General features: G+C 70.4%; 57 protein-coding genes (2 of these 57 cut by a window edge). 24 read left to right on the top strand and 33 right to left on the bottom strand.

What is annotated here, in order from left to right; all coding sequences use genetic code 11:
• Window positions 1-282 carry the end of a potassium channel family protein gene (locus ACTFTM_RS08975; protein WP_355053285.1) on the top strand. 408 nt of this gene lie to the left of the window's left edge, so the window shows 282 of its 690 coding nt (coding positions 409-690); its start codon lies off the left edge, out of view; the stop codon is at window positions 280-282.
• Between the two features lie 30 nt (window positions 283-312).
• Here the strand turns inward: ACTFTM_RS08975 and ACTFTM_RS08970 are convergent, their stop codons facing one another.
• The 4 genes from ACTFTM_RS08970 to dut all read right to left on the bottom strand — a co-directional run bounded on the left by ACTFTM_RS08970 (window position 313) and on the right by dut (window position 2,691).
• A complete protein-coding gene (locus tag ACTFTM_RS08970) occupies window positions 313-996 on the bottom strand; it encodes a DUF3159 domain-containing protein (RefSeq protein WP_449565351.1) in 684 nt (227 codons plus the stop codon).
• 25 nt (window positions 997-1,021) lie between these two features.
• Complete coding sequence (locus tag ACTFTM_RS08965; protein ID WP_357122730.1) at window positions 1,022-1,402, bottom strand: OB-fold nucleic acid binding domain-containing protein; 381 nt, start codon at window positions 1,400-1,402, stop codon at window positions 1,022-1,024.
• Between the two features lie 115 nt (window positions 1,403-1,517).
• Window positions 1,518-2,168, bottom strand: coding sequence for a DUF3710 domain-containing protein (locus ACTFTM_RS08960; RefSeq protein ID WP_449565350.1), 651 nt, complete (start codon window positions 2,166-2,168; stop codon window positions 1,518-1,520).
• 25 nt (window positions 2,169-2,193) lie between these two features.
• Window positions 2,194-2,691, bottom strand: coding sequence for a dUTP diphosphatase (gene dut / locus ACTFTM_RS08955; RefSeq protein ID WP_449565349.1), 498 nt, complete (start codon window positions 2,689-2,691; stop codon window positions 2,194-2,196).
• A gap of 85 nt (window positions 2,692-2,776) precedes the next feature.
• On the opposite strand from dut, the gene ACTFTM_RS08950 reads away from it, so the two are divergent.
• Complete coding sequence (locus tag ACTFTM_RS08950) at window positions 2,777-3,310, top strand: DUF3093 domain-containing protein (RefSeq protein WP_449565348.1); 534 nt, start codon at window positions 2,777-2,779, stop codon at window positions 3,308-3,310.
• A gap of 17 nt (window positions 3,311-3,327) precedes the next feature.
• On the opposite strand, the gene ACTFTM_RS08945 is transcribed toward ACTFTM_RS08950, so the two are convergent.
• Both ACTFTM_RS08945 and ACTFTM_RS08940 read right to left on the bottom strand, forming a co-directional pair.
• Complete coding sequence (locus ACTFTM_RS08945; RefSeq protein ID WP_449565347.1) at window positions 3,328-4,125, bottom strand: hypothetical protein; 798 nt, start codon at window positions 4,123-4,125, stop codon at window positions 3,328-3,330.
• A gap of 120 nt (window positions 4,126-4,245) precedes the next feature.
• Window positions 4,246-4,542, bottom strand: coding sequence for a DUF4193 domain-containing protein (locus tag ACTFTM_RS08940; protein ID WP_007075406.1), 297 nt, complete (start codon window positions 4,540-4,542; stop codon window positions 4,246-4,248).
• 435 nt (window positions 4,543-4,977) lie between these two features.
• Between ACTFTM_RS08940 and ACTFTM_RS08935 the strand changes: the two genes are divergently transcribed.
• Window positions 4,978-5,496 (top strand): LytR C-terminal domain-containing protein, encoded by a 519-nt coding sequence (locus ACTFTM_RS08935; protein WP_449566582.1) that lies wholly within the window; start codon window positions 4,978-4,980, stop codon window positions 5,494-5,496.
• Window positions 5,497-5,524: 28 nt separating this feature from the next.
• On the opposite strand, the gene ACTFTM_RS08930 is transcribed toward ACTFTM_RS08935, so the two are convergent.
• A complete protein-coding gene (locus tag ACTFTM_RS08930) occupies window positions 5,525-6,346 on the bottom strand; it encodes an inositol monophosphatase family protein (protein WP_449565346.1) in 822 nt (273 codons plus the stop codon).
• A gap of 288 nt (window positions 6,347-6,634) precedes the next feature.
• On the opposite strand from ACTFTM_RS08930, the gene ACTFTM_RS08925 reads away from it, so the two are divergent.
• The gene (locus ACTFTM_RS08925; RefSeq protein ID WP_449565345.1) at window positions 6,635-8,245 is read left to right on the top strand and encodes an RNA polymerase sigma factor; all 1,611 of its coding nucleotides are present in this window, start codon (window positions 6,635-6,637) and stop codon (window positions 8,243-8,245) included.
• A gap of 245 nt (window positions 8,246-8,490) precedes the next feature.
• The gene (locus ACTFTM_RS08920; RefSeq protein ID WP_355234582.1) at window positions 8,491-8,724 is read left to right on the top strand and encodes a DUF7455 domain-containing protein; all 234 of its coding nucleotides are present in this window, start codon (window positions 8,491-8,493) and stop codon (window positions 8,722-8,724) included.
• Between the two features lie 195 nt (window positions 8,725-8,919).
• Here the strand turns inward: ACTFTM_RS08920 and ACTFTM_RS08915 are convergent, their stop codons facing one another.
• The 3 genes from ACTFTM_RS08915 to ACTFTM_RS08905 form a co-directional block, all read right to left on the bottom strand.
• The gene (locus ACTFTM_RS08915; RefSeq protein WP_449565344.1) at window positions 8,920-10,653 is read right to left on the bottom strand and encodes a DEAD/DEAH box helicase; all 1,734 of its coding nucleotides are present in this window, start codon (window positions 10,651-10,653) and stop codon (window positions 8,920-8,922) included.
• A gap of 179 nt (window positions 10,654-10,832) precedes the next feature.
• On the bottom strand, window positions 10,833-11,474 hold the full coding sequence (locus tag ACTFTM_RS08910) for a trimeric intracellular cation channel family protein (RefSeq protein WP_449565343.1): 642 nt from the start codon (window positions 11,472-11,474) through the stop codon (window positions 10,833-10,835).
• A gap of 40 nt (window positions 11,475-11,514) precedes the next feature.
• Window positions 11,515-11,733 carry a DUF3039 domain-containing protein gene (locus tag ACTFTM_RS08905; protein WP_278151181.1) on the bottom strand — a complete coding sequence of 73 codons (219 nt, stop codon included), beginning with the start codon at window positions 11,731-11,733 and terminating at the stop codon, window positions 11,515-11,517.
• An 88-nt stretch (window positions 11,734-11,821) separates the two neighbouring features.
• On the opposite strand from ACTFTM_RS08905, the gene ACTFTM_RS08900 reads away from it, so the two are divergent.
• Window positions 11,822-12,757 (top strand): pseudouridine-5'-phosphate glycosidase, encoded by a 936-nt coding sequence (locus ACTFTM_RS08900; RefSeq protein WP_449565342.1) that lies wholly within the window; start codon window positions 11,822-11,824, stop codon window positions 12,755-12,757.
• Window positions 12,754-13,656, top strand: a complete 903-nt coding sequence (locus ACTFTM_RS08895) for a carbohydrate kinase family protein (protein WP_449565341.1) — start codon at window positions 12,754-12,756, stop codon at window positions 13,654-13,656. Before ACTFTM_RS08900 ends, ACTFTM_RS08895 begins: the two co-directional genes overlap by 4 nt.
• A 29-nt stretch (window positions 13,657-13,685) precedes the next feature.
• On the opposite strand, the gene ACTFTM_RS08890 is transcribed toward ACTFTM_RS08895, so the two are convergent.
• Window positions 13,686-14,045, bottom strand: a complete 360-nt coding sequence (locus ACTFTM_RS08890) for a DUF3099 domain-containing protein (RefSeq protein WP_449565340.1) — start codon at window positions 14,043-14,045, stop codon at window positions 13,686-13,688.
• A gap of 104 nt (window positions 14,046-14,149) precedes the next feature.
• On the opposite strand from ACTFTM_RS08890, the gene ACTFTM_RS08885 reads away from it, so the two are divergent.
• On the top strand, window positions 14,150-14,437 hold the full coding sequence (locus tag ACTFTM_RS08885) for a hypothetical protein (RefSeq protein ID WP_124771959.1): 288 nt from the start codon (window positions 14,150-14,152) through the stop codon (window positions 14,435-14,437).
• On the top strand, window positions 14,434-14,763 hold the full coding sequence (locus ACTFTM_RS08880) for a hypothetical protein (protein WP_449565339.1): 330 nt from the start codon (window positions 14,434-14,436) through the stop codon (window positions 14,761-14,763). Before ACTFTM_RS08885 ends, ACTFTM_RS08880 begins: the two co-directional genes overlap by 4 nt.
• Window positions 14,764-14,766: 3 nt before the next feature.
• Here ACTFTM_RS08880 and ACTFTM_RS08875 read toward each other — a convergent pair whose 3' ends face one another.
• A complete protein-coding gene (locus ACTFTM_RS08875) occupies window positions 14,767-15,342 on the bottom strand; it encodes an HhH-GPD-type base excision DNA repair protein (RefSeq protein WP_449565338.1) in 576 nt (191 codons plus the stop codon).
• Window positions 15,343-15,526: 184 nt separating this feature from the next.
• Between ACTFTM_RS08875 and ACTFTM_RS08870 the strand changes: the two genes are divergently transcribed.
• The 6 genes from ACTFTM_RS08870 to ACTFTM_RS08845 all read left to right on the top strand — a co-directional run bounded on the left by ACTFTM_RS08870 (window position 15,527) and on the right by ACTFTM_RS08845 (window position 22,157).
• Window positions 15,527-17,107 carry a DUF262 domain-containing protein gene (locus ACTFTM_RS08870; protein WP_449565337.1) on the top strand — a complete coding sequence of 527 codons (1,581 nt, stop codon included), beginning with the start codon at window positions 15,527-15,529 and terminating at the stop codon, window positions 17,105-17,107.
• Between the two features lie 25 nt (window positions 17,108-17,132).
• Window positions 17,133-18,308, top strand: coding sequence for a type II toxin-antitoxin system HipA family toxin (locus tag ACTFTM_RS08865; protein ID WP_449565336.1), 1,176 nt, complete (start codon window positions 17,133-17,135; stop codon window positions 18,306-18,308).
• Window positions 18,309-18,364: 56 nt separating this feature from the next.
• Window positions 18,365-19,849 (top strand): DUF7782 domain-containing protein, encoded by a 1,485-nt coding sequence (locus tag ACTFTM_RS08860; RefSeq protein ID WP_449565335.1) that lies wholly within the window; start codon window positions 18,365-18,367, stop codon window positions 19,847-19,849.
• A gap of 85 nt (window positions 19,850-19,934) precedes the next feature.
• The gene (dtd, locus tag ACTFTM_RS08855; protein ID WP_449565334.1) at window positions 19,935-20,357 is read left to right on the top strand and encodes a D-aminoacyl-tRNA deacylase; all 423 of its coding nucleotides are present in this window, start codon (window positions 19,935-19,937) and stop codon (window positions 20,355-20,357) included.
• 296 nt (window positions 20,358-20,653) lie between these two features.
• Window positions 20,654-21,658, top strand: coding sequence for an RNA polymerase sigma factor SigB (sigB, locus tag ACTFTM_RS08850; protein ID WP_449565333.1), 1,005 nt, complete (start codon window positions 20,654-20,656; stop codon window positions 21,656-21,658).
• 91 nt (window positions 21,659-21,749) lie between these two features.
• Entirely contained in the window at window positions 21,750-22,157 is a 408-nt protein-coding gene (locus tag ACTFTM_RS08845; protein WP_449565332.1) for a VOC family protein, read from the top strand.
• Between the two features lie 36 nt (window positions 22,158-22,193).
• On the opposite strand, the gene ACTFTM_RS08840 is transcribed toward ACTFTM_RS08845, so the two are convergent.
• Genes ACTFTM_RS08840 through ACTFTM_RS08830 form a run of 3 tightly spaced genes read right to left on the bottom strand, consistent with a single transcriptional unit; the run spans window position 22,194 to window position 26,856 of the window.
• Complete coding sequence (locus ACTFTM_RS08840) at window positions 22,194-24,749, bottom strand: bifunctional acetate--CoA ligase family protein/GNAT family N-acetyltransferase (RefSeq protein WP_449565331.1); 2,556 nt, start codon at window positions 24,747-24,749, stop codon at window positions 22,194-22,196.
• Between the two features lie 16 nt (window positions 24,750-24,765).
• Window positions 24,766-25,947, bottom strand: coding sequence for an acetoin utilization protein AcuC (locus tag ACTFTM_RS08835; RefSeq protein WP_449565330.1), 1,182 nt, complete (start codon window positions 25,945-25,947; stop codon window positions 24,766-24,768).
• A 48-nt stretch (window positions 25,948-25,995) separates the two neighbouring features.
• The gene (locus tag ACTFTM_RS08830) at window positions 25,996-26,856 is read right to left on the bottom strand and encodes a sulfurtransferase (protein ID WP_449565329.1); all 861 of its coding nucleotides are present in this window, start codon (window positions 26,854-26,856) and stop codon (window positions 25,996-25,998) included.
• Window positions 26,857-26,956: 100 nt separating this feature from the next.
• Between ACTFTM_RS08830 and ACTFTM_RS08825 the strand changes: the two genes are divergently transcribed.
• The gene (locus tag ACTFTM_RS08825; RefSeq protein WP_449565328.1) at window positions 26,957-27,646 is read left to right on the top strand and encodes a metal-dependent transcriptional regulator; all 690 of its coding nucleotides are present in this window, start codon (window positions 26,957-26,959) and stop codon (window positions 27,644-27,646) included.
• Window positions 27,647-27,659: 13 nt separating this feature from the next.
• Here the strand turns inward: ACTFTM_RS08825 and ACTFTM_RS08820 are convergent, their stop codons facing one another.
• Complete coding sequence (locus ACTFTM_RS08820; RefSeq protein ID WP_449565327.1) at window positions 27,660-28,208, bottom strand: hypothetical protein; 549 nt, start codon at window positions 28,206-28,208, stop codon at window positions 27,660-27,662.
• 89 nt (window positions 28,209-28,297) lie between these two features.
• Window positions 28,298-28,552 (bottom strand): DUF5522 domain-containing protein, encoded by a 255-nt coding sequence (locus tag ACTFTM_RS08815; protein ID WP_449565326.1) that lies wholly within the window; start codon window positions 28,550-28,552, stop codon window positions 28,298-28,300.
• 121 nt (window positions 28,553-28,673) lie between these two features.
• Here ACTFTM_RS08815 and ACTFTM_RS08810 point away from each other — a divergent pair, with 121 nt between their 5' ends.
• The 3 genes from ACTFTM_RS08810 to ACTFTM_RS08800 are packed head-to-tail and all read left to right on the top strand — an operon-like array spanning window position 28,674 to window position 31,797.
• Window positions 28,674-29,939 carry an MFS transporter gene (locus ACTFTM_RS08810; RefSeq protein WP_449565325.1) on the top strand — a complete coding sequence of 422 codons (1,266 nt, stop codon included), beginning with the start codon at window positions 28,674-28,676 and terminating at the stop codon, window positions 29,937-29,939.
• A gap of 11 nt (window positions 29,940-29,950) precedes the next feature.
• Window positions 29,951-30,790, top strand: a complete 840-nt coding sequence (locus ACTFTM_RS08805) for an alpha/beta fold hydrolase (RefSeq protein WP_449565324.1) — start codon at window positions 29,951-29,953, stop codon at window positions 30,788-30,790.
• A 47-nt stretch (window positions 30,791-30,837) separates the two neighbouring features.
• Window positions 30,838-31,797: a MerR family transcriptional regulator gene (locus ACTFTM_RS08800; RefSeq protein ID WP_449565323.1), complete on the top strand. Its 960-nt coding sequence runs from the start codon at window positions 30,838-30,840 to the stop codon at window positions 31,795-31,797.
• Here the strand turns inward: ACTFTM_RS08800 and ACTFTM_RS08795 are convergent.
• Window positions 31,773-32,708, bottom strand: coding sequence for a DUF2332 domain-containing protein (locus ACTFTM_RS08795; RefSeq protein ID WP_449565322.1), 936 nt, complete (start codon window positions 32,706-32,708; stop codon window positions 31,773-31,775). The two genes, ACTFTM_RS08800 and ACTFTM_RS08795, sit on opposite strands and share 25 nt — an antisense overlap.
• Window positions 32,709-32,863: 155 nt before the next feature.
• Between ACTFTM_RS08795 and ACTFTM_RS08790 the strand changes: the two genes are divergently transcribed.
• Window positions 32,864-33,271, top strand: a complete 408-nt coding sequence (locus tag ACTFTM_RS08790; protein WP_449566581.1) for a nitroreductase family deazaflavin-dependent oxidoreductase — start codon at window positions 32,864-32,866, stop codon at window positions 33,269-33,271.
• A gap of 24 nt (window positions 33,272-33,295) precedes the next feature.
• Here the strand turns inward: ACTFTM_RS08790 and ACTFTM_RS08785 are convergent, their stop codons facing one another.
• The 5 genes from ACTFTM_RS08785 to ACTFTM_RS08765 form a co-directional block, all read right to left on the bottom strand.
• Entirely contained in the window at window positions 33,296-33,955 is a 660-nt protein-coding gene (locus ACTFTM_RS08785) for an HAD family hydrolase (RefSeq protein ID WP_449565321.1), read from the bottom strand.
• A 106-nt stretch (window positions 33,956-34,061) separates the two neighbouring features.
• Window positions 34,062-34,586 carry an orotate phosphoribosyltransferase gene (gene pyrE, locus ACTFTM_RS08780; RefSeq protein WP_449565320.1) on the bottom strand — a complete coding sequence of 175 codons (525 nt, stop codon included), beginning with the start codon at window positions 34,584-34,586 and terminating at the stop codon, window positions 34,062-34,064.
• 41 nt (window positions 34,587-34,627) lie between these two features.
• The gene (locus tag ACTFTM_RS08775) at window positions 34,628-35,599 is read right to left on the bottom strand and encodes a CU044_5270 family protein (RefSeq protein WP_449565319.1); all 972 of its coding nucleotides are present in this window, start codon (window positions 35,597-35,599) and stop codon (window positions 34,628-34,630) included.
• An 18-nt stretch (window positions 35,600-35,617) separates the two neighbouring features.
• Window positions 35,618-36,187 carry an RNA polymerase sigma factor gene (locus ACTFTM_RS08770; protein ID WP_449565318.1) on the bottom strand — a complete coding sequence of 190 codons (570 nt, stop codon included), beginning with the start codon at window positions 36,185-36,187 and terminating at the stop codon, window positions 35,618-35,620.
• A gap of 83 nt (window positions 36,188-36,270) precedes the next feature.
• Window positions 36,271-36,459, bottom strand: coding sequence for a hypothetical protein (locus ACTFTM_RS08765; RefSeq protein WP_449565317.1), 189 nt, complete (start codon window positions 36,457-36,459; stop codon window positions 36,271-36,273).
• Window positions 36,460-37,157: 698 nt separating this feature from the next.
• Between ACTFTM_RS08765 and ACTFTM_RS08760 the strand changes: the two genes are divergently transcribed.
• The gene (locus ACTFTM_RS08760; RefSeq protein WP_357987253.1) at window positions 37,158-37,367 is read left to right on the top strand and encodes a helix-turn-helix transcriptional regulator; all 210 of its coding nucleotides are present in this window, start codon (window positions 37,158-37,160) and stop codon (window positions 37,365-37,367) included.
• Window positions 37,368-37,716: 349 nt separating this feature from the next.
• On the opposite strand, the gene ACTFTM_RS08755 is transcribed toward ACTFTM_RS08760, so the two are convergent.
• The 3 genes from ACTFTM_RS08755 to ACTFTM_RS08745 all read right to left on the bottom strand — a co-directional run bounded on the left by ACTFTM_RS08755 (window position 37,717) and on the right by ACTFTM_RS08745 (window position 43,396).
• Window positions 37,717-39,729: a KAP family P-loop NTPase fold protein gene (locus ACTFTM_RS08755; protein ID WP_449565316.1), complete on the bottom strand. Its 2,013-nt coding sequence runs from the start codon at window positions 39,727-39,729 to the stop codon at window positions 37,717-37,719.
• 704 nt (window positions 39,730-40,433) lie between these two features.
• Complete coding sequence (locus ACTFTM_RS08750; protein ID WP_449565315.1) at window positions 40,434-41,021, bottom strand: hypothetical protein; 588 nt, start codon at window positions 41,019-41,021, stop codon at window positions 40,434-40,436.
• 1,211 nt (window positions 41,022-42,232) lie between these two features.
• On the bottom strand, window positions 42,233-43,396 hold the full coding sequence (locus tag ACTFTM_RS08745) for a nucleotidyltransferase domain-containing protein (protein ID WP_449565314.1): 1,164 nt from the start codon (window positions 43,394-43,396) through the stop codon (window positions 42,233-42,235).
• A 95-nt stretch (window positions 43,397-43,491) separates the two neighbouring features.
• Between ACTFTM_RS08745 and ACTFTM_RS08740 the strand changes: the two genes are divergently transcribed.
• Entirely contained in the window at window positions 43,492-43,989 is a 498-nt protein-coding gene (locus ACTFTM_RS08740; RefSeq protein ID WP_449565313.1) for an SLATT domain-containing protein, read from the top strand.
• Between the two features lie 187 nt (window positions 43,990-44,176).
• On the opposite strand, the gene ACTFTM_RS08735 is transcribed toward ACTFTM_RS08740, so the two are convergent.
• Both ACTFTM_RS08735 and nrdR read right to left on the bottom strand, forming a co-directional pair.
• A complete protein-coding gene (locus ACTFTM_RS08735; protein WP_449565312.1) occupies window positions 44,177-47,083 on the bottom strand; it encodes a vitamin B12-dependent ribonucleotide reductase in 2,907 nt (968 codons plus the stop codon).
• Window positions 47,084-47,118: 35 nt separating this feature from the next.
• Entirely contained in the window at window positions 47,119-47,619 is a 501-nt protein-coding gene (gene nrdR / locus ACTFTM_RS08730) for a transcriptional regulator NrdR (RefSeq protein ID WP_449565311.1), read from the bottom strand.
• Between the two features lie 517 nt (window positions 47,620-48,136).
• Between nrdR and lexA the strand changes: the two genes are divergently transcribed.
• Window positions 48,137-48,922, top strand: coding sequence for a transcriptional repressor LexA (lexA, locus tag ACTFTM_RS08725; protein ID WP_449565310.1), 786 nt, complete (start codon window positions 48,137-48,139; stop codon window positions 48,920-48,922).
• Window positions 48,923-49,041: 119 nt separating this feature from the next.
• On the opposite strand, the gene ACTFTM_RS08720 is transcribed toward lexA, so the two are convergent.
• Window positions 49,042-50,775 carry a hypothetical protein gene (locus tag ACTFTM_RS08720; RefSeq protein ID WP_449565309.1) on the bottom strand — a complete coding sequence of 578 codons (1,734 nt, stop codon included), beginning with the start codon at window positions 50,773-50,775 and terminating at the stop codon, window positions 49,042-49,044.
• Between the two features lie 50 nt (window positions 50,776-50,825).
• Window positions 50,826-52,280, bottom strand: a complete 1,455-nt coding sequence (hflX, locus tag ACTFTM_RS08715; RefSeq protein ID WP_449565308.1) for a GTPase HflX — start codon at window positions 52,278-52,280, stop codon at window positions 50,826-50,828.
• 184 nt (window positions 52,281-52,464) lie between these two features.
• Here hflX and ACTFTM_RS08710 point away from each other — a divergent pair, with 184 nt between their 5' ends.
• Window positions 52,465-53,931, top strand: coding sequence for a malic enzyme-like NAD(P)-binding protein (locus ACTFTM_RS08710; RefSeq protein WP_449565307.1), 1,467 nt, complete (start codon window positions 52,465-52,467; stop codon window positions 53,929-53,931).
• 169 nt (window positions 53,932-54,100) lie between these two features.
• On the opposite strand, the gene dapF is transcribed toward ACTFTM_RS08710, so the two are convergent.
• The 3 genes in view from dapF to ACTFTM_RS08695 are tightly spaced (at most 7 nt apart) and all read right to left on the bottom strand, a layout consistent with a single transcriptional unit that may run on beyond the window.
• Window positions 54,101-54,937 (bottom strand): diaminopimelate epimerase, encoded by an 837-nt coding sequence (gene dapF, locus ACTFTM_RS08705; protein WP_449565306.1) that lies wholly within the window; start codon window positions 54,935-54,937, stop codon window positions 54,101-54,103.
• 7 nt (window positions 54,938-54,944) lie between these two features.
• Complete coding sequence (gene miaA / locus ACTFTM_RS08700) at window positions 54,945-55,850, bottom strand: tRNA (adenosine(37)-N6)-dimethylallyltransferase MiaA (protein WP_449565305.1); 906 nt, start codon at window positions 55,848-55,850, stop codon at window positions 54,945-54,947.
• Window positions 55,847-56,258, bottom strand: partial view of a hypothetical protein gene (locus ACTFTM_RS08695; RefSeq protein WP_449565304.1) — the 3' portion only. It continues 455 nt past the right edge of the window; only the last 412 of its 867 coding nucleotides appear in the window; the start codon falls outside the window, past its right edge — the gene reads right to left on this strand; it ends in the stop codon at window positions 55,847-55,849. Before ACTFTM_RS08695 ends, miaA begins: the two co-directional genes overlap by 4 nt.

The following is a 56,258-nucleotide window of genomic DNA, read 5'->3' as shown; positions in this document are numbered from 1 at the left end:
GTCCGGCTCATGACCTTCCGGCAGGGCGAGGCGAACCTCGTCGAGATCACCCTCCCGCCGACCGCCCCGTACGTCGGTCAGCCCCTGCACGCGGTGCCGCTGCCCCGCGACTCCGCCCTGGTGGCGATCCTGCGCGGCAAGCGCGTCCTGGTGCCCAGCCCGGACGACCCCATCGAGGCCGGCGACGAGCTGATCTTCGTCTGCACCGCCGAGGTGGAGGACGACGTGCGAGCGGTCATCCTCGGCCCGGACAGCGTCGAGCGGACCCGCGGCTCCCGCTGAACCCCCCTGCGGTGCGCCCGGCGCGGGCTCTCAGGCGCCGGGCAGCGGGGTGGGCTGCGACTCCCGGGTGACCCGGCGCACCGTCCAGACGGTGATGAGCAGCAGCAGCGCGTACGGCGGATAGCCCAGGGCCAGCCGTGCCACACCCAACGCCGTGTCCTGGTGGGCAAGGTAGAGCCCGGCCTGCACGCCCACCTTGGCCAGCCACACCACGCCCCAGAGCACGGTCAGCCGGGTGAAGGTCTGCACCAGCTTCGGGTCGGCCCGCCACTCGGAGCGGCCCTTGGCGACCAGCACCGACCAGATCCAACCGACAAGGGGCTGCCGGACGGCCGCCGAGATCAGCAGGACGACCCCGTAGCCGATGCCGTAGAGAATGCCGGGCAGGTAGAAATCCCGCTCGTTGCCGGTGCGCCACGCGATGGCGGCGCCGATGCCGACGCCGAACAGCCCGTTGACGGCGTGCCGGATCGGCCGACGCTGGGCCAGCCGCAATCCGGCGATCAGCAGCGCGACGGCCACCGAGGCGATCACGGCGGGCCGCAGGTCACCGATGATGTTGGCGAGGACGAAGACGACCACCGGGATGCTCGACTCGACCAGCCCACGCCAGCCGCCGAGCTGGTCGGCCATCTGCTCGGCGATCGTCGGCAGCGCCTCGTCGTCGCCCGGAGGAGTCTCCGGCTGTGCCGCCCGGTCCTGTCCCGTCGTCATGACCGGCCTTCCGTCCCCGGCGCCGTCACTTCGGCGAGTCCAGCTCGTAGTACGGGTTGTAGATGACCTTGCGGTCGTCGCGCATCGCCACCCGGCCACGGGCGGTCAGGTGCCGCCCCGGCTCGATCCCGGAGATGTGCCGCCGGCCCAGCCAGACCAGGGTGACGACGTCGCTGCCGTCGTACAGGTCGGCCTCCAGCGTCGGCAGGTTGGTGCGCGGCGTGTAGACCACGGTGCGCAGCCGCCCGGCGACCGAGACCAGTTGGCCCCGGGAACACTGCTGGGCCAGGACGCCACCGCACTCGGCGCTCTCCTGCCGCAGCTCCTGCGCGTCGATCTCGGCCTCGCTGGCGGTGAACCGTTGCAGGATGCGCCGCAGCGACACCTTGCTCTCGTCGGTCGTCATGACCTCCGCGTCACCCTCTCCACGCTCGCCGGAACCGGCCCGGCTCCGGCGACGCCGGAACCGTCCCGCCAGCGTACGCCGACGGGGCCGGTTCCGGCGGGCCGGGACGCGTCGGTCAGGCCTGGCGGGGCTCGTCGGTTTCGTCCCCGGCCTGGTCGGCGATCTCGCGGGGCAGGCGCAGTGGCAGCGGCTCCCGGACCGGCTTCGCCTCCTGGCCACGGTCGACCACCAGGCCCTCCAGGCACTCGGCGAGCGGACCCGAGCTGGCCGGGTCGAGGGCCACCGGGCCCTGGAAGACGCCACGGACCATCCAGCGCGGCCCGTCGACGCCGACGAACCGCAGGTTGGTCGGGCCGTCCGGGGTCCGCACCTGGGCGTGCAACTCCGTGCCGTACTCGCCGACGACCTCCTGCGCGGAGGCGCCGTCGCGCAGCAGCGACTGCCGGATCTCCTCGCGCACCTCGTCCCAGATCCCCTCGGACCGGGGGGCCGCGAAGACGCCGAGCTGCAACGCGTTGTCCCCGTGCACCAGCACGACCTGCTGGACCACACCCTGCGGGTCGGCCTGCACCCGCACCTCCACCTCGGCGACCGCCGGGATGTGCAGGCTGCCCAGGTCGAGCCGCTGCACGTCGTCGTCGACCTCGGAGATGTCGTACGGCCCGCGCACCAGCGCCGACGTCGCGGCACCCTCGTCGAGGACCTCGGTGGCCCGCTCGTCGCGGGTGTGCCGCCCGGCATCGGCCCGCTTTCGGGAGAAGATCACTGCGCCCACCCTCCGCTGTTCACAATCACCGTGTCACTTCTTCCGTCTGCCCGTCGGCCGGTGACGGCACCAGCTGAACATGCCCGCCGGTCGAACCGTGTCCGCCGGTCCCACGCGCTGACCCGGGCAGCTCCGCCACCGGCTCGAACCGCGCCCGCGCCACCCGCTGGACCACGAGCTGGGCGATCCGGTCGCCGCGAGAGATCTTCGCGGGCGTGTCCCGATCGTGGTTGATCAGGTTGACCATGATCTCACCCCGGTAGCCGGCGTCGACCGTACCGGGCGCGTTGAGCACCGTCACGCCGAGCCTGGCCGCCAGGCCGGACCGGGGATGGACGAGGCCCACGTACCCGTCCGGCAGGGCGACGGCCACGCCGGTGGGCACCAGGGCCCGACCGCCGGGCGGCAGCTCCACGTCCGCGGCGGCCACCAGGTCGGCCCCGGCATCGCCGGGATGGGCGTACGTGGGCAGCGGCAGCTCGGCATTGAGCAGCCGAACGGGCACGGGTACGACGTCGGTCACGGGTCCCCTCTTCGGTCCGATTGTCTCCGGTGACCCTGCCATCCTGCCGGTTGGCCGGCCCACCGTGCGCCGTACCCTCGCAGGAGTGAGCATGTCGCCCTCCCCGTCCGCCGATCGGCCAGGGGTTCCGGCCCGCCCGGCGTACGCCGAACGGCTGGACCTGCCCTGGTGGCTGTGGCTGACCAGCCTGGTGGCCGCCGGGCTGCTGGCGGTCGAGATCTGGATGGGCGGTTCCGGCGCCCGCGCCTGGCTGCCCTTCGCGGTGCTGCTGCCGGTCACCGCCGTCGGGCTGTGGTGGCTGGGCCGGATCAGGGTGGCGGTCGTCGATGGTGAGCTGCGGGTGGACGACGCCCGGCTGCCGGCGCGGTTCGTGGCGGACGTGGTCCCGTTGGACGCCTCCGGCCGCCGTGAGGTGCTGGGTGTCGGCGCGGACCCGCTCGCCTTCGTGGTGCAGCGGCCCTGGGTCGGCGGTGCCGTGCAGGTGGTGCTCGACGACCCGGCTGACCCGACCCCGTTCTGGGTGGTGAGCAGCAGGCGTCCGGTCGAGTTGGCCGAGGCGCTGCTGGCCGCGCGGGACGCCGCCAGGCCCGCCGACTCCACGGCCGGCGAGCCGGGCTGACCGCCGCCCAGGGCCCCTCAGGTGCCCGTGGGCGGGCCGGGCAGGGCCGGCGGTGGCGCCGGCCGGGCGATGCCGCGCCGGCGCAGGTCCGCCTGGAGCTGGTCGGCCATCTGGCGGGTGGCCCGGCGGTTCAGGAAGCTGGCCACAGCCGCGCCGGTGAGGAACGGGCCGAGGGTGGTGAGGTTGCGCCCGAAGCGGCGCAGCAGCATGTCCCGCATCTCCTTGCGGGCGGCGGTGCCGAGCACCGCGCCGACGCCCACGCCGGGAACCATCGGGTTGACCCCGCGTTGGGTGGCCCAGGAGTGCACCAGGGCCACCGCCCGCTGACCGCCCGCCCCCGGCAGCTCGACGCCGTGGATCTCGTGCAGCTCACCGATCAGTTTCAGCTCCACCGCCACGACGGCGACGGTCTCGGCGGCGAGCAGTACGGGCGCGGAGAGCAGCGTGGGCGCGACCGTCCACTCGACGGCGGCGACTCCTCCGCCGGCCGCGCCGATTCCGGCCGTGGCGCGGGAAGCGTTGCGGACCAGTCGCTCGGCCAGGGCGGCGTCGTCCAGGCCGGGGAAATGCCGACGCAGGGTGGCCAGGTCCCGCACGGGCACGTGCGGGGCGATCTCGGCCACCGTGTCGACCATCCAGCGCACGGCGGCTCGGGGCTTGAACAGGTCGGAGATGCCCCGGCTGCGGGCCTGGGACACCATCCGGGTGAGCAGTTGGCGTCGCCGGGCCGGCGCGAGGTCGTCCTCGGTCAACGCCGCGACGGTGGCGCCGAGGTCGTCCGCGCCGCCGTCGGTGGTGTCGCCTCGATCGCTCATGGGTGGAACCTCCCGGTGCTGTGGCTACCCGCTACGAGTCAAGCAGGTACCCACCGGCGTCGCACGCCTACACCGGTAGCGGCGGCCCCGATCAGGAGGCCGCCGCCGGTGTCGTGCGTGTCAGACGCACTCTCGGCAGATCAGCTCGCCGTTGCGCTCGACCGCCAGCTGGCTGCGATGGTGGACCAGGAAGCAGCGGGCACACCGGAACTCGTCCTGCTGCATCGGTAGCACCTTGACAGTGAGCTCCTCGTCGGCCAGGTCGGCACCGGGCAGCTCGAAGCTCTCGGCGACCTCGGCCTCGTCGACGTCCACCGCGCCCGACTGTGAGTCGACGCGTCGGGCCTTGAGCTCTTCCAGGCTGTCCTCGCCGAGGTCGACCTCGTCGCGACGCGGGGCGTCGTAGTCGGTGGCCATCGGATGTCACTCTCCCATATCGATGTTGTCGCTTCCGGTTGTAACGCCGGACGACGCTGTTTCGGTTCCGCTGGCCGGCAACCACTTGTGTCGGGCACCCGACCCACGGGACCGTACGGGTCGGGACCGCTGGGGCCACTCCCCTGCGAGCGCGGAACCTTACCCCCCCTTGGGCGAGGCATGTATACCGCCCTTGCGGCTGAGATGTACGCCCCTGCACGCGAAGTTGTTCCCAATGTGATTCAGGCGACACGAAGATAGGGGTAGTAGTACCCGGTTCACGGTCGGCGCGCCGGCATGTCGGACTGTTTCCACGCGACGGCCGGACAACCGTTAACCTCAGCGGCGTATTCGACGGCCGGCGGTCAGTGCGATCGTTGGCGGCCGCCACCACCCACCTCAGGTCCGGGGAGCACCCAGATGAGTTTTGCGCGAGTGCGAGCACTCGTCGTCGTCGGCCTGCTGGGGGTCCTGGCGCTGGCGTTCGTGATCACCGCGATCGTCCGGGACAGCCAGGGCGACGCCGGCGCGGCGGGCGGCTGCCCGGACGGTTGGCCGCTGGCCGACGTCACGCTGCACGAGCCCAAGGACGTCAAGATCAACGTCTTGAACGGCACCGACGAGCCGGGCCGGGCGGGCACCGTCGCGGACGACTTCCGCAACCGGAAGTTCCAGGTCAAGAAGGTCGGCAACGCGCCCAAGGGCATCGACGACGTCGCCGTGCTGAAGTTCGGTCCCAAGGGTGTCAGCTCCGCCCACCTGCTCAAGGCGTACTTCCTGAACAACGCCGAGCCGGTCTACGACGAGAAGCGCACCGACGACACCGTGGACGTGGTCCTGGGCAACGGCTTCCAGCAGCTCGCCACCACCACCGAGGTCAACCAGTCCCTCGGCGACCTGGGCCCGCCGGTCGCGCCGGCCGGCTCCTGCCCGTCCCCCGCCCCCAAGAAGTAACGGCCTGACCGGCGGCCCCCGACGAAGGTCAGGGGCCGCCGGAGGCGTCCAGGGCGGCCAGCCGGTCGTGCAGCCCGGCGAAGAGGGCCGGCGGGGCCGCGATGAGCAGGTCCGGGCCGGCCGGGCGACCGGCCAGGCCGGCGACCCGGGCACCCGCCTCGGCGGCGACCAGCCCGCCGGCGGCCTGGTCCCACGCCGACAGGCCCTTCTCGAAGTACGCGTCCAGCCGTCCCTCCGCGACCATGCAGAGGTCCAGCGCGGCGGCGCCGAGGCGGCGGATGTCGCGTACCGAGGCGATCAGCCCGGCCACCACCGACGCCTGGTGCGCCCGACGGCCGGCGTCGTAGCCGAAACCGGTGCCGACCAGCGCCTGCCCGAGGTCGGTCTCGCCCGAGCAGCGCAGCCGGACGCCGTCGCGCCACGCCCCGCCGCCGGCCGTGGCGGTCCACTCCTCACCGCTGTGCACGTTGCGCACCACGCCGGCGACCACCACCCCGTCCACCTCGGCGGCGAGCGACACCGCGCTGTACGGCAGCCCGTAGAGGTAGTTCACGGTGCCGTCGATCGGATCGATGATCCACCGCACCCCGCCCGGCGCCACCGGGCCGGTGTCCGTCGTGCCGTACTCCTCGCCGAGGACCGCGTCCCCCGGTCGCAGCCGGCGCAGCGCGTCGAGGACCTGGCGCTCGACGGCCCGGTCGGCGGCCGTGACCACGTCGGTGACCGTGCTCTTGGTCGCCGCCACGGAGACGCCCTCTATCCGCATCCGATACGCGGTCGCCGCGGCGTCCCGCGCCACCTCGATCGCGATGGCCAAAAGTTCCCGCGGTGGCGGCGCTGAACGGTCCATTCCTGGGTCCCCTTCCGGCACGACCGGGGCGTTGCGGGCCGTGCGCGAGTATCATCCTTACAAAGTCCACATCTGCGCCGAATCGGCGGTCCCGCCGCCGTTACGCCGTGCGGCGCAGGATGATCGCCGCAGACGGCGTTACAATTCACCCCTGCCCACGCGCCACGGACCGCCGACCACCGGCCGGCCCGGGACACGGGGGTCCCTCAACCACTCGCCCGGCCCGGTTGCCCCACGCCGTGCCGGACGACCCGGCCGTGCCCGCTCTTCGCCTCCGGAAGGTCATTCGTGACAGAACCCCGCCAGCCCGGCGCCGACGTTCGCTCGCTCACCGACACCCTGATCGCCCACGCGCAGAGCGCGGGCGGTCAGCTCACGTCGGCTCAGCTCGCGCGCACCGTCGAGACCGCCGAGGTGACTCCGGCCCAGGCCAAGAAGATCCTGCGGGCGCTCTCCGAGGCGGGAGTGACCGTGGTGGTGGACGGCTCGGCGAGCACCCGCCGCAGGGTCGCCGCGGCTCGCTCGACGACCCCCGCGTCCCGGGCCACCACCGCCAAGACGACCAAGAAGGCCGCCGCGCCCGCCCCGAAGCAGGCGCCCGCCTCCGACGAGGCGCCGTCGACGCCGGCCCCGCGGAAGGTGGCCGCGCGCAAGGCCGCCGGCAGCACCGCCGGAGTCGCCGCCGCCGCGGCCACCCCGGCCAAGGCGACCAAGTCCACCCGCGCGACCAAGGCGACGGTGGCCGCGGCGGCCGGCGCCAAGCCGGTCAAGGCGGCCGCCAAGGGCGAGGGCGCCGAGGGTGAGATCGACCCGGAGGAGCTCGCCGCCACCATCGAGGACGTGGTGGTCGAGGAGCCGGCCGAGCTGGCCCAGGCCGCCGAGACCGACGCCGCCGCGTCGGCCACCGACAACGACTTCGAGTGGGACGACGAGGAGTCCGAGGCGCTCAAGCAGGCCCGGCGCGACGCCGAGCTGACCGCCTCCGCCGACTCCGTCCGGGCGTACCTGAAGCAGATCGGCAAGGTCCCGCTGCTCAACGCCGAGCAGGAGGTGGAGCTGGCCAAGCGGATCGAGGCCGGGCTCTACGCCGCCGAGCAGCTCCGCGCGGCCGACGAGGGCGAGGAGAAGCTCGCCCGGGAGATGGTCCGCGACCTGGGCTGGATCTCCCGCGACGGCGAGCGCGCCAAGAACCACCTGCTCGAGGCGAACCTCCGTCTGGTGGTGTCCCTGGCCAAGCGGTACACGGGGCGCGGAATGGCCTTCCTCGACCTGATCCAGGAGGGCAACCTCGGTCTCATCCGGGCGGTCGAGAAGTTCGACTACACCAAGGGCTACAAGTTCTCCACGTACGCCACCTGGTGGATCCGGCAGGCCATCACCCGCGCCATGGCCGACCAGGCCCGCACCATCCGTATCCCGGTGCACATGGTCGAGGTCATCAACAAGCTCGGCCGCATACAGCGTGAGCTGCTCCAGGACCTGGGCCGCGAGCCCACCCCGGAAGAGCTGGCCAAGGAGATGGACATCACACCCGAGAAGGTGCTGGAGATCCAGCAGTACGCTCGGGAGCCCATCTCGCTGGACCAGACCATCGGCGACGAGGGCGACAGCCAGCTCGGTGACTTCATCGAGGATTCCGAGGCTGTCGTCGCCGTGGACGCCGTCTCGTTCTCGCTCCTTCAGGACCAGCTCCAGCAGGTGCTGCAGACGCTCTCCGAGCGTGAGGCCGGCGTCGTACGGCTCCGCTTCGGCCTGACCGACGGTCAGCCGCGGACGCTGGACGAGATCGGTCAGGTCTACGGGGTGACCCGGGAGCGGATCCGCCAGATCGAGTCCAAGACGATGTCCAAGCTGCGGCACCCGTCCCGGTCGCAGGTTCTCCGGGATTACCTGGACTGAGCCTGTTTCGTCAACCGAACGTGTCGTTTTGACCACCTGGCGTGCAACGCGAGATGGTGATCGTCCGGATGCACGAATGTGATCGTTGACGTGGCACCCTGGGTTCACGGCACACTGTCCCTGCCATGTGTGACCTCGGTCCCCCGCGGGCACACAGGGAAGGCAAGGCCCAGCACGGGTGTTGCACGATAGGTGAGCAACGACCGAAGAGATTGTTCATCGGTGACGACCAGAGGAGGAAGGCGATGACCCCGACCCTCACGCCGCCGCCCGAGACGGTGGCTCCCCCAGCCGCCGATGAACGGTGCGACCGCTGCAATGCTGCCGGCAAGCTCCGGATCACTCTCTCGGGTGGGAGCGAGCTGGTGTTCTGTGGGCACCACGCGAACAAGTACGCGGAGGATCTCGTGAAGATCACCGTTCGGTTCGCGACGGACCCGGAGTTCAGCTGGCGAGGCGCCGATCTGATGGCGAACTAAGTCCGCAAACCGACATAGCCGACCGGAGGCACCCCGAGAGGGTGCCTCCGGTCGGCTTTTTCCTGTCCGGCCGAGCCCAGCGCCCGCCAAGATCCACGCAACGTCGGGGATGCGGCTGCTTCAGACGCGCCGGAACCAGCAACATTCCTGAAGTTGTGCAGATCTTGAGCAGGCGTGTCAGGTGGTCGCGTGGGGCTAGAGGGTCTGCACGGTGGCGATGCGTTCCTCAAGCTGCTCGATGGTGGCCTGGGCGCTCGGCGGCCCACCGCAGAGCCGGCGCAGCTCGGCGTGGATCTTGCCGTGCGGTTGGCCGGTGCGGTGGTGCCGGGCGGCCACCAGAGCGTTGAGTTGGCGTCGGAGCGCCACACGACGCTGGGCCGCACTCATGGGTACCGGCGGCGCCGCCGAGGGCGCAGCGGCCGGCTGAGCGGCCCGCTCGGCGGTACGACGACGCTGGGCGGCGAGTTGGTCCGCCTGCCGCTTGGTGAGCAACAGGGAAACCTGGTCGGCGGTGAGCAGACCGGGCAGGCCGAGGTACTCCTCCTCCTCGGGCGTACCGGCCTGGGCGGCGGTACCGAACGACGCGCCGTCGAAGATCACCTGGTCCAGTTCGGCGGTGGCCGAGAGCGCCGCGAACCGCTTCTCCAACTCCCCGCTGGCCTGGTCGTCGCGTTGGGCGCGTTCCAGCAGGTCGTCGTCGAGCCCGTCGGAGTCCTTGGGTTTGCCCAGGACGTGGTCCCGCTCGTTCTCCATCTCGCTGGCCAGTCCGAGCAGGTGCGGCACGCTGGGCAGGAAGACCGACGCGGTCTCGCCGGGGCGGCGGGCCCGCACGAACCGGCCGATCGCCTGGGCGAAGTAGAGCGGCGTGCTGGCACTGGTGGCGTAGACGCCGACGGCGAGCCGGGGGATGTCGACGCCCTCGGACACCATTCGCACCGCCACCAGCCACCGCTGGTCGGACGCCGCGAACGTCGCGATCCGCGCCGACGCGCCCTGGTCGTCGGAGAGGACCACGGCAGCCTTCTCCCCGGTCACCTGCTCGATCAGCTTGGCGTACGAGCGGGCGGTCTGCTGGTCGGTGGCGATGATCAGGCCGCCTGCGTCGGGCATCCCCGCGTTGCGCAGCACGGTGAGCCGGGCGTCGGCGGCGCGCAGCACCTGCGGCATCCAGTCGCCCGCCGGGTCCAGGGCGGTACGCCACGCCTGCGCCACCAGATCCTGGGTCATCGGCTCCCCGAGGCGGGCCGCCAACTCGTCCCCGGCGTTGGTGCGCCAGCGGGTCTCCCCCGAGTACGCGAGGAAGAGCACCGGACGGACGACCCCGTCGCGCAGCGCGTCGGCGTAGCCGTACACCGAGTCGGCGCGGGAGCGCAGCAGCCCGTCTCCGCCCCGCTCGTACTCGACGAACGGGATCGGGTTGTCGTCGGAGCGGAACGGCGTGCCGGTGAGCATCAGCCGGCGTACGGCGGGCTCGAAGGCGGCCTTGACCCCGTCGCCCCAGGTGCGGGAGTCCCCGGCGTGGTGGATCTCGTCGAGGATGACCAGGGTGCGGCGGGTCATCGTGCGTCGGCGGTGCACCTGCGGGGCCATGCCGACCTGGGCGTAGGTGATCACCGCGCCGTGGAAGTCGGCGGCGGAGTGCACGTCGGCGTTGCGGAACGCGGCGTCGAGCTGGATGCCCACCCGGGCCGCGGCATCGGCCCACTGGGTCTTCAGGTGCTCGGTCGGGGCCACCACGGTGACCGCTTCGACGGTCCCGTCGGCGAGCAGCTCGGCCGCGATGCGCAGGGCGAAGGTGGTCTTGCCGGCGCCCGGTGTGGCGACCGCGGTGAAGTCCTCGCCACGCCGGCGCAGGTACTCCACCAGGGCCTTGCGCTGCCAGGCACGCAGTGCCGGGAACGTCTCGAGCACCGGCGTCCGGGCTGCCACGCGAAGCTCCTCTCCGACCGCACCAGGGCGGACACCGGGCGAGGGCCACGAGTACCGCCGCCCATGAAAACGCCTCCGCGCAGAAGCTGCCGCGAAGGCCGACTCAGCATAACCAGCGGGCGCCCGTGGGCCCAGGCGACGCCACGCTGGTCACATCCGTGACCCGAGCGACACCGGCCTCACCAGGGGTCGCCGGTGCGCGGCGGGCGCAGCGTCGCCACCGGCGCGGACCAGCGTCGACGCAGCGCGACCAGGCGGAGCCCGAACACGCCGACGGCGGCGGCGGTGAGCGGCAGCGGGCCGGGCCGGCCGGTCAGGTACAGCAACGCCACCGCGACCGAGCCGGCCAGGGCGGCCACCGCGTAGATCTCCCGACGCAGCACCACCGGGATCTCCGCGGTGAGCAGGTCCCGGGCGAGGCCGCCGCCGATCGCGGTCAGCATGCCGATCAGACAGGCGCCGACGGCCGGCACCCGGGCGTCGAGCGCCTTGAGCGTGCCGGTGACGGTGAACAGCGCGAGGCCCGCCGCGTCGAGCACCAGCACGGTGGTGCGCAGCCGGGCGAGCTGTGGGTGCAGCCAGAAGACAGCGACTGCGGTGACCGCGGCCGTCGTGGCGTACCGCCAGTCGCCGAAGGCCAGCGGCGGCACCTCGTCGATGACCAGGTCACGGAAGATGCCCCCACCGAGCGCGGCCACGAAGCCGACGAACGCGACACCGAAGAGGTCGAGCCGTTTGGCCACCGCGGCCGAGGCGCCGGAGGCGGCGAACACCGCGACCCCGGTCAGGTCGGCGAGGAGCAGGGCGGTGGAGGTGGTCACCGCCGCAGGCTACGTCGCCGGCCGGATCACCGGCCGAGGTTCACTCGCTGTACGAGTCGTAGATCTCCTTGCACTTGGGGCAGACCGGGGAGCCCGGCTTGGCCGCCTTGGTGACCGGGAAGGTCTCGCCGCAGAGCGCCACGACGAAGGTGCCCATGACGGCACTCTCGGCGATCTTCTCCTTGCGGACGTAGTGGAACATTTCCGGACCGGTGTCGGCGTCCTTCAGCTCCGGACGCTCGAGAACCTCTGTGCTCACGTCTGCACCTCCAACCGACAAGTTTGGCAGGTCATCACGGCCGGGTCCACTTGAGGCCGGTCATGCTCGGACCCCGTACGGTGCCCGTGTGACTGACTTTCGCATCAGCTACGGCACCGAGGTCGCCGCAGCGCTGCGCGACGGCCGACCCGTCGTCGCACTGGAGAGCACCATCGTCTCGCACGGCCTGCCCCGCCCGCAGAACCTGCGGGTGGCGCGGGAGATCGAGCAGGCGGTCCGGGACGCCGGGGCGGTGCCGGCCACGATCGGCATGATCCGCGGCGAACTGGTGGTCGGTCTGGACGACGCGCAGCTGACCCGACTGGCCACCGTCGATGGTGTGACGAAGCTCTCGGTACGCGACCTGGCCGTGGCGGCGGCGACCGGCGCGGACGGGGCCACCACCGTGGCCGCGACGAGCGCGGTGGCCGCGGCGGCCGGAATCGGGGTGTTCGCGACCGGCGGGCTGGGCGGAGTGCACCGGGAGGCGGAGCACACCTTCGACGAGTCGGCGGACCTCGTCACCCTGGCCCAGACGCCGATCACGGTGGTCTGCGCCGGTGTGAAGTCGATCCTCGACGTGGGTGCGACGCTGGAGCGCCTGGAGACCCTCGGGGTCGCCGTGCTCGGCTACCGCACCCGACGGTTCCCCGGCTTCTACCTCACCGACGCCGGCTTCGACCTGGACTGGTCGGTGGAGTCGCCGGAGCAGGTCGCCGCCGTCCTGGCCGCCCGGGACGGGCACGCCGTGCACACCGGCGCCCTGCTGGTCGCCAACCCGCTGCCGGTCGACGAGCAGCTCGACCCGGAGCTGCACGACCGGACCCTCGCCGAGGGCCTGGCCCTGTTGGAGCGGGACGGGGTGACCGGCAAGGCCGTCACGCCGTACCTGCTGGCGCACTTCCACTCGGCCACCGAGGGCGCGAGCCTCACGGTGAACATCCGGATCATCCTGCGCAACGCCGATCTGGCCGCGCGCATCGCGGTCGCCGCGATCGCCCGCACCTCCGCCGTCCCGGCATGACCCCTGGGACCCGCGTGGTCGTCGTCGGAGACGTGATCACCGACGTGGTCGCGGTGCTCACCGGGCCGCTCGCGGCCGGTACGGACACCGACGCCGCGATCAGCCTCGGCGGCGGCGGTCAGGCGGCCAACACCGCCGCCTGGGTGGCCGCCCAGGGGTTCGCCGTCACGCTCGTCGGCGCGGTCGGCGACGACGACGCGGGGCGTGACCGGATGACCGAGTTGGCCGGCGCGGGCGTGGACTGCGACCTCGAGCGGGTGCCGGGCGTCCCCACCGGCACGGTGGTCGTGCTGACCGCCGACGGCGAGCGGACCATGGTCACGTCGCGGGGTGCGAACCTGCGGTTGACCGCCGAGCACGTCGGGAAGGCCGTCGCGGCGGCCCCCGACGCGGGGCATCTGCACCTGTCCGCGTACACCCTGTTGGACGACGCGTCGCGCGCAGCAGGGCTGCGGGCGTTGGCCGCCGCCCGCGAGCGCGGGCTCACCACCAGCGTCGACGCGGCCTCCGCGGGGCCGCTGCGGCGCGTCGGCGCGCGGACCTTTCTGGGTTGGGTACGCGATGTCGACCTGCTCCTGGTCAACGCGGACGAGGCCACGGTGCTGGCCGGCGGTCTGGACCCGGCGGCGCAGGGGCGGGCGTTGTCGGCGACGGCCCGGCGGGTGGTGGTCAAACGTGGCGCGGCGGGCGCGGTGTGGGTCGAGGGCCGCACGGCGACGGTGAGCGTGGCGGCGGCCCGGCGGGTGGCGGTGGTGGACGTCACCGGGGCCGGTGACGCCTTCGCGGCCGGCCTGCTGACGGCCTGGCTCGGCGGGGCCACCGCGGCCGCGGCCCTGGACCGCGCGACCGAGCTGGGGGCGCTGGCGGTCTCCAGCGTCGGCGCCCGACCACCGGCCTGAGGCGTCGGAGCCCTGGCCCGCGGGGCGGGTCAGGGCTCGGCGTCGATGATCTTGTGGGGCCGTTCCTCGGCGGTGAGGCTCATCGGTGGGGCCTCGTCCCGCCGCCGGGGGTGGAACCGGTTGGCCAGCCGGTGCTCCTCCTTGGGCGGCCGGTCGTTGGCCAGCAGCACGGCCAGCCACGGGATGAGCACCATGCCGACGGCACACAACGGCAACCAGAGCCAGAGCAGGGGGGCCTTCGCGCCGACCAGGATCGCTCCGGCGACGATGCAGGCCACCCGGATGCCCATCATGAGGACATAGCGGCGCTGACGGCTGGTGAGCTGATCGTGCTGGCTGCGCGAGGCATCGGTGATCAGAATCGGCTCGTACGCCTGACGCTTCACCACGGACCTCCTCGAGGGGATTACGCCCCATCCTGTCACCACGAAGCCGCGATCAGCGAAAATCGACTCATCCCGGTACGTGTTACGCACGTGGTACGCTGCGCGACGTGGGCAGCAGGTTCAGCTTCACCGACGAGGCGTTGGCCAACCTGCGGGTCTACGACGTCACGCCCGGGGAAGTCTGGGAGGCGCTGCACAGCGCGCGACGGGTCATCCGCCACCTGGGCGACGACGTGATGGTGGTCTACGCCGCCGCCCGCCGGGGCCGCCGCCTGGCGGTGCTGCTCGCCGAGGCCGATGGCACCGACAACGACTGGGACATCCTCTCCGCCCGCGAGCTGAGCGACGTCGAGTCCAAGCGCTACGACGAGGCCGTGCGGAGAGATCGCCGATGAGGGGAGCCGTGACGATGCACCGCAACGACGCGACGAAGCAGTTCCACAGCGGCGACGACCGGCTCGCCGACCTGATCGACGAGAGCCCCGCGGTGGACCTGCCGACACCCGACACCGACGTGCCGATGGTGAGCCGGTCGGTCCGGCTGCCTCTGGACACCTACGAGCGGGTCCGCGCCGCCGCCGACGCCCGGGGCATCGGGGTCACCACGCTGATGCGGCAGTGGATCGAGGCCGGCCTCGCCGACCTGGACGACTCGGCCACCGTCTCGCTGGCCGACGTCCGGCGCGCGCTGGCCTCCCTGGCGCACCCCACCGCCGCCTGAGCGTCAGCCCTTCCCGGCCTTCGCCGCCGCCTTCATCTGCTGCTTGTACTCCCGCACCCGGCGCAGCGAGTCGGCGTCGGTGACGTCCGCCACCGATCGGTACGCGCCGGGGTCGCCGTACCCGCCGGCCGCCGTCCGCCAGTCCTGCGGGGTCACCCCGAACCGCTTGCCGAGCAGCGCCACGAAGATCTGCGCCTTCTGCGTACCGAACCCGGGCAGGTCGGCGACCCGCCGCAGCAGCTCCGGCCCGTCGGCGACGTCCGACCACAGCAGCGCCGCGTCGCCGTCGTACCGCTCCACGAGCACCCGGCAGACCTCCTGCACCCGGGTCGCCATCGCCTTCGGGAACCGGTGCAGCGCGGGCGGGGTGGCGAAGAGCGCGACCAGAGCCTCCGTGTCGTAGCCGGCCAACTCCGCCGCGTCCAGGTCGTGACCGAGCCGCTGCGCCAGGACGTACGGCGAGGAGAACGCCTTCTCCATCGAGACTTGTTGATCAAGGACCATGCCGACCAGCAGGGCCAGGGGGCTGCGCTCCAGCAGGCGGTTGGCCTCGGGGTCGATGGGAAGCACGAGCGTCATGTCCTGATGCTGCCACCACCTGGCTGCGCTGCCGCATATAACCCGTGGACGATGTCGCGTCTCTGACGCCGCGCCCGATCGCGACACTCGTCGGTACCGGACGAACCGGACGGCGGCGCTCGCGCCTTCGCCGCCGCATCCTGTGCAACCGATACCCTCGAAACGTCACCGAGGGAGGGGTCCCGTGCCGCGCATTGAGCGAGCCCGCATCGAGCAGCGGACACCGATCGACCTGATCCGCGAGGTCAACCAGGGGAAGATCAGGTTTCCGCAGTTCCAGCGGCCCTTTCGCTGGCGGGCGACGGACGTGGTGAAGCTCTTCGACAGCTTGCTGCACGGCTATCCGATCGGCAGCCTGTTCCTGTTACGCCGCCCGGCCCCGGCACAACATCTGGTTATCGGTCCGCTCACGATAGAGGCCCCCGAAACCGACTCGGCGCTATGGGTTCTCGACGGTCAGCAACGGATCGTCTCGCTGGTCGGCGCACTCACTCAAGCGCAGTCGGCGATCGACCCACGGTTCCGGGTACATCTCGACCTGGACAGCGGAAAGTTTCACACGGTCGACGCCAGGCGACAGGTGCCCGATACCTGGATACCGGTGAACCTGCTGCTGGACAATCGTGATCTGTATCGGTGGTTGGCGGACAATCCCGCCAGGCTCTCCGAGCACCAGCTAAGTTTCGCCGAGCAGGCAGGCCAGGCCATCCGGGAGTACCCAATCGCCACCTATGTCCTGCCTGATGCCGACTACGAATCTTCCATAGAGATCTTCACCCGCTTGAACACGAGAGGCAGCCAGCTGACCGTCGCGGAGCTCACTCACGCGGCTCGGGCGGGCTCGTTGGAGGACGAACCTGACACCATCGCCGGCCTGCGTCTCCTAACGGAGCGTCTCGGCTTCGGCAGCCTCGACAGCCAACTGCTTGAACAGTGTGTTGTCGTCTGGCGCGGTGGAGAGGCTGGGGCGCCGGGTGTTCACTCGGACCTGGCGTCAGTTGACGAGCCAGTCGAAATTCCGACTGAGGTGGCCGGTCCATTGCAAGAGGCCATCACGTTCCTTCAGACCTCCTGTGCCATACCTCACGTAGCGGTGCTGCCATACCCCCAGGTACTGCCGGTACTTATGCGATTCATCCGTATGCACGGTGCACCGGCCGGTCGCGCCGCCAGGCTGCTCCGCCGCTGGATATGGCGAGGAGCGGTGACCGGCATCGGCGGCAAGGCGTCAGATCTTCGCGAGCAGTTGGTGGCGGCCAAAGTGCCTGAGGCGGTGGACGCTGCAGCGGCTCTGCTACACGGCGTCCCGCGCGTTTTCGATTTCAGGCCCGACATCAACCGGATCAACATCGACGACGCGATGGGGAAAGTTAATGTGCTAGGGCTGCTATCCGCTCAGCCGCGCGACCCGGCCGACGGCGAGATCGTGGACCTGAACTCCCTTACCAGCGGGAAATTCTTGCTACGACCGCTACTGCCCGACAGCGAACTCGCACTAGCCGGCACCATCGCCAACTATCTGGTCCTGCCCGGCGCCGAGCCCGTACGCCCGGATCAGATGGCCTCCGCCCCAACGGCCATCGCGTCCAGTCATCTCATCGACGAGCAGGGGCAGCACCTGCTCGCACAACGGGACTGGCAGGGGTTCCTGTCACATCGAGCTGAAGCCTGTAAGCAAACGATCCTCGACCACGTGGATCATCTGGCAGAGTGGGGTGCCCGAGACGGCCGAGCAGTGACTGACATTCTCCGCTCGGCCGCCTGACATGCCAAAGCACACCGTGGCCCAAGTGCGACTGCACAACCGTCTCGTCGGAGAACTCCGCTATCTCCAGGGCGGCTCGGAATTCGCCTACCAGGACGACCTGTCTCGCGATGACCATCAAGTGCTCGGCCAGATATTCGAGGATGATCCACGATCGCTGCGGCGAGCACGGGTTGGCGTACCGGCCTGGTTCGCCAACCTCCTTCCCGAAGGCGCTCTCCGTCGACAGATCGTCCGCGAGCTGGGTGGGGGAAACGTTGGTGACTTCACCCTCCTGCTCCGCGTGGGCAGCAACCTGCCCGGCGCAGTGACCTTGCACGGGGACGAGGAACCAGAAGACGACCTGCAACTCAACGACGACGGAGTCGACCACCCGCTCCGGCACTCGCTCGCAGGCGTCCAGCTCAAATACTCCGTCTCCGCTAAACGGCTTGCGATTCCGGTCAGCGGCAAAGGTGCTTGGTGGATAGTCAAGCTCCCTGACCGGAGCTTGCGCAGCCTGCCAGACAATGAGTTCCTGACGATGCGCTGGTTGGCCGCCGCAGGATTCCCAGTCCCGGCCGTCGAGCTGGTGCCGGCCGAGAATGTGGCAGGCCTGCCGAATGGCATCGTCGACCCGGCTGACCTGGTCTATTTGATCAGCCGGTTCGACCGGACCTCGACCGGGCGTCTGCACGTCGAAGACTTCGCCCAGGTTGCGGACGTGCATCCAAAGTTCAAGTACAGCGACTCTGGAGTCACCTACGACACGATCGCTGCGGCCATTCGAGAGCTGACGGGCGAAACAGGGTACCGCGATTTCGTTCGTCGGCTCGTGGCCATGGTGATCGTTGGCAACACAGATGCACATTTGAAGAACTGGGCACTGATCTATCCGGACGGCCGGACCCCTTCGCTCGCGCCCGTCTACGACTTCCATTCACTCACTGTCTACCAGAACTACCGCTACCAACCGTTGGCACTGAGCCTGAATGGCGAAAATGTTCCCTCTGCCATCAACGCCGACGACTTCCGATGGATGGCCGATCGAGCCGGAGCGGACGCGGACATGACCGCCGACCTACTCGCCGAGACCGTCACGCAGCTTCGCGACGCCTGGCGTGGAGGGATCCGCGCCGACGCGGCCAGACGCTTTGCAGCGCTGGCCGAGCATTACACCCACCGCCTCGATTCCCTCCCACTCGCGCGAGGCTCGAATTGAGCCCGAAGATGACGGGCGGTGATTGTCCGGCACGGGACGCGGGGCAGGATGGCCACGTGGACGAACACGACATGCTGCTCTCCCCCGCCGGCGTCGACGCGCTGCGGACCGCGCTGACCCGGGCCGGGTTCACCAGCAACGGAATCGCCGAACGGCTCGGCCCGCAGGCCACCGCCTCGGTCGCGCGCAACGACTACCGGGCCGCGCTGCGCGCCACCGAGGACCGCGATCCGCTCGCCACGCTGATCCGGCTGTTCATCTGCGACCAGACCGAGCCGGAGGCCGCCGTCGCCGCCGCGCTGGCCCCGTTGGGGCTCGTCGAGGCGCTGGCCGGCGGGATCGTCGAGCGGTACGACGAGGGCCTGCGCGCCGGCGTCGACCTGGAACCGTACGGCGACGACTGGTGGGTGCTCGCCGACGTGCCGGCCTCGGCCCGGCCGGGTCGCCCCCTGCACGCCGAACACGTGCTCGGCATCGGCGGCGCCACCCACACCCTGATCGGGGCGACCGTGCGCCGACCGGTCGGTGCCGCGCTGGACCTGGGCACCGGCTCCGGCGTCCAGGCCCTGCACCTGGCCACCCACGCCGACACGGTGACCGCCACGGACCTCTCCGAGCGGGCCCTGCGCTTCGCCGCGACCAACGCCGCCCTCAACGGCCAGGACTGGGAGCTGCTGCGCGGCGACATGGTCGCGCCGGTGGCCGGCCGTCGCTTCGACCTGGTGGTGAGCAACCCGCCGTTCGTGGTGGGCCCGGGAACCACCACGCACGTCTACCGCGACTCGGGTCGGGTGGGTGACGCCATCGCCGCGGAGTTGGCCGCCGCCGCCCCCAACCTGCTCACCGAGGGCGGCACCATGCAGTACCTCGCGAACTGGGTGCACGTCGCCGGCGAGGAGTGGGACGAACGGGTGGCCGGCTGGTTCGCCGGCACCGGTCTGGACGCCTGGGTGATCCAGCGCGAGGTCGCCGACCCGATGGCGTACGTCGACCTGTGGCTCACCGACGTCGGTGAGGGCGCCGACCCGCAGCGGGCGGCGGTCTGGCTGGACTGGTTCGACCAGCACAAGATCGAGGCGATCGGCTTCGGGATCGTGTCGCTGCGCCGCGGCGGCCACACCGATCCGGTGGTCCGCGTGGAGGACCTGCGCCAGCGGGTCCAGCCGCCGCTGGGCGACCAGATCGGCGCCTGGTTCGACCGACAGGACTTCCTGCGGGTACGCGACACCGAGGCGTTGCTCGCCGAACGCTACCGGGCCGCCGACGGTCTCCAGCTCCGCCAGGAGGCCACCATGGGTGACGAGGGCTGGGCGGTCGACCGGCAGGTTCTCGCGATGCCGCACGGCCTGCGCTGGACCGAGGAGATCGACCCGTTGGTGCTGGCGCTCGTCGGCGGGGCGGACGGCCGGCTGCCGCTGCGCGACCAGCTCGCCCTGCTCGCGGCGGCCCACGACGTCGAACCCGACGAGATGGCCGAGGCCGCCGGCCCGATCGTCGCGCACCTGGTCGAGCGCGGCTTCATCGAGCCGGTGACCGCGTGAAGCCGCCGACCCTAGCGGTGCCGCCGGCGGCGCTGACCCCGGTGCCGTTTCCGGCGGCGGTGCTGATGCCGGCGGGGGTGCGCTGATGCGGGCGGTGGTGCAGACGGTCGGACGGGCCAGCGTGACGGTGGACGACGAGGTGGTCGGCGCGATCGAGGACGGCCTGCTGGTGCTGCTCGGCGTGACGCACACCGACACCGTCGAGACCGCCCGGACGATGGCCCGCAAGGTGCACGAGCTGCGGATCCTGGACGACGAACGGTCCGCCGCCGACGTCGGGGCGCCGATCCTGGTGGTCAGCCAGTTCACCCTCTACGGCGACGCCCGCAAGGGACGCCGTCCGAGTTGGACGGCAGCGGCCCCCGCCGAGGTTGCCGAACCCCTGGTGACAGCGGTGATAGAGGCGCTGCGCGACCGCGGCGCGAAGGTCGAGACCGGCCGCTTCCGCACCCACATGCTCGTGGAAAGCACCAACATAGGCCCACGAACAATCCTCCTGGACCTGTGACCGCACCCTCTCTCTGACGTCGATCAAGAGGTTCGCGTCAAGTTCCGCCCCGTTCTTGACGCGAACCTCTTGATCACGGGGGCAGGGGCCCGGCCGGGGGCAGGGCGGGCCCGGCCGGGGGCAGGGTCGGGTGGGCAAGCGGTCTGGTGACACTTGTTGGGGATGATCCTGCGGAATTGCTGTCGGGTCCGCGATCAGCTCACTCCCGTTTCACGTCCCGCCCGCCAAGCTGTGTTTCACACCGGCACCACTGGGCCGGAGACACGGCACAGACGTGGACACGGGGAGAGACAGACATGGTCCTGCAGATGACGGAACACCGGACGCGCCCGGCCACCAGCACCGAGACCGACGCCCTCACCGACCTGGACGCCACCGACGAGCGCGGCATCTCCACCGACCTGGTCCGGGCGTACCTCAACGGCATCGGCCGGACGAAGTTGCTGACGGCCGCGCAGGAGGTCGACCTGGCCCGGCGGGTCGAGGCCGGACTGTTCGCCGAGGAGAAGCTCGCCACCTGCACTCCGGTCTCCGAGGAACTGCGGACCGACCTGGAGCTGATCGTCGCCGAGGGTCGCGCCGCCAAGGACCACCTGCTGGAGGCGAACCTGCGGCTGGTGGTCAGCATCGCCAAGCGCTACACGGGACGCGGAATGGCCTTCCTCGACCTGATCCAGGAGGGCAACCTCGGTCTCATCCGGGCGGTCGAGAAGTTCGACTACGCCAAGGGCTACAAGTTCTCCACGTACGCCACCTGGTGGATCCGGCAGGCCATCACCCGCGCCATGGCCGACCAGGCCCGCACCATCCGTATCCCGGTGCACATGGTCGAGCAGGTCAACCGGATGGTCCGGGCCCGCCGAGATCTGGCGGTGACGCTGGGCCGCGAACCCACCGTCGCCGAGGTCGCCCGGGCCATGGAGATCCCCGAGTTCCAGGTCATCGAGCTCATCTCGTACGACCGGGAGCCGGTCAGCCTGGACCAGGCCGTCGGCGACGACGGGGAGAGCGCGCTGGGCGACTTCGTGGCCGCGGTGGACCCGCGTACCGACCCGGGCGAGGGGGCCGCTCAGGGCGAGCTGCGCAACGAGGTGAGCATCGTGCTGGCCACGCTCTCGCAGCGGGAGCAGGCGGTCATCCGGCTCCGGTTCGGGCTGGACGACGGTCGGCAGCGCACCCTGGACGAGGTCGGCCGCGAGTTCGGACTGTCCCGCGAGCGCATCCGGCAGATCGAGAAGGTGACCCTGCTGAAGCTGCGGGCGCCGGAGCGGGCGCAACGCCTGGAGGCGTACGCCTGCTGACACCCCGAAGTGTGGAAGGCCCTGGCGGTTCGCCGGGGCCTTCCCCGTTGCCGGAATGGTTGACTGGAATCACCCCGACGAGAGGGCGCCCGTGAACTGGACGTTGGAAGTCGTGATCGTGCCCGTGTCGGATGTGGACCGGGCGAAGAGGTTCTACGCCGACCAGCTCGGCTTCGCCGTCGACCACGACACCGTGATCAGCGACGACGCGCGGATCGTGCAGCTGACCCCACCCGGCTCCGGCTGCTCGATCGTGATCGGCAAGGGTGTCGTCCCGGAGATGCCGCCGGGCTCGCTCCGGGGCCTGCAACTGGTGGTGCCCGACCTGCAGCGGGCCCACGCCGAGCTGGTCGAGCGGGGGGTGCAGGTCAGCGAGATCCAGGTGATGGGCGTCAATCCCCGACCGGTGCCCGACCCGCTGGACAATGTCGGCTTCGTCTTCTTCGCCGACCCGGACGGCAACACGTGGGGCGTGCAGCAGATCTCCAGCCGCGCCTGACCGGCGCGCGCCCTCAGCGGCGGCGAGGACAAAGCCTCACAGTCGGCGGGGGCCGGTGTCCGGGCGGGCCGCCACGCCGCCGACGCGTACCTGGGCGTGCAGGACCGAGATGCCGTCCGGGCGGGCGAGCACCGGGTTGAGGGTCAACGAACGCACCCGGGGCTGCTCGTCGGCGAGCTGGCCGACCCGTAACAGCAGGTCAGCCAGGGCAGCCCGGTCCACCGGCGCGGCGCCCCGGTGCCCCCGCAACAGCGGCGCCGCGCGAGGCTCGTCCACCAGTTCGGCGGCGTCGGTGTCGGTGAGCGGCACCGCTCGCCACGCCCGGTCCCCGAGCAGGTCGGTGGCGACGCCGCCGAGGCCGAAGCCGACCACCGGCCCGAACGCCGGATCCTCCACCAGCTCCACCACGCAGGCCACGCCGGGCGCGACCATCGGCTGCACCAACACGTCCGCGCCGAAGCCGGCGGCCATCTCGGCGTACGCGCGGCGGACGCTCGCCTCGTCGCGCAGGTCGAGACGGACCGCGCCCAGGTCGAGCCGGTGCCGCAGCCCGGGATCGGCGGCCTTGAGCGCCACCGGGAAGCCCACCCGCGCCGCCGCTTCGGCCGCCGCGTCGACCGTGTCCACGGGCGTCGACGGCACGGTCTCGATGCCGTACGCGGCCAGCAGCGCCCCCGCGTCGACGGGGTCGGCGCGCAGCGCGGCCTGTGCGGCGTCCCGGTCGACGCGGGGCAGCTCGGGCGTCACGCCCGGCGGGCGGCCCAGCCACTGTGCGTACCGGTGCACCCGGGCGAGGGCGCGGACGGCCTCCTCCACCCCGCCGTACGCGGGCACCCCGGCGGGCAGCCGGCCGACCAGGAACGTCGCCACTGTCGGTTTGCCCAGGGCGAGGACCGCTGGCAGCGCGGCGGTGACGTCGGCGTCCACATCGGTGCGTTGACCGGGCAGTGGTGGGGCGAAGACCACCACGAGGGCGTCCACCCGCTCGTCGCCGGCCGTCTCGGCGAGCGCGGTGGCGAATTCGGCGGCTCCGGCGCTCGGCCCGACGTCGCGGGGGTAGCCGTCGACCACGGTCAGGCCCTGCCCGACACAGGCCCGGGCCGCCAGCCCGGTCAGCGCCGACGAGTTGCCGACCACGCCGACCCGACCGCCGGTGGGCAGCGGCTGGTTGGCCAGCAGCACCCCCACGTCGAGCAGCTCCGCCACGGTGTCCACCCGGATCACCCCGGACTGGGCGAAGAGCGCGGCCACCGCCACCTCGTCCGGGCCGGTGGCGTCACCGACGCCGGTCGGGCGGGCCGGCGAGGCGAGCGCCACCACCGGTTTGGCCCGACCGATGCGCCGGGCCAGCCGGGCGAACTTGCGCGGGTTACCGAACGTCTCCAGGTACAGCATGATCACGTCGGTGCCGGGGTCGTCCTGCCAGTACTGCAACAGGTCGTTGCCGGACACGTCGGCCCGGTTGCCGGCCGACACGAAGCTGGACAGGCCGAGGCCACGCCGGTCCGCCTCGGCGAGCAGCGCCACCCCGAACACGCCGGACTGGCTGAAGATGCCCACCCGACCGGCCGGCGGCAGCGCCGGGGCGAGGGTGGCGTTGAGGCGTACCGTCGGTTCGGTGTTGGCCACGCCCAGGCAGTTCGGGCCGACGACGCGCATGCCGGCGGCGTGCGCCGCGCGGACCAGCGACCGCTGCGCGGCCGCGCCCTCGCCGCCGGCCTCGGCGAAGCCGGCCGAGATCACGACGAGCCCGTGCACCCCGGCGGCGGCCGCGTCGGCGACCACCGCGGTCGCCGCCTCCGGCGGGACCGCCACCACCGCCAGGTCCACCGGCACGCCGGCGTCGACAGCCGAGGGGTACGCGGGCAGCCCCGCCACCGTCGAGGCGCTCGGATGCACCGGTACGACCGCGCCGGTGAAGCCGCCGTCGCGCAGGTGACCGAGCACCGCCGCGCCGACGCCCTGGCCGGTGGCGCTCGCGCCGTAGACGGCGATGCCCCGCGGGGCGAGCAGCCGGGCGATGGAGCGCGCCTCGGTGCGGTGCTCCCGGCCCCGCTGCACCTCGAGGGTGGCCTCGGTCGGTGCGATCGGGAAGCTCAGGTGCACCACGCCGTCGGCGTACGCGCGCTGGACCTGGTAACCGAAGTCGGCGAAGACCCGCAGCATCGTCCCGTTGGACGGCAGCACCTCGGCGACGAAGCTCATGATGCCGTTGCGCCGTGCGGCGTCGGCCAGGTGCTCCATCAGCACCGAGCCGATGCCCCGGCCCTGGAAGGCGTCCTCCACCACGAAGGCCACCTCCGCCTCCGGCGCCTGCGGGCCGAGCCGCTCGTACCGGCCGACCGCGACGATCTGGTCGGCGGCCAGCACCACGAACGCCTCCCGGTCGTGGTGGTCGACCGTGACGAAACGGATCAGGTCCCGTTCCGGGATACGCGGGTACGGCGAGAAGTACCGCAGGTAGCGGGTGCGCTCGGAGAACCGGCTGTGCATCGCGACGATGCCCGGCGCGTCGGTCGGATCGATCTGTCGCAACTGGACGGTGCTGCCATCGCTGAGCAGCACGTCGACGGGCTGGTCCACGCTGGTCACCGCACGACGGCCCGACTCAGTCCCGCGGGTCGTACGGGTCGAGCCCGAGGAGCGGGAACACGGTCTTGCGGGTGGCCGCGATGGCCCGGTCCACCGCGTTCGGCTCACCCGTCGGCTGCCACGGCTCGTACGACGGGTCCGCGTCGTCGGTCATCCGCAGCGGGATCTCCCGGCCCGGTCGACGGGCCGCCGCCAGCTCCCGCCAGGGCAGCGGAGTGAGCGTCGCCGGGTCGATCGGATCGCCGGTCGCCACCGCCAGCAGGTGCGTCCACGCCCGGGGCACCGCCTCGACCAGCGCGTACCCGCCGCCGCCGGTGGCCACCCAGCGCCCCTCGCACAGCTCGTCGGCGAGCGCCCGCAGCGCCAGGTAGGTGGCGCGCTGCCCGTCCACCGTCAGGTTGAGATCGGCGAGCGGATCGAGCCGGTGCCCGTCCGCGCCGCACTGGCTCACCAGCACCTGCGGCCGGAACGCGCGCAGCACCGACGGCACGATCGCGTGGAACGCCCGCTGCCAGCCGGTGTCGTCGACGCCCGGTGGCAGGGGCACGTTCACCGCGCTGCCCTGCGCGCCCGGACCGCCGGTCTCGTCGGGGAAGCCGGTGCCGGGAAAGAGCGCGAGCGGCGTCTCGTGCAGGCTGACCGTGAGCACCCGCGGGTCGTCCCAGAAGATCTCCTGCACCCCGTCGCCGTGGTGCACGTCCACGTCGACGTACGCGATCCGCTCTGCCCCCAGGTCGAGCAGCCGGGCGATAGCCACCGCCGGGTCGTTGTAGACGCAGAAGCCGGACGCCCGGGCCGGCATCGCGTGGTGCAGACCGCCGGCCACGTTGACGGCCCGCCGGGCGTCCCCCCGCCAGACCGCCTCGGCCGCGGCCACCGTCGCGCCGGCGATCAGCGCGCTGGACTCGTGCATCCCCTCAAAGACCGGGTTGTCGGAGGTGCCCAGCCCGTACCCGGCGAACAGCGGATCACGAGGCGCGGCCCGTACGGCGGCCAGGTAGGCCGGGTGGTGCACGCGGGTCAGCAGAGCGTCGTCGGCAGGCTCCGGCTTGACCACGCGCACGCCGGGACGGACCAGGACGCCCAGCTCCTGGGCGAGCGCGATGGTCAGCTCCACCCGGACCGGGTCGAGCGGATGGTCACCCAGGTTGTAGGCGAGCAGCGAGGGGTCCCACACCACCACCGTGTCGTCGGACATGAGCCCATCGTCGCACGAGGACCGTCGCCGGCCCATCGCACGCGCTGGTCAGCGCTCTGGTGTCGGCCCGGTGGCGACCGGCCGGGACTCGTCGGCGACCCAGTTGCTCCACGACCCGACGTACAGCGCCGCGTCCGGCCGACCGGCCAGGTGCAGCGCGAGGACCGCCTGCGCGGCGGTGACACCGGAGCCGCAGTACGCCCCGACCTCCCGCGCCCCGTTCACGCCGACGGCGGCGAACCGCTCGCGCAGCACGTCGACGGCCGGGAAGCGCCCGTCCGCGCCCACGTACTCGCCGGCGGGCAGGTTCGCCGCGCCGGGCACGTGACCGGCGACCGGGTCGATCGGTTCGACCTCGCCCCGGAAGCGCGGCGCCGCGCGCACGTCGAGCAGCACGGCATCGTCGGCGGAGGCCAGGGCCGCGGCCCGCCCGGCGTCGAGCACCGGAAGATCACCGGGGTGGACCTCGACGTCGCCGGGGCGCGGGGTGGGCGCCTCGGTGGAGACCGGTTGCCCGGCGGCCACCCACGCCGGGAGGCCCCCGTGCAGCAGGCGCACCGGCCGGTGACCGGCCCACCGCAACGTCCACCAGGCGCGGGCGGCGGCCAGGCCGTCGCCTCCGTCGTACACCACCACGGGGTGACCGGCGCGGACGCCGGCGGCCCGCAGCGCCCCCCGCAGCGCGCCCGGGTCGGGCAGCGGGTGCCGGCCGCCGACGCCGGGCGGCCCGCACAGCGCGGTGTCCAGGTCGACGAAGACCGCGCCGGGCAGGTGGCCGGCCAGGTAGTCGTCGTGGCCGGGCGGGCCGGTGAGCCGCCAGCGGACGTCGAGCAGGGTGGGCGGGTCGGCGTGGTCGAGCTCGGCGGCGAGCCGGTCGACTTCGACGAGCAGCTCCTCGGTACCGGACATGACGACCATCCAACACCATCCGGCTCATCAGCACGCGATTCGGCAGCGGTCGCTCGCCGCGCGGCAGGGTAGCATCGTGCATCGGAGGGCCGCTTACCTTATGAAGTCTCACGATCTGGTCGACACGACCGAGATGTACCTGCGCACCATCCTCGAGCTGGAGGAGGAGGGAGTGCCGCCGCTGCGCGCCCGGATCGCCGAGCGCCTCAAGCAGAGCGGCCCCACCGTCAGCCAGACCGTGGCCCGGATGGAGCGCGACGGCCTGCTCACCGTCGAGGGAGACCGGCACCTGACCCTCACCGCGCTCGGCCGGGGCACCGCCGTCTCCGTGATGCGCAAGCACCGCCTCGCTGAGCTGCTGCTGGTCAACGTCATCGGGATGCCCTACGAGGAGGCCCACGAGGAGGCCTGCCGCTGGGAGCACGTGATGAGCGACGCCGTCGAGAAGCGGGTGTACGACCTGCTCAACCGGCCGACCCGCTCGCCGTACGGCAACCCGATCCCGGGCCTGGAGGAGCTGGGCTCCCCCGAGGCCCAGGCCAGCGAGGCCGGCGAGGGTGAGCGCAACCTGGCCTTCCCCGGGCTCTCCGGGCCGGTCGTGGTCCGCCGGATCTGCGAGAGCGTGCAGACCGACGCCGACGTGCTGCGCCAACTGCACGCCGCCGGCGTCGACCCGGGCGCCACGGTCACCGTGGCCCAGGAGCGCGACGGGGTGTCGATCGACCGCTCCGGCGACCGGGTGCGGCTGCCCCGCGAGGTCGCCTCCCGGGTCTTCGTCGCCGCCAGCTGACCGGAGGCGGGCGTCACAGCTCCCGCGTGTCCACCTTCTTGGCCAACGCGACGAGGTTGCCCGCCATCTTGTCCGCCGCCGCGCGCTCGGACCCCCGGGCGCCCGTCCAGGTCAGGGTGGCGAGGCGTCCGTCGCTGGCCAGCCAACCGACCTCCGCGACCGGGCCGTACCCGCCGGTCGCGGCGGCGGTACGCCGGTACGCCAACTGGCCCAGGCCGGTGACCTTCGTCGCCTTGTCGGGTACCACGTCCGCGCTGAAGCTGGCCTTGTCGATGCTCGTCTCGGACACGCTGAGCATCAGCTCCGGCAGCGGCGCGCGCTCGGCCCGTACCACGCAGGTGTGGGTGTCGTTGCGTTCGCTGGCCGCCGCCACGTCGAAGCGCACCTTGACGGCCTGCTCGATCACCGCGAAGTCCAGCAGACGGCAGGCGCCGCCCGACGAGGCCGCCGCCACGTCCAGCGCCACCGGCGCCGGTGGTGGCACCGCCACCGGCTCGGCCTCGGCGGCACAGCCGCTCACCAGCAGGCCCGCCAGCCCGGCGACCACGATCCGCCCGCGCACGCTCCACCCTCTCGCCGACCGACGGCGGAAGGGGCCCCGCCGGATGTTCGTCGGACACCGTACGGGTTGTCCGGGTCGGGCGGAAGTCCTCATTCCGAGGGTGGATCGTCCACGTACGGGCAGTGGCGGCAGCCCCTCCCACAGCACGTGCCGCGGCGGGCCAGAAACCCGGCGCTGAGCACGAACAGGCCTGTCGCCGGGTCGAGATAGCCGGCCTCTCCCGCGGCCAGCGCGGCGTCGTGCGCGGCGATGATCCGGGCCCGGTCCGGGTGCTCCGGCGGCAGGCGGGACGGGTGCGGCTCGGTGAACGGCCGGCCGGCCAGGGGTCGCCGCTCTCCGCTCACCCGCAGCAGTCTAGGGAGGGCTCGTGCGGCCGCCGCACATGCCGTGCCGGACCGGGCGGCGCCTCGGTAGAGTCCGCGGGCCGCCGGCCGGTGGCGCCATCCCCAGAGACAGGCGACGACGGTGAGTCAGCAGTTGGAGCGGTCCGCGACGGTCGGGACGGCGGGCACGTCGCTGTGGCGTAGCCGGAACTTCCTCCTGCTCTGGGGCGGTCAGACGGTCAGCGAGCTGGGCACCCGTATCGCCAATGTCGCGGTGCCGCTGCTCGCCGCCGACACCCTGCACGCCAGCGTGTTCCAGGTCTCCCTGCTGACCGTTCTGGCCTGGCTGCCGTACCTGCTGTTCTCGCTTCCGGCGGGCATCGTCGCCGATCGGCTCGACCGGCGACGGCTGATGATCGCGTGTGACCTGGGTCGGGCCGCGCTCCTGCTGTCCCTGCCGGTGACAGCGCTGCTCGGCCACCTCACCCTGCCCTTCCTGTACGCGGTGGTGGGGCTCGGTGGCGTGCTCACCGTGCTGTTCACGGTGGCGTACAAGACCCTGCTGCCCCGGCTGGTTCCGCCGGATCTCCTGGTGGACGGCAACGCGAAGCTGACCATCAGTCAGGACGCCGCCGAACTGGTCGGTCCGACTGTCAGCGGCGCGTTGATCGGGCTGGTGGGCGCTGCCCGCACGTTCCTGGCCAACGGGCTCGCCTTCCTGGTCAGCGCGCTGACGCTGATCCTGATCCGAGAGGCGCCGGAACGCCGCGAGCCGGCTGCCCGCGTACCCCTGCGGGTGGAGTTGACCGACGGACTCGGCTTCATCCGGCGGCAGCCCATCCTGCTGAGCATCCTGGCCTGCACGACCTGGTCGAACTTCTGGGTGATGGCGTCCGCCTCGATCGAGGTGACCTTCCTGGTCCGCGAGCTGCACGCAGCCCCGGTGCAGGTCGGGATGGTCTTCTCGGTAAGCGCTGTCGGCGGGTTGGTGGTGGGGGTACTGGCCGCCCGGCTGTCGGCCTGGCTCGGCTCGGCCCGGGTGATCTGGGTGGCGATGACTGTGCCAGGCCCGCTCTATCTGCTGATGCCGCTGGCCCGACCCGGTTGGGGACTGCTGCTCTACGGCGTCGGGCTGGCCGCGTTCTCGGCCAACGCCGTGCTGTTCAACGTGGCGGCGATGTCGTACCGGCAGCGGATCACCCCGCCGGCGATCCTCGGCCGGGTCAACGCTGCGTTTCTCTGGATCTGCTTCGGGGTGATCCCGCTGGGGGCGCTGACCGGCGGCGCGCTCGGCACCGCGCTGGGACTGCGCGGCGCGCTCTGGGTGTGCGTGCTGGGCACCTGGGCCGCGTGCCTGTTCGTGGTCTGCTCGCCGCTGCGCCGGATGCGGGACACACCGCCGGTCTGAGATGGTGGGTCATGCCCACCTTCGCCGCGCCCGACGGCACCACGCTGGCGTACCGGAGTCTCGGCGGGGGCGACCCGCTGATCTGCCTGCCGGGCGGGCCGATGCGCGACTCGGCGTACCTCGGTGACCTGGGCGGGCTGTCGTCGCGTCGGACGCTGATACGGCTGGACCTGCGGGGCACCGGCCGGTCGGCGGTCCCGTCGGACACCTCCTCGTACCGGTGCGACCGCCTGGTCGCGGACGTCGAGGCGCTCCGCGTGCACCTCGGGCTCGACCGGCTGGACCTGCTCGGGCACTCCGCCGGCGCGAACCTGGTGTTGCGGTACGCGACCCGGCATCCCGACCGGATCGGCCGGCTCGCACTGGTCACCCCGAGCACGCGTGCCGTCGGCCTGGAGGCGACCGCCACGCTGCGTCGGGAGGTCACCCGGGCCCGCGCCGGTGAGCGGTGGTATCCGGAGGCCGCCGCAGCGCTGGAGTCCATGGTGACCGGACGCGCCACCGAGGACGCCTGGCAGGCGATCGCCCCGTTCTTCTACGGCCGGTGGGACACGGCAGCTCGTGCGCACCAGGCGGTCGAGACCGCCCAGCGCAACCAGGAGGCCGCCCGGATGTTCGGCGCCGACGGCGCCTTCGACCCGCCGGCCACCCGCGCAGCGCTGGCCGCCCACCCGGGTCCGGTGCTGCTCCTCGCCGGGGAGCTGGATCTCGGCGCCCCGCCTGGTCTGGTCGCCCAGCTCGCGGAGCTGATGCCGGGCGGCGAGCTGGTGGTGCAGCCGGGCGCGGGGCACTACCCGTGGCTGGACGACGCCGACCGGTTCACCACCACCGTCTCCGCTTTTCTGCGCTGATCCGGTGGCTTGAGTCTCCACCGGCGGGAGACGTGAGGGTGGGGGGCATGAGTGGTGACGAGCGGTACACGATCGGCGAGCTGGCCCGACGCACCGGGCTGAGCGTCAAGACCATCCGGTACTACGCCGACAGCGGGATCGTCCCGCCCACCGACCGGAGTTCGGCCGGCTATCGCCTCTTCGACGCCGAGGCGGTCGCGCGGCTGGAACTCGTCCGGACGTTGCGTGACCTGGGCGTGGACCTGGCCTCCATCCGTCGCGTGGTGGACCGCGAGGTGCCGCTGTGCGAGGTGGCCGCCACGCACGCGCAGGCGTTGGCGGCGCATATTCGGGCGCTACGGCTACGCCAGGCGGTGCTGACCGTCGCGGCGAAGCGCGGGGCGGGCCCGTCCGAGGTGGACGAGCTACACCGGTTGGCCCAGCTCACCGCCCGTGAACGGGGGCACCTGGTGGATGGTTTCCTGGCCAGCGTCTTCACCGGCGACCCGCCGACGTACCCGGGTGTGATCGTCTCGATGACGCCGGAGCTGCCCGACGACCCCACGGCCGAGCAGGTGCAGGCGTGGCTGGAGCTGGCCGAGCTGTGCCGCGACACCACCTTCCGGGCGAGCATGCGGCGGCTCGCCCACCAGCACGCCACCGACAACGACGTGCCCGGCCTCCCCCGCCCGGACGCGGTCGCCCTCGTCCGGGACGGGGTGGGGGCCGCCCTGGCCGCCGGTCTCGATCCGGCCGGGCCCGAGGCCGATCCGGTGGTCGCGGCGGTCACCGACCGGTACGCCCGCCTGCACGGCCTCGCCGACGACGCCGGCCTGCGCCGGCGGCTGCTGGAACGGCTCGTCCTGGCCAACGACCCCCGCCGGGACCGCTACCTCGACCTGCTGTCGGTGATCAACGGCTGGTCGGGCGGGGGCGCGGTCACACCGGCGGTGGACTGGTTCGTCCGGGCCCTGCGCGCCCGGATGCCGGTGGAGGCCCGCTCTCAGCCGAACCAGGTCATCGCCTGACCATGGCCCCGGGTCCAGGCCAACGGCCTGCCGTCGAGCGCGAGGACGTTGTGCAGCGCCGCGTCCGGCGAGTCGGGTAAACCCTCGTGATGCAGCACCTCCGGGGCCTCGTTGGCGATCCAGCGCACCGGCAGCTCAGCGACCAGCCGCACGAACGCGTCCCGGCGCGCGGAGGGCACCTGGTAGAGCACCGAGGTGTGGAAGATGACGAGCGTGGCGTCGGCCGGCGCGCGCGCCGCCAGCGCCGGCAGGTCGTCCACCAGGTCACCCCGGACCAGCAGCGGCGGGTCGGCGGCGGCCACCGCCACCGCCGCGCGCAACCGGGCCCGCCGGTGCGCGTGCTCCGGCCAGATCAGGGCGTCCAACCAGGACACGTCGTCGGGGTCGCGCACGTCGAGCGGGTTCAGGTCGAGGCCGGCCCGCCACACCACCTGGGGTACGCGCTCAGGCGGCGTCAACCCGCTGGCCGCGCACTCCAGGACGGGCGTTCCCTCGCCGACCTCGTGCTCGCCGTACCGGTAGGCGTACCGGTCGGGGTAGAGGCAGAGCCCGGCGGACGCGCCGACCTCCAGCAGAGCGAGGGGCTGCGGCAGCGCGGCGAGCACCGGCAGCAGCACCGCACACCGGCCGGCCTCGTTCGTCTGGGTGGCCCTGCTCCGCAGCTCGGGTTCGATGACCGACCAGTGTGTCAGCACGTACTCGTGGAACGCGCCCGGATCGTCGACCGGGCCACCCAACCAACGGACCACGCCGTACAGCAGGTTCGGCTGGCGCTTGGCCGGCGGGAGCGCGTCGAGCAGGGCGAGCAGGGCGTGGTCGTCGGCGACGGCGTACGACAGCCGCTCGTACGTCGGTGAAACCCCGTGCGCTTCGCGGCGCGCGAACTCGACGTACGCCTCGGCGGTTGTCATGCCCTGATCGTCGCAGCCTCCGTCGGCAACCGGGACCCCCTGAGTGTCGCTCGTCGGCGAACGACTGCCACTGATGAACGGCAGCAGTGCGGGCCACCGGCCGGACTGTCAGAATCGTGATCAGCGAATCGACGGGGCGAAGGCGAAAGGAAGTTATGAGCGGCTGGAACGAGAAGATCATCGCTGAGTTTCGCGCCAACGGTGGGCAGGTCGGCGGCCAGTTCGCCGGTGCCCCGCTGCTGCTGTTGCACACACTCGGTGCCAAGAGCGGCCAGCCTCGCGTGAACCCGATGATGTACCGGGAGGTGGACGGAGGCTACGCGGTGTTCGCTTCCAAGGCCGGTGCGCCCACCAATCCCGACTGGTACCACAACCTGCTCGCCAATCCGCAGGTTCAGGCGGAGATCGGCACGGACAAGGTCAAGCTGATCGCCCGGGTTGCCACCGGGGAGGAGCGGGAACGGATCTGGAACGCCCAGAAGACCGCGTACCCGGGATTCGCCGACTACGAGCGCAAGACGACCCGGCAGATCCCCGTCGTCGTGCTGGAACGAACGCCCTAGGTGTTCTGCACCGGGACGGCCCTCTCACCGAGCCAGTCTGGCCAGAACCGCATCCAGGGGCAGGTCTGTGGCGCTGGACAGCAGGCGGTCCGCAGCCGTGAAGCGGGCGTGGTCCGCGTGGGGGTTCGGCACCGCGACGCACCGCAGCCCAGCGGCCTGTGCCGCCGCTACGCCGTGCGCGGTGTCCTCGAACGCGACCGCCTCATCCGCAGGAAGTCCGAGACGATCCAGCGCCAGCAGATAGACAGCCGGATCAGGCTTGTGCGCGGGCACTTCCTCGCCGGTCGCCAGCACCTCGAACCGCGCCCGCAGCCCCGCCTGATCCAGCAGCGCGCCGACGTGAGTGAGCGGGGAACTGCTCGCCACGGCGAGGCGCAGACCCAACTCCGCGGCCCGGTCCAGCCACCCGACGATGCCGGGCGCAGGCTCCAGCGCCGAGTTCAGTGCTGCTCGGTACGCCATCCGCAGCGCATGGCTGGACGCGCGGTCGTAGGCCAGCCCGACTGCCGCTTCGAGCGCGGTGTAACGCGCCTCGTTCGCGTCGCCGCCGTGGTCGGCGAAGAAACCTGTCGGATCGAGCTCCAGGCCGTGCCGCCGCCACTCCCAACGCCAGCTCTCCAGCAGCGTGCTCTCCGTGTCCATCAGCAGACCGTCGAAGTCGAGGACCAGCGCCTTGATCGCCACAGCGGCCAGTATCCCGGACCTGGCCGCTGCCCACGCTAGCCGGATGCTGCGGTGCCGCCGGGGCTCTGTGGCGCGGCGTAGCCGCAGGGTAGGGCAGGTTTGACTGTCAGGCCAGCAGGGAGGATTCCAGGTCGCGACGGGTGAGGGCGGCGCGCAACCACAGCCTTTCGGCCGCCAGATTCTCGCGTCCGCCCTGCTCCCGGTCGATGGCGCAGACCACCGAGTCGACCTTCGCGCCGCCGGCCCGTAGCTGCCTGCACGACGCCAGCAACGCGCCGCCGGTGGTGACCACGTCCTCGATCACCACGACCCGTCGGCCGTCCACCGGGCTGCCCTCGGCCGCCTTGCCGGTGCCGTACTCCTTCGCCTGCTTCCGCACGAAGGCGGTCGGCAGCCCGGTCAGCTGCGACATCACGGTGGCGATCGGAATGCCGCCCATCTCCATCCCCGCCAGCACATCGCACTCGGGCAGCAGGGCGACCATCGCCTCGGCCACCTCACGCAACAGGCCAGGCTCTGCCTCGAACAGGTACTTGTCGAAGTACTCGTCGCTCGTCTGACCGGAGCGCAGGAGGAACGTCCCGCTCAGGTGGCACGTTTCGTAGACGCGGCGCGCAAGGGGAGAAGTCATGCTGCCAGCCTCGCAAACGGGCGTCGACCGGGCCGCGCGGCTCAGGGCAGCTGGCCCGGTCGGTCGACGACGGCGATACGCAGTAGCGCGACAGCGCTGTACAGGGACTCCTTGCCGTCACGCGTCAAGGAGTTGCGGGTGCCGAGGTAGACGTGGGAGTCCCGATCGAAGATGAGGTCCAGGTTTCCACCGATCACGCCGGGCATCCGGATCGCCACCCCATGCCGACCTGCGGCGTCGACCACGTCCCCCGAGATCACGACCGCTCCCGGTTGCCGTGCCAGCAGTTCGAACAGCGCCGCGAGCGCTCGGGGCGGCACATAGCCGCCGTGGAGCATCGACCGCGCGGTCGTGTACGGCATGCTCTCGCCCCCGTAGACGGCCTTCTCGTCGGCCCCTTCGGGTAGATGCAGGTCGACCGGGTGTTCCCTAAGGTAGCGAAGCAGCTCGTCCGGATCGGTGGGCAGGTCGCCGTGGTACGCCGGCGGCGGGAACGCGTCGAGTTTCTTCTCCGGGTCGGCCGGATCTTCCTCGCGGAGGACCCTGAGCTCGCCCCACCCGTCCGGGTCGGTCTCCGGTCGATAGCGCGCCTGCGTGTACGCGACTCCGCCGGCCGACTGCCACAGCTGGTTCCGTGTCGTCCGGTACGGACCACTGCCCGGCAGGTCGCGGATCGTCGCCAGGGACTCCGTGAAGACGTACTGGTCGGGGCGGGCGCTGAGCTCCGGCTGCTGCCGGGCGGCGTCGGCGGCCAGGTGGAAGATCTCCGACGCGCTGGCCCTGGGCGGCGACTGGTCGCCGAACCACATGGACTGGACCGCCAGCGCACCGGCGGTCAGCGTCACCGCCATTCCGAGCGCCCCGGCGAGGCGCCAACCACGCAGGATTCGGGTACGGCGTTCGGCCGCACGGCCTCCCGCCGACGCCAGCTCTGCCCGTTGGGCGACGTGTGCGCTCAGGTCCCGGAGAAGCTGCTCCTCGAAACCCTGCGGCGACCGTTCAGTCGTATTCATCGTCTGCTCCGTCTCATCTCAGGCGAGGGTGGTGACCGGGCGCGCGAGCACCGCGCGGACGAGGCGGCGGGCCCGGTGCAGACGGACCCGAGCGGCGACCGGCGACATCCCGAGCGCGGTCGCCGCCTCCGCGATCGTGAGGCCGTCCACGGCGACGAGTTCGACGAGCGCTCGGGTGCCCTCGGGTAGTTCGCTGAGTGCCCGATGGGTGCGGCGGGCCGCCGACTCGGCGTCGATCCGCTCCTCGATACGCGCGATGTCGTCGGGGCCGAGGTCACGTCGTCCGGCCAGTCGACCGGTCACCCGCAGTCGTTGGGCCGCCCGTCGCCGCTCGTCGCCGATGACGTGCCGGGCCACCCCGTACAGCCAGCCGATCTGGCTACCCCGGTCCGGCCGGTAGCCGGCCGCCGACTCGATCACCGCCAGGAACACGTCGGCGGTCAGGTCGGCGGCGAGATGCGGGTCGTCGACCCGCCGCGCCACGAACCGGCCCACCGCATCCAGGTGCCGCCGGTAGAAGACCTCGAAGGCCGCTGGATCCACCCCGATCGCGGAAATGTCGTCATCGGCTCGGCTCGGCTCATTCACAGGCCGTCCTCCCTCGCGCGTTCACACCTCTTCTTCGTTCGGCGGCGCACGGGTGTTACCGAACCTCGACCAGAGCGGGTCGTTCATAGCTTCTCAGCATCAGGTGATCGAGCCGGCTTCTTCCGTTTGGAGATCTCTTCCAGGTGCTGGAGCTGGTGCTGCCGGACCATCTCGTTCCAGACCTCCTGGTCGTAGTCCGGGTTCGGCGGAATCCACTTGTGCGAATTGTCGCTGTAGTGGAACCGCTCGTCTCCCCGCCGGATCAGACTCACCGAACCCAGCCCAGGAAGCGCCGGTGCAGCAGCCCGGCAGGCACCCAGGTCAGATCCTCGGTCGCCCAGACCAGGTAGGACCCCATGTAGAGAGCCAACGACAGTGGTGCACTCTCGAACTCGGCACGCAGTTCGGTGCGGCGGGTCCGACAGGGCCAAGGGGCGGCGCAGCCATCGCAGGTCCAGACCGGAAGGACCGGGCCGTGGGTGGTCACGACAAGCCATCCAGGAAGCGCCGGAGGATCGACCGGGCGTGCCAGCGGGCCGCCGCTTCCGCCTGACAGCAGGGGTACGGGGACAGCCGTGCCCACCACCAGCGACAGCCGGCGCAGAGCCGGTCAACGCCGGGCAGGTGCATGGACAGGGTTCGTCCGACCTTATCCTCGGTCACTCCTGCTCCTCCCCTGGCCAGTGGCCTCGCCGGATCGGGATGCGGTGCCGGGCTCGGCACGGCAGGTCAACCCCACATCGGCAGATCCGCCGCCACCGCTGCTACGACCAGACCGACCGGTGCCGCCGAGCCAGCGTCAGCGCCACCGCCAGCAGGTAGTCGTCGTACGGCACTCGCTTCGGCATCGACCCTCCCGGCGTCCGTTCCAACGCCGCCGTGCGTGTTCGTTACGAGGACACCGCGCACGGCCGGGTTGACGATTGGTAAGTGACGATAGTAAAGCACAAGTCGAGCTTACCTTCAGCCGGTGAAGCGACCGCGCTTGTACGGGCCTGGCGAGTTGGCCGCCCTGTTCAACGTGTCGCGGCAGCGGGTCCTACAGATCACCCGCCGACCCGGCTTCCCCGAGCCGGTGGCTCGCCTGATCGGGACAACGATCTGGGACGCCGACGAGGTTGACGAGTGGGCGCGACACAATCGCCCGCCACGTCCGACCGACGGCACCGAAGACCGGTGACTCGACGGCAACCTACCGAAACACGGCGCCAAACCGGTTCCAAGCTCCGGGCCGGGCCGGCACGCGGATCAGTCCCGGTCGTCCCGTAGCGAGTCCGCCGTCCGGCCGACCGTTGCGGCGGCCGAAAACGGGCGGCAGGTGTTCGAGCGGATTGGTGCGTACGCGGGGCCCGGCGGCGCAATGGCCAGCCCCGCCTCGCGGGTCGACACCGCCAACAGCTCGGCGCGGCCGTCGGCGACCACAGGTGCCAATTGCCCGGGTGCGCCCGGCGAAATACCTAGGAGGCTGGCGACCTGAAGATTAGTCCCTATCTCGGGTTCATTTCTGCAGTTTCATCCGCTAGCCGCGCCTAGGGCACCTTCACGCGCCCTTGAAGCAGGAAAGAATCGCTAGTCCCTCTTTCGGCCAGATCAATGACCCTCGCCAGCTCGGGTTCCTCCTCCGCAATCTCCCTGGCCGAGTCAATGGCTTGCCGAAGCGCTTCCTGACCACCATAAAGTTCTTCAAGAATCGGCCAACGCAAGAGGGCTTCCCGCTTAACCACACGGCTGTCTCCGCTGGATCTCCGGGTTTCGGTCTTCGCAGTAATCAGCACTTGGGCATGCACGGCCGGACGATGGCCAGAATTGAGTGTCGCGTTTTTCCCTCCGGCTTGGCGGTATGCCCAATACAAGACCCGTAGATAATCCCACTCCTTGCTGACGTCAGCGGGTACTTCGCTTCGAACAGCCTGCGCAAGGTCCCCCTCCAGTTCGGTCGCCACCGCCTCGGAGACGAGTTTGTGGCCAGCACCGTTTCTATGACCCACAAGCAGCACTAACTGAAGGCGGGCAGAGAGGGTCGTTACCTCAGGCAGCACCTCTCTTACGATATTCGCTACCTCATCCGGGTCTTTGAGTTGGCGCAGCAACCGAAGCACCACACGCGACACCACAAGTCTGGCATCAAGCTCCAGCATTCCTCGAGGTCGGTCGGGCAGGTAGGGCATTGTATTAAGTACGACGGTCACAGCAACTGGAACCGCCTCAGATGGATACTCCCCTTCAAAGGCTTCCAACGCCGAAATAACGTCCTCGATCCTCTCTGGGTCGATGGACGAAAGGAACTCTTCAAGCGCAGCGCGATCGGCAAGCACCTTGAAGGCTCTTTCTGCGTCCGTAAACGCAGCCATCTTGGACGTATGGGTCCGCTCGAGGTACAGCCGCAAGATGTCCGGGTGTGCGACCCGCCTAGCCTTGAGCCAACCCTTCTCCCACTCGGCGCCGTAAGGAGAACCGCCGATGTGCCGCAACCCTCCTGGAAATAGGCGTGAAATCACAGACTCGACCAGGGGGCGCTGCCCAGCCGCTTCTGCAAGAACCCGCTTTACCGCTTCTTCGTCACTTCGACCGGCCGAGCGTTCGGCAGACGACCGCGTGGCAGTTAAGGCAGTTGGCGCATCGGCGATCGCCTTAAAAACATCGGGGAGGAAAATGCGGATCGCTTCGAGAGCCAATAGATCAACTAGTTCGATCTGTCCTCCGAGCGAGTCGACGGTAGAGCGTATCGAGGCGGCGAACCGACGGACGTCCCTGACGTTACGGATGAGAGGAGCGACAACTTCCATCAAAACGTCAGGCCACCGGTCCTTGTCAAATCTCTCCATGGCAGGCGACCCATCGAGCACAGCGTCAAGCGCCTGCCCAACTTGGGTAATAAGTAGCTCATCCGCTATTACGGGCACGTCGATGGTGGTCTGAACGATCTTTTCGAGATAGCCGCGACCAGGAATACCGGATTCCGTTAGCGCTTCCTCGACACGGCCACGGTCGAACGCGAGCAGGTAGATAACATTAGGAAAACTCGCGGTCAAACGAACAAGCTTGAAGATATCCCGGATCTCAGCAGTCTGCAGACGATCAATATCGTCTATGATTACGACGATTCTTTCGCCCAGTCGCGTGAGCTCCGCAGCCAGCATTTCTTTTCGGAAGACCACGCTCCCGTCCCGACTTTCCCGGAATTTGCGAACCGCTCCTGCGGCTTCGCTTGCCCGCTGAATCAACGGACCAGCGATAGGGACGAACGTTAAGGGTGCCAGCAACTCCCCGTATGCTTCGATCTCGGTTGCAACTGCGGCGAGGCGATCTTCCTTCATTCGCAGCTGCGACGCCAGCTCACCGAAAAACGACTGCACGAGCTGCTCGGTGTTCGAGAACATCCAAGGGTTGAAGTTGACGACTGGAAGCCTTGGCACCCTGTCGAGTTGAAGCCGAATAAGATTGAGGAGCGATGTTTTGCCCGAACCCCAGGGACCGCTTAGGGCGATAACGTATCCTTGCGCAACGTCTACGGAACGTACCTCATGAACAATGCTTGCCACGAGAGGGCCCCTATCGAAGAGGTCGTCCTCTGGCTTACTAATCGGGTTGTCACCTCTTGCTCCTTGCGCAGCGGGACCAGCAGGGTGGGAAGAACTTTCCGGGGTCGTCTTGCTCTTGAGTAACTGACGCACGCCCAACACGATCGCTAGGGACCCCGTTAGAAGCAAGGAGAGTGCCAGCCAGTGCCAATCCGTCGCGAGATAGTGGAGAAACGACCGCCACCATGTGCCCGGCCATGACGGCCACGTGATGTATGTCCAAGGTTTCGACCATGTAAGGACACCGGCGACGGCCACCGCCGCACCGCCGATCAGGAGCCCTACAGCTGACGTCCGTCTCCGGTCCACAAGTCGACATGCTGCCTTATCCTGCCAACCCTCGCCGACCCTGGACCTCACAACCGGACACACTTTGCCCGCTCAGTCAGTCAGCTTCAGGTGTTGCCGAATTGGCCACTATGAGATCAAGGCGGCCGGCAAGCGGGCCGCGCCGGTCCGGCCCCGGCCTGCTGGCGACCTCCAACCGGCGTCGGCCGGGCCGGCCGGCCAGACTGCGAAGGATTGAAGACCTCGGGGCTCCGCCCTGCACCCCGACCCTCCTCGGAGATCTACCGCGGATCCCTCGCCGGGCACCACAAGGGTTACCAGCCTCCCCGATCCGGGACGGCTGGATGGTCTGGCGACTGCCCGACGAGGAGATCCTCTCAAGCCGCCCCGATCTCTTTGCGAGCCTTGAGCAGGAACTCTTCCCACAGATCTGCTACGTCCGCTTCGTCACCGCCGCTGCGCGCCTTCTCGGAGAGCTTTACCGCCAACAAGCCAACCTCGGACGATGCGATGAACATCAGCTCATAGGTCTGCTCGACGAGTTGGTCGGCGAGGTCTAGCACCCGTTTGCCCGACTCCGTGGCTCGCAGCTCGCTAGCCCTAGCCGCCCAACCTTCTGGCCCACTCACTTGTTCAGCCTTGTCCAAGTCCTGCGCCTCGGCGTTATCCGTTGAGTACCTAGCGAGCGCCTTCTGGTAGCTGTCCAGAAGGCGCAGGTACCGCGCGTAGACCTGGCGCCGCTCGTCCCTAAGCCTCAGGGCTCGATCATTGGCGAGCTGCTCTGCACGTGCTTGCGCCGCCTCCGCTGCCGCCGCTTGCCTAGCTCGTTGGTTCTCACCGAACTGCTTGCTGAGGAGCCGGTCGCTGTTGCGCCACTGCCAGTGCGCTCCAAGCCAACCACCGAGCAGGCCAGAGGTAATCGCGCCAGCGACCGGAACAGCTACCTCCCACCACTGTGCAGCCATGAACACCTCCGGTGCTCGGTGTGCCGGTCGATCAAAGGGTCGTGCCCGATCCGACGGTCGATCCGGGACAACCATGGTCAACGTGAGCCGCAGACGACAATGGCCCCTAACTTGCGTTTCCGCAGGTCAAAGTCCTTTCCGTTCTGCCTGGTGGCGGGTAGAGGATTCGAACCTCTGTAGCTTTCGCGACGGAATTACAGCGCCTACCCAACCTGCTGCTGGGAGAGTCTACGACCACCGCACGACCTGGCGCGTCCCCCGTCACGGCCCTTGGTCGCCGTGCCATGCATGTGCCAGTAGCCGGTGCCGGCGACGGTTACCAGCAGGCGCCTGTCAGAGGATTTGGTGAGTTCAGCCATCAAATCACGAATCCTCGCAAATATCTTGGTGTCTAGATTCCACTCAACGGCCCTCTTCGCCAGCTGCGCTGCTACATGCTTATCGGTCAGCACGTAGTCGCAGTACGGCACTGCCTCGATTATCGAGTCTATGTCGCGAATATCGTTGCTCGACCACCGCTTGTACGAATTCCGAAAATTTATCTCGTTGCCTTGGGAGGAAGAGGCGATCGGCAAGCCAGCTCGCATCCTGCCTCAGGGGTCGCATCCGGAAATACGTTGCCTACGACGTGAACGCTGTAAGCCTGATGCTAAGCAGCATGGCAAAGTTCGGGCGATGCCGCTACCTCTGCGCCCCGGAGCGTGACGGAGATTTCACACTTTGCCTCTTGCGATCAGACTACCTATCGCTCCCGGCGCGGCACACCCAGACGGCCAGTCGACGAGCGAGTCTATGCGCGGAACGGATGTAGAATCTGGGCCTGCGACGCATGGTCGAGATGATCAGGGCCGTCACCGAACCAGAGGCTCGTCGCAAGCCATAGTTCGTAATAGACCAGCCATTCGCACGACCAGGGCAAGAAGGTCTTGGTGAACAACAGGTGAGATTGCCAGTCGCCGAACTGCGATATGCACAGGCTGCCGTCGTCGTATACGTGGGGAAGGCGGCCGGCGCGGTCGGGTCGTAGGGCGGGTGCCGTCACGGTGACCTTCGGAGGCCTGGCAGGCTGGGCAGTCAGATGGAGTTCGTAGGTCTGACTCTGGAGCGAAGGGCGGACCCGCCCACGCCAGATCAGCTGGCGAGGGGTGACCGAGGCCCTGCTGCCTGGCACGACGCTCCTCAGGGCCAGCGCCTGCATTGGCAGGCTCACATCACCGCGCCGGCCCGCCACCGAACCCGTGGTCTTTCACAGAGTACGTGCCGGCGGCAGCGCCGCCGGTAGCTGCAGACAGCGTGCCCCGATTTCCCACATAGAGATGGCCTCGCTGCCGCGCGGCGAACAGCGACTGCCCTAACGAAGCACTCGCGGCTGTCGCGAACCGGCTGCCGAACGCTTTTTCAAGCAGGGGCATGGTGTGCTCCAAGCCTTTAGACATCCCGAAACCGCGGAATTCTCGCTCGGCCGCGTCTACCCACTCGAAGAAGTGCTCGGCGCGGTCGGGGTCGGACACCCAGGAGTCGGTGAAGTTTTCACCGGCCTGCACGGGATTCGGCAGCGTCCACCTGCCCTGGATTCGGCTGAGATGCCGGGCCATCTCACCCGGCATGTTTCGCAGCACCTCGTACAGGTCTCCGAAACCTGTGTAGGCGTGCGCGGCAAGGGTGGTGATGACGATGGAGGAAGGACGGTCGTCCAGGCGGTCGGAAAAGTAGATGTCGCGATGGCGCTTAAGCGCCTGGACCGCACGCTGCAAAACCGTACGCACCTGCCATTCGGGGACGTCCTCGACTTCGAGGCGTTTGGCTTCCACAGCCCGTTCGTGGAGGAGTTGGGTATGCATGCGGCCTCGAAACCAGTCGGCATAGCCGCCCGGATTGGACGGGAGCCAGCGTGATACCTCGCGGTCAGTAATCCAGATATTGCCGCTACCGGCATCGCTATTCGGTATCGCGGGCAGGATGTCCAGGTGCATGCCGGGCCAACTGAGCGTCCAGCATCGCGAACACTGTGATATTTCGGGGCCGCCACTGCGGGCGCTCCGCGCATACTTGCGGGCAGCGATGCCCACGTCGGCCTTGAGTTCGGCTTGGCTTACCGAGACCTTGGCTACATCCTTCAGCGCGACACAGTCAATGTCGATGTCGTCGCTGCGATGGACGTTGCGGACCACCGTTCCCAAAGCAAACGAGCCCTGCGGTGATATCGCATTGTCGCCCCGGGTGGCGCTCCAGTGCTCGTCGAGGGCCTCGCCGAGCTCGGTGTAGCGCAACACGACCCGCTCACGCTCGGTCGCCGTGATGTCCAGGGCGCGCAGGCCGTCGTGGATGAGAGTATCGAGGCCACCCACCGCACGGTGGGCCACTGTCGTCGTCACCGCCGTAGTTTACCAGTTCTGGTACAAATAAATCTCGATGTTTCGCGGCTCCATCGCTTCTCCTGGAGGTTCTTATGGCAACAGGATCACACGACGTGCGAGCGGCGATAGCGAGCGAGCTGGAGCAGTTGCTTAATGACGTGCGATGGACGGAGAAAGGTCACTTCGCCAGCGCAAGTTTCCTAAGAGGTATACGCCTGACCCTCGGTGTCATAGCAACTGGGGCCGCCTCGGTTTCCGCTGCTACCATCTTCACCGACAAACAGGTCATCGCTGGCGTTTTCGCGCTAGTCAGCGCCCTCTTCTCAGGTCTTCTCACCTTCCTCAAACCCGAAGAAGCGGCCAGCCGACACCTGAGCGCGGGGCGCCGCCTCAATGCCTTGGTCGTCGATATCCGGCAAGCCCTTACCATCGACGCGCCGGGCGAGGAGATCAAGGAACTGCGAGCTCGGGTCGCTCAGGTCGCACGTAGCAAAGCGGAGATCGACGAATCAGCTCCCCATATCCCCAACCTCAGTATCAGATGGGCCGGCAGACGGATCAGCCGAGGCGACTTTTCGTTCGAGCGACCTGGCCACCGGCAGTCCAGTTGACCGCCGAACCTGTCAAATGTCTTGTTCCAAAGCCAATGAAGCACTTCTGCCTGCAGGGAATCCCCTAATGCCGCTGATGGGGCAATTCACCCCGGCACGTCTCTCGGGAGCGTGGGGAACGCGGAAAAAACGGCGCTGCCCCGACCTCCGATGAAGGAGATCGGGGCAGCGCCGCGTTTCGCGTACGTCAGCTGCAGCCGCTGGTGGAGCCGCAGCCCTCGCAGACGTAGCAGCTACCAGCCGGGCGCATCTTCGTACCGCAGGTGAAGCAGAGCGGCGCGTCGGCGGCCTTGCCGATCACGGCCTCCAACAGCTCGGTGCTGGAACCCACGCCCGGGGCCGGCTTGGCGGCGGCCACGTCGGCCATCTCCTGGGCCGGCTGGGCGACGGCCTCGGTCTTGGCGGGAGCCTCGACCGGCGCGGAGGACGCCATCGCGGTGAGGTCCGCACCGGTGACGGCGGCAGCCTCCGCGTCGGCCTCGGCCCGCAGCTGGGCGGCCCGCTCGCCGGCCGTGAAGATGCCCAGCTCGGCGCGGCGCTCGTAGGGCAGGAAGTCCAGTGCGAGGCGACGGAAGATGTAGTCCATCACCGAGGCTGCCATCCGCACGTCCGGGTCGTCGGTCATACCGGCCGGCTCGAAGCGCATGTTGGTGAACTTGCTGACGAACGTCTCCAGCGGCACGCCGTACTGGAGGCCGATGCTGATGGCCACCGAGAAGGCGTCCATCACGCCGGCCAGGGTCGAGCCCTGCTTGGACATCTTGAGGAAGACCTCGCCGAGGCCGTCGTCCGGGTAGGACGACGCGGTGAGGTAGCCCTCGGCGCCACCGACGGAGAAGCTGACCGTCTCGGACGGGCGCTTCTTCGGCAGGCGCTTGCGCACCGGCCGGTACTCGATGACCTTCTCCACCGCGGCCGGCGCGGCGGCGGCGGTCTCGACGGCGGCCGGCGTGGTGGCCTTGTTGCTCTTGGCCACCGAGAGCGGCTGGCCGACCTTGCAGTTGTCCCGGTAGATCGCCAGCGCCTTGAGGCCGAGCTTCCAGCCCTCGAAGTAGATCTTCTCGACGTCCTCGACGGTGGCCGCCTCCGGCATGTTGACCGTCTTGGAGATCGCGCCCGAGACGAACGGCTGGATCGCCGCCATCATCCGCACGTGGCCCATCGGGGCGATCGACCGCTCGCCCATCGCGCAGTCGAACACCGCGTAGTGCTCCGGCTTCAGGCCGGGGGCGTCCACCACGTGGCCGTGGTCGGCGATGTGCTCGACGATCGCCTCGACCTGCTCCTCCGGGTAGCCGAGGCTACGCAGGGCGCGCGGCACCGTCTGGTTGACGATCTGCATCGAGCCGCCGCCGACCAGCTTCTTGAACTTGACCAGCGCCAGGTCCGGCTCCACGCCGGTCGTGTCGCAGTCCATCATGAAGCCGATCGTGCCGGTCGGGGCGAGGACGCTGGCCTGCGCGTTGCGCCAACCGAACTTGTCGCCGATCTTGTTGCCCTGGGTCCACTGCTTGGTCGCCTCGCGGACGATCGCGGTGGCCACCGGGCTGGTCGGCTTGATCTCGTCGTTGGCGGCGGCGTGCTTGCGCATGACCCGCTTGTGCGGCTCGGCGTTGCGGGCGTAGCCGTCGTACGGTCCGACGACGCCGGCCAGCTCGGCCGAACGGCGGTACGCGGTGCCGGTCATCAGCGACGTGATGGACGCGGCGACCGAACGGCCCTGGTCCGAGTCGTACGGCAGGCCGGTGGCCATCAGCAGGGCGCCCAGGTTGGCGTAGCCGATGCCGAGCTGCCGGTAGGCGCGGGTGGTCTCACCGATCTTCTCGGTCGGGAAGTCGGCGAAGCAGATCGAGATGTCCATCGCGGTGATGACGAACTCGACGGACTTGACGAACTTCTCCACCTCGAAGCCACCGTCGGCGCGGAGGAACTTCATGAGGTTGAGCGAGGCCAGGTTGCACGAGGAGTTGTCCAGGTGCAGGTACTCCGAGCACGGGTTCGACGCGGTGATCCGCCCGGTCTCCGGGCAGGTGTGCCAGTCGTTGATCGTGTCGTCGTACTGGAGGCCCGGGTCCGCGCACTCCCAGGCGGCCTGCGAGATGGTGCGGAACAGCTTCTTGGCGTCCACGGTGTCGATCACCGAGCCGTCCAGCCGGCCGCGCAGGTCGAAGCCCTTGCCGTTCTCCACCGCCGTCATGAACTCGTCGGAGACGCGGACCGAGTTGTTGGCGTTCTGGTACTGCACGCTGACGATGTCGGACCCACCGAGGTCCATGTCGAACCCGGCGTCGCGCAGCGCGCGGATCTTGTCCTCCTCGCGCGCCTTGGTCGCCACGAACTCCTCGATGTCCGGGTGGTCCACGTCGAGGATGACCATCTTGGCGGCGCGCCGGGTGGCGCCACCGGACTTGATGGTGCCGGCGGAGGCGTCCGCGCCGCGCATGAAGCTGACCGGGCCGGAGGCGGTGCCGCCGGAGGAGAGCAGCTCCTTCGAGGAACGGATCCGGGAGAGGTTGACTCCGGCCCCCGAACCGCCCTGGAAGATCCGCCCCTCCTCCTTGTACCAGTCGAGGATGGAGTCCATCGAGTCGTCGACGGCCAGGATGAAGCAGGCGCTGACCTGCTGCGGCGACGGCGTGCCGACGTTGAACCAGACCGGCGAGTTGAAGCTGAACACCTGGTGCAGCAGCATCCAGGTCAGCTCGTGGGCGAAGACCTCGGCGTCGGCCGGGCTGGCGAAGTAGCCGTACTCCTCGCCGGCGGTGCGGTAGGTGCTGACCACCCGGTCGATGAGCTGCTTGAGCGACCACTCCCGCTCCGGGGTCCCCACCGCGCCCCGGAAGTACTTGGTGGTGACGATGTTCGCCGCGTTGACACTCCACGACTCCGGGAACTCCACGCCCCGCTGCTCGAAGTTGATCGAGCCGTCCCGCCAGTTCGTCATCACGACGTCCCGGCGCTCCCACGAGACCTCGTCGTACGGGTGGACCCCCTCCGTCGTCCACACCCGCTCGATCTTCAGCCCCGCGCCTGCCTTGTTCCGTGAACGGCTCGTTGTCACGCCGTCGCCCCCCTCGTCTGCGCGGTCACCCACCGCGCGTCCTGATCTCTCGGAAAAACAGTGAAGTCTCAGTTGGTACGGCCGGCGGCGTCGACCGCACCGGCCCGGTCCTGCTCCCGGGCCCGCGCCGCGGCCCGCAACGTCTCGATCTCGCGCTCGAAGTCGGCGAGCGAGTCGAAGGAGCGGTACACGCTGGCGAACCGCAGGTAGGCGATCTCGTCCAGGTCGCGCAGCGGACCCAGGATCGCCAGGCCCACCTCGTGACTGGGGATCTCGGCGGCCCCCTTGGCCCGGACGGTCTCCTCCACCCGCTGCGCGAGCAGCGCGAGGGAGTCGTCGTCCACCGGCCGGCCCTGGCACGCCTTGCGCACCCCGCCGATGATCTTCGTTCGGCTGAACGGCTCGGTCACCCCGCTGCGCTTGACGACCGCGAGGACCGCCTCCTCGACCGTGGTGAACCGCTTGCCGCACTCCGGGCAGGAGCGTCGCCGTCGGATGAGCTGGCCGTCGTCGGCCTCCCGCGAGTCGACCACGCGGGAGTCGGCGTGCCGGCAGTACGGACACCGCATCGCGGACCCCCTAATCATGATCAATCGCGTCCTACCGGACACACCCGGGCATGGGCCGCCGCGACGGTGCCATGCGCTCATAGCGCCCGCCGTGATCGACCCTACGGGAGTGCGGTCGGTAGTCGAACCCAACCTGTGGGCAACTTACGCCCGTGTCACTACTACATCTAGGGGTCGACCGTATGTCGCCAACGAACCCGGGTCAAGTTGACCGGCGTGTCCGGCGCGTCACGGACCCTCGGCGTCATTCGCCCCCTGCGGAACCAACGCGGACACCCCGCCCGGGTCACCGGCGGAAGGGCCCGTGGAGACCGGACAGGTCCGACAATCGAACACGCGTGCTATCCGACATACCATTTATCAGAACATCCGTACTACCCGAGGGGTTTTTCACCCCGACACGCCGGTGAGAGGTCGTACAGATGTTTGAAAATGACCGATCTCACCTATACGGTCAGGAACAACCGCACGCACCACGAGCCGACGAGGCACCCAGCGCCGACCAGGGAGGACGGACGTGACCGAGGACCGGGCCAGCCGGCCGAAGAGCCCGCAGCAGATTACCGAGGCGGGCCCGCCGGCCACCCGACGCCGCACCGCCGCGCGCAGCCGGACGGGTCAGCCCGCCGTGCGCCCGGTCACCCCGGTGGTCAGCGCCTTCCCCGACCCGGCGACGGTCGACCTGACCGCCCGCCAGCGCCGCATCCTGGAGTTCATCCGCACCTGGGTGGAGCGGCACGGCTACCCGCCGAGCGTCCGGGAGATCGGCGAGGCGGTCGGCCTCGTGTCACCGTCGAGCGTCGCCTACCAGCTCAAGGAGCTGGAGAAGAAGGGCTTCCTGCGGCGCGACCCCAACCGGCCGCGCGCCGTGGACGTCCGCGCGCCCAGCGAGGCCATCGACGACGAGGTGTCACGCGCCCAACGGCCCACCCCGGCGTACGTGCCGATGCTCGGCCGGATCGCCGCCGGTGGACCGATCCTCGCCGAGCAGGCCGTGGAGGACATCTTCCCCCTCCCCCGCGAACTGGTGGGCGAGGGCGAGGTGTTCATGCTCCAGGTCAAGGGCGACTCGATGCTCGACGCGGCGATCTGCGACGGCGACTGGGTCGTCGTCCGGCAGCAGCCGACCGCCGACTCCGGCGAGATCGTGGCCGCCATGCTCGACGGCGAGGCGACCGTCAAGACCTACCGCCGTCGCGACGGGCACGTGTGGCTGATGCCGCAGAACCCCGCCTTCGACCCGATCCCCGGTGACGACGCCACCATCATGGGCCGGGTCGTGGCCGTACTCCGCCGGATCTGACCGACACGCGGGTGGGTGCCGTCGGCGCTCACCCGCGTCGCTCGACGGTTCACGCTGGGCTGACCGAACTAGCTGGGGCAGGGCCCGTCGCGGTCAGGCCCAGGTGATGCCGGGACGCGTCAGTAGCGGTCGCCGCGAGGGCCACGACCGCCGCCGGGATACTGCCCCCCGTACGGGTCGACGGGCGCGTCGTCCTCACGCCGACGACCGGGCCGCTGAGCCCGGTAATCCGGCTCCTGGCCACCGCGCCGCGGCGGCTCGGCCCGACCACCTCCGGCCCGACCACCTCCGGCCCGACCAGCCCCCGGTTGGCCGCCGCCAGGCTGTCCACCGCCGCCGTACACGCCGCCGCCCGGTCGGCCACCGCCGCCACCGGCCCGGCCCCCACCGGAACCGCCTGCGCGGCCACCGCCGTACACACCTCCGCCGGCCGGAGCACCGCCGTCGCGCCCACCGGGCCGGGCACCGCCGTAACCGTCTCCTGCCGGACCCGCCGGCCGTCCACCCCCGGCACCGGCCGGACGTCCACCCCCGCCGCCAGGGCGGGCGCCTCCCCCGCCGTAGACGCCGCCGCCGGCAGGAGCGGGACCACCCCGGCCGCCGCCGCCGTAGACCCCGCCGCCGGCCGCCCCGCCGCCGTACACGCCGGCGCTGGGCCGGCCGCCCGGCGGAACACGGTCGACGCCGGGCGTGCCCTTGCGGTCGCCGGCGTCATCGGCCGAATCGTCGTCGGCGGGCGGCCGACGGCGGGCCCGCACGATGCCGACGATGCCGGCGCCGACGAGCAGCAGACCGAGTACGCCGACCGCGCCCACGAGATAGGTGATGTCGGTGAAGCTGAGCCCGTCCGTCCAGGAGCTCTTGGCCGCCGGCTTGTCGCCCGCGGTCGCCGCCAACGGCTCCGCCGCGCTGGTGGACGGCGTGTAGCTCAGGATGTCGATCGGATCGTCGGCGGTGAGCTGACCGGCGTCGGAAACCGTGACGAAGGACTTGCCGTCCGGGGTGTACGAGATGGCCTCGCCGAACGGGTCGGCCAACGGCGTCACCCGTGGCTTGCCGGTGGTGAGGGCACCGACGATGTTGCCACCGGTGACGTCGTACTCGAAGGCGTCCGCGTAGGTGCGGACGACGACGCGGCTGCCGTCCGGCGACCGGGCAGCGCCGGTGATCGCCAGTCGTCCATAGACGCTCAGCGGGTTCTCGGTGGTGGTCTTCGGCAGCTTGATCTCGCCGACCTTCTTCATCGGCACCGGCGGGGTGTCGCCGCTCTTCAGCTTCGCCGTCGGGGTGAAGATCTCCGAGTTGCCGTTCGCCACCTTGGTGATGATCAGTGGCAGGCCGTCGGCCCCCACCAGCAGCGCCTCCGCGTCACGGGGCTTGCCGTCCGGGTAGGAGAGCCGGTGCAGCACCGGCTGCTTGTTACCGGCGATCGGCATCGTCCAGACCGCGATCCGCGTCCGGCGCTCCTTGCTGGTGGCGTTGTCGCCGATGTCACCGATCCACAGGGTGTCGCCCTTCGGCGAGACCGCGAGATCCTCGGTGTCGAGCGGCCCTGAGCCCGAGTAGCGGACCGGCTCCTTGACGGCCTTGCACTTGCTGTCGAGGAAGAAGATCCGCTTACGCGCGTCGACCTCGGTGCCGTCGTTGATGACGATGTAACCGCTCTTGGTCGCCACCAGGCCGGACAGCTCCCGCAGACGCTCGTCGGTGACCGTGCAGCGCTTCTTGCCCGGGGCGGCGGCGAGCGGCTGGGACGACACGGGAGCCGGAGCGGCTACGGCGACTCCGGCCAGCGCCACGGTTGCCCCGAACAGGCCGAGGGCAACCGTGACCGAGGAAACAACGCGGCGCATTCGGCCAGTGTCGCATGCCGCGCGTTTCCGATGGATGACGCCGGGGCCGCTCAGGGTCGGCTACCGACCGCCTCGCCCTGGCGCGCGACATCGTACGGCGCCAGCTCGGCGGCGAGCGCCGCGCTGACCCGGACGTGCAGCAGAGTGCCCTCCGCCAGGTGCGACGTGCTGAGCACCTCGCCCGAACGGTGCACCCGGGACACGAGGTCGCCACGGTCGTACGGCAGGACGGCCCGCACCTCCACGGCGGGCTGCGGGAGCCGCTCCTCGATCGCCGCCCGCAGACCGTCGACGCCACGACCGGAGTGCGCCGAGACGAAGATCGCGTCCGGCCAGAGGCGCTTGAGCCGCAGCAGCGTGTCCTCGTCGGCGGCGTCGGTCTTGTTGACCACCAGCAGCTCGGGGAGCCGGTCCGCGCCCACCTCGGCGAGCACCTCGTGCACCGCCCGCACCTGCTCCTCGGGATCCGGGTGGGTGCCGTCGACGACGTGCACCACCAGATCGGCCTCCGCGACCTCCTCCAGCGTCGAGCGGAACGCCTCGACGATCTGGTGCGGCAGGTGCCGGACGAAGCCGACCGTGTCGGAGAGCGTGTAGAGCCGCCCGTCCGAGGCGGTGGCCTTGCGGGTCGTCGGGTCCAGCGTGGCGAAGAGCGCGTTCTCCACCAGCACGCCCGCGCCGGTGAGCCGGTTGAGCAGGCTGGACTTGCCGGCGTTGGTGTAGCCGGCGATGGCCACGGCGGGCACCGAGTTGCGGGTACGCCGGGCGCGCTTGGTGACGCGTACCGTCTTCATGCTCTTGATCTCGCGGCGTAGCCGGGAGATGCGGTGGCGGATGCGTCGCCGGTCGGTCTCCAGCTTCGTCTCACCGGGACCACGGACGCCCACACCGCCGCCGGCGCCGCCACCGCGACCGGAACCACCGGTCTGGCGGGACAGCGTCTCACCCCAACCGCGCAGCCGGGGCAGCAGGTATTCGAGCTGCGCCAGCTCGACCTGCGCCTTACCTTCCTTGCTCTTGGCGTGCTGGGCGAAGATGTCGAGGATCAGCGCCGTGCGGTCGACGACCTTGACCTTGGTGCGCTGCTCCAGGTTGCGCAACTGCGACGGGGACAACTCGCCGTCACAGATGACCGTGTCGGCGCCGGTGGAGAGCACCACCGCGCCGAGGTCGTCGACCTTGCCGCGACCGATGTAGGTGGCGGGGTCGGGTCGCGTACGACGCTGGATCAACCCTTCGAGCACCTGCGAGCCCGCCGTCTCGGCGAGCGCGGCCAGCTCGGTCAGGGAGTTCTCCGCGTCGGTCACCGTGCCCTCGGTCCAGACGCCCACCAGGACGACCCGCTCCAGCCGAAGCTGGCGGTACTCCACCTCGGTGACGTCGCTGAGCTCGGTGGAGAGGCCTGGGACGCGCCGGAGAGACTGCCGCTCCGACAGGTCCAGCTCGCCGGTGGTGACGTCGTCGAACTCGTCCTCCACGGGGACGAAGTTCTCCTGGTCTCGCAAGCGGTTCTCCTGTCCGTTTTGATAAGTAGAACGTAATCCTGACATGTCACAACGCCCAGCGCACCTGCTATATGCCCGTGCTGGAGGTCGCCAAAAGTGGGGGCGAATGCCGGTCGACCTCCACAACCCGGTAGAAATGCTGGGCGGCGGCCGACCGGCCGCACAGCCGTGACGGAGGGATCCCGTGGCCATCACCCGACTGCCGAGCGCCGGATTTTCGATCACCATCCGGATCGCCGTGACCGCGGACGCCTCCTCGATCGGCCGGCTCACCACCTCCGTCGGCGAGGCCGGGGCGATCGTCACGGCGCTGGACGTGGTGGACTCGGACCCGACCCACGTGATCGTCGACCTGACCTGCGACACGGCCGACGCCAAGCACGCCGACCAGGTGGTCGACGCGCTCCGGTCGCTGGACGGCGTGGACGTGCGCAAGGTGTCGGACCGGACGTTCCTCCTGCACCTCGGCGGCAAGATCGAGGTGACCTCGAAGGTCGCGCTGCGCAACCGTGACGAGCTGTCCCGCGCGTACACCCCGGGGGTGGCCCGGGTCTGCATGGCGATCGCCGAGAACCCGGCTGACGCCCGGCGGCTGACCATCAAGCGCAACACCGTCGCGGTCGTCAGCGACGGCTCGGCCGTGCTCGGCCTGGGCAACCTGGGCCCCGCCGCCTCTCTGCCGGTGATGGAGGGCAAGGCGGCGCTGTTCAAGCGCTTCGGCGGGGTCGACGCGTGGCCGGTGGTGCTGGACACCCAGGACACCGACGAGATCGTGCAGATCGTCAAGGCGATCGCGCCCGCGTACGGCGGGATCAACCTGGAGGACATCGCCGCGCCGCGCTGCTTCGAGATCGAAGCCCGGCTGCGCGAGGCGCTGGACATCCCGGTCTTCCACGACGACCAGCACGGCACCGCGATCTGCGTGCTGGCCGCGCTCACCAACGCGCTGCGCGTCGTGGGCAAGCGACTCCCGGACGTCCGGGTCGTCGTCTCCGGCGCCGGCGCGGCCGGCACCGCGATCATGAAGCTGCTGCTGCGTCAGGGCGTCGGCGACATCATCGCGTACGACCGTCAGGGCGCCCTGCACCGCGGCCTGCCCGACCTCAACGCGGCGTGGCAGTGGCTGGCGGAGAACACCAACAAGGAGAACTACTCCGGCGACCTGCCCGGGGCGATCCGGGGCGCCGACGTGTTCATCGGGGTCAGCGCCCCGAACCTGCTCACCGGCGACGATATCGCGCAAATGGCCAAGGACGCGATCGTCTTCGCCCTGGCCAACCCCGACCCGGAGGTCGACCCCCGGGAGGCGCGTAAGCACGCGGCCGTGGTCGCCACCGGCCGCTCGGACCAGCCGAACCAGATCAACAACGTGCTCGCCTTCCCGGGCGTGTTCCGCGGGATGCTGGACGCGCACGCCGAGGAGTTCACCGAGGAGATGGCGCTCGCGGCCGCCCAGGCCATCGCCGACGTCGTCGGCGAAGACAAGATCAACCCGACGGTGATCGTGCCGAGCGTCTTCGACTCACGGGTGGCCCCGGCGGTCGCCGCGGCCGTCCGCGCCGCCGCGAACAACCCGAGCCCGCTCCCGGCCGCCGACCCCGGCCCGGCGGACCTCCCGGAAATCGCCGCCACCGCCAGCGCCACCCCGTAAACCCCACCCGCCCAGCCCTCTCCCCCACCCACCCGGCCCCTCCGCGCCCGGCCCCGCGCGCCCGGGCTCTGCCTCGACTGCCTCGGTGATCAAGAGGTTTGCGTCAGAATCGGCGCGATTCTTGACGCGAACCTCTTGATCACCGCGTGCGGGAGTGAGGGGCGGCGGGTTAGGTGGGGAGGGTTAGCTCGCCTGTCGCTACCAGGACGGCGGGGCCGGAGAGCCAGCAGGAATCCCTGGTGACCGTCACTGTGAGGCGGCCGCCGGGGACGTCCACCGCCACCACACCCGTGTCCCGGCCGGCGTCGCGCAGGGCCACGGCCGCCACCGCGCAGGCGCCGGTGCCGCAGGACAGGGTCTCGGCGCTGCCGCGCTCGTACACCCGCATGAGACTGTGCCCGTCGGTGTCGCCGACCGGGTCACCCGGCACGATGAACTCGACGTTCACGCCGGTCGGGAACACCGCCGGGTCGAACCCGGGCGCGACGGTCAGGTCCAGCTCGGACAACTCCACACCACTGGGCAGGACGCACACCAGGTGCGGGTTGCCGACGTCCACGACCGTGCCGGCCAGGGTCAGACCGCCGAGGGTGGCGCTCGACTCGTCGTACAGCCGGGGTCTGCGCATCTCGACGGAGACCGCGCCGCCCTCGACCAGCGCGCGCACGACGCCGGCGCGGGTGGCCACCGGCAACGCCGCGCCGGCGGGCGTGGCGAGCCCGGTGTCGAGCAGGTAGCGCACGAAGACCCGGGCGCCGTTGCCGCACATCTCGGCGAACGAGCCGTCCGCGTTCCAGTAGTCCATGAACCACTCGGCCTCGCCGGCCTGGCCGGCGCCATCGGGATGCTTGGCCGCGCGGACCACCCGCAGGACGCCGTCCGCGCCGATACCGCGACGCCGGTCGCAGAGCGCCGCGACCAACTCCGGGGTCAGGTCGAGCTGACCATCCGGGTCGGGCAGGAGGACGAAATCGTTGCCGGTGCCGTGGCCCTTGGTGAACTCCACGACCCCATCATCGCGCAGCGGCCGGCACCAGATGCACGGCGGCCTCGATCAGGTCCGGCGCGGCCGAGTCGAGCCACTGGATCCGGGAGTCACGCCGGAACCAGGACCGCTGCCGGCGGACGAACCGCCGGGTCGCCCGGATCGTCTCGTCGTGCGCCTGCTCCTCGGTCAGTTCCCCGTCGAGCAGGCGCAACACCTGCTGGTACCCGAGCGCCCGGCTTGCCGTCCGCCCCTCGGCCAGACCCCGGCCGACCAGCTCGCGGGTCTCGTCGACAAGTCCGTCGGCCCACATCCGGTCCACCCGCAGCGCGATCCGCTCGTCCAGCAGCGTGGTGTCGAGATCGACGCCGAGCTGCACCGACGGGTAGTACGGGGTGGGCTGCGGCAGCGACGCGGTGAACGGCGCGCCGGTCAACTCGATCACCTCCAACGCCCGGACGATCCGCCGGCCGTTGCCCGGCAGGATGCCCTCGGCGGCCACCGGGTCGACGGCACGCAGCCGCGCGTACAGCGGCGCCGGCCCGACCTCGGCCAACTCGCGCTCCAGCCGTTCGCGCAGCGCCGCGTCGGTGCCCGGGAACTCGAAGCGTTCGAGCACCGCGCGCACGTACAGCCCCGAGCCACCCACCAGCAGCGGCACCCGCCCCCGCGCGAGAATGTCGTCCACCGCCGCGCGGGCCAGCCGCTGGTACTCCGCGACGCTGGCCGGCTCGGTCACCTCCCAGATGTCCAGCAGGTGGTGCGGCACGCCCTCCCGCTCGGCGGTGGTCAGCTTCGCGGTGCCGATGTCCATGCCCCGGTAGAGCTGCATCGAGTCGGCGTTGACCACCTCACCGTCGAGAGCGTGGGCGAGCGCGATACTCAACGCCGACTTGCCCGCCGCCGTCGGCCCCACCACCGCGACGACTGTCACATCCGCTCCCAGGACGCCACGAAGTAGGCCACACCGTAGGGCGCCGACTCGTACAGCAACCCGCCGCGCCACCCGCCGCCGCTGGCGCGCGCCGCCTCGGCGAGCACCTGCCACGCCGCCCGGCCGGCGACCTTCAACTGCGCGGAGAGACCCGGGTCCAGGTCGCGCAGGGCGTCCAGGTCCGCCTCGGCCAGGGCCGTGGCGACCCCTTTGTCGTACGGGAGAGCGCGCTGGTCGTCGTACCCGGGGGCCTTCTGGCCCCGGCACGCCGACCCGTCACCGAGCACCAGCAGCGCCACCCGGTCACCGGCGGCGGCGACCTCGGCGGCGAGCGCGGCCACCTCGACCGGCCCGGCGTCGGTGGCCACCTGCATGGCGGTCACCCGCCAGGCCGGTGTCTGCTCGGCT

The sequence above is a fragment of the Micromonospora sp. RB23 genome (assembly GCF_053585025.1).
This window is presented reverse-complemented; position numbering and strand designations above follow the sequence as displayed.

Excerpts from the sequence above, each read along its gene's own strand:
- sigB (WP_449565333.1), top strand. The coding sequence starts at position 20,654 with ATGGTCCTGCAGATGACGGAACACCGGACGCGCCCGGCCACCAGCACC.
- ACTFTM_RS08875 (WP_449565338.1), bottom strand. The coding sequence starts at position 15,342 with ATGACGCTCGTGCTTCCCATCGACCCCGAGGCCAACCGCCTGCTGGAG.
- ACTFTM_RS08930 (WP_449565346.1), bottom strand. The coding sequence starts at position 6,346 with ATGGACCGTTCAGCGCCGCCACCGCGGGAACTTTTGGCCATCGCGATC.
- ACTFTM_RS08880 (WP_449565339.1), top strand. The coding sequence starts at position 14,434 with ATGAGGGGAGCCGTGACGATGCACCGCAACGACGCGACGAAGCAGTTC.
- ACTFTM_RS08835 (WP_449565330.1), bottom strand. The coding sequence starts at position 25,947 with ATGTCCGACGACACGGTGGTGGTGTGGGACCCCTCGCTGCTCGCCTAC.
- ACTFTM_RS08920 (WP_355234582.1), top strand. The coding sequence starts at position 8,491 with ATGACCCCGACCCTCACGCCGCCGCCCGAGACGGTGGCTCCCCCAGCC.
- nrdR (WP_449565311.1), bottom strand. The coding sequence starts at position 47,619 with ATGCGGTGTCCGTACTGCCGGCACGCCGACTCCCGCGTGGTCGACTCG.
- ACTFTM_RS08940 (WP_007075406.1), bottom strand. The coding sequence starts at position 4,542 with ATGGCCACCGACTACGACGCCCCGCGTCGCGACGAGGTCGACCTCGGC.
- ACTFTM_RS08790 (WP_449566581.1), top strand. The coding sequence starts at position 32,864 with ATGAGCGGCTGGAACGAGAAGATCATCGCTGAGTTTCGCGCCAACGGT.
- ACTFTM_RS08775 (WP_449565319.1), bottom strand. The coding sequence starts at position 35,599 with ATGAATACGACTGAACGGTCGCCGCAGGGTTTCGAGGAGCAGCTTCTC.
- ACTFTM_RS08795 (WP_449565322.1), bottom strand. The coding sequence starts at position 32,708 with ATGACAACCGCCGAGGCGTACGTCGAGTTCGCGCGCCGCGAAGCGCAC.
- ACTFTM_RS08750 (WP_449565315.1), bottom strand. The coding sequence starts at position 41,021 with ATGGCTGCACAGTGGTGGGAGGTAGCTGTTCCGGTCGCTGGCGCGATT.
- pyrE (WP_449565320.1), bottom strand. The coding sequence starts at position 34,586 with ATGACTTCTCCCCTTGCGCGCCGCGTCTACGAAACGTGCCACCTGAGC.
- ACTFTM_RS08720 (WP_449565309.1), bottom strand. The coding sequence starts at position 50,775 with ATGCGCCGCGTTGTTTCCTCGGTCACGGTTGCCCTCGGCCTGTTCGGG.
- ACTFTM_RS08800 (WP_449565323.1), top strand. The coding sequence starts at position 30,838 with ATGAGTGGTGACGAGCGGTACACGATCGGCGAGCTGGCCCGACGCACC.
- ACTFTM_RS08970 (WP_449565351.1), bottom strand. The coding sequence starts at position 996 with ATGACGACGGGACAGGACCGGGCGGCACAGCCGGAGACTCCTCCGGGC.
- ACTFTM_RS08945 (WP_449565347.1), bottom strand. The coding sequence starts at position 4,125 with ATGAGCGATCGAGGCGACACCACCGACGGCGGCGCGGACGACCTCGGC.
- ACTFTM_RS08825 (WP_449565328.1), top strand. The coding sequence starts at position 26,957 with ATGAAGTCTCACGATCTGGTCGACACGACCGAGATGTACCTGCGCACC.
- ACTFTM_RS08805 (WP_449565324.1), top strand. The coding sequence starts at position 29,951 with ATGCCCACCTTCGCCGCGCCCGACGGCACCACGCTGGCGTACCGGAGT.
- dtd (WP_449565334.1), top strand. The coding sequence starts at position 19,935 with ATGCGGGCGGTGGTGCAGACGGTCGGACGGGCCAGCGTGACGGTGGAC.
- ACTFTM_RS08895 (WP_449565341.1), top strand. The coding sequence starts at position 12,754 with ATGACCCCTGGGACCCGCGTGGTCGTCGTCGGAGACGTGATCACCGAC.
- ACTFTM_RS08965 (WP_357122730.1), bottom strand. The coding sequence starts at position 1,402 with ATGACGACCGACGAGAGCAAGGTGTCGCTGCGGCGCATCCTGCAACGG.
- ACTFTM_RS08830 (WP_449565329.1), bottom strand. The coding sequence starts at position 26,856 with ATGTCCGGTACCGAGGAGCTGCTCGTCGAAGTCGACCGGCTCGCCGCC.